Here is a 57,671-nt window from a genome sequence, read left to right on the forward strand (position 1 = left end):
CGGAATAACAGGCCCAACCGGAGAAACGGGGCCGACCGGAATAACAGGCCCAACCGGAATAACGGGACCGACCGGAGCAACAGGCCCAATTGGAATAACAGGTCCAACTGGAGAAACGGGACCGACTGGAATAACAGGCCCAACCGGAGCAACAGGTCCTACTGGGGGTATCGGTCCTATAACCACAACCAATTTGTTATATTACACTTTTGCAGATGGAGAGAAACTTATATATACAGATGCTGACGGGATACCTCAATATGGTACAACGAATATTTTGTCTCCTAGTGAAGTTTCTTATATTAATTTGTTTGTTAACGGAATACTACAACCACAACCATTATATGAAGTGAGTACTGGTAAATTAACTTTATTGGATACGCAACCACCATCGCAAGGATCTTCAATTATATTACAATTTATCATTATTAATTAAAAGGACAGATCCTTAATGAAAAGGAATCTGTCCTTTTTTGTTTTATATTTAAATAGTTAAAATTAAGTGAAGGTACATTCAATTTCTAGCTGTCATAAATGGTTGAATGATAGGAATTTTAACTTCAATCCTTTCCACAGTGTATTGGAATAAAATATAAAATGAATTTTTCAATATATTATATGAGAGTCCTCTATAATACAAACGGCTTCATGTTTAAAAAGAGAACACAATCTTAGTAAAGAAATAATGTATATTTATATAAAAAAATGGCACTGTTAATTGTTGAGTATATTCAAATTAATATGTGTATTTAAACCTAAGAGATAAACGTGGAAAAATAAAATAAACCCGTAAGTTTAGGTATTTAATCTAAGCAGTCAATTATTAAAAACATATAATTAATATGTGAGTCATGAACATAATTAAATAACGTTTTTAAGTTTAATTATATTTCATGTTTCCTATTTTAAGTCAATATATAACATGTTTTTTTACAACTTTATGATCCTTATAATAGGAAAAACTCAAATATAAAACAAGTAAGGAGGACATAAATGACAAACAATAATTGTTTTGGTCATAACCACTGCAATAATCCGATTGTTTTCACTCCAGATTGTTGTAATAATCCACAAACAGTTCCAATTACTAGTGAGCAATTAGGTAGATTAATTACTTTACTAAACTCTTTAATAGCGGCTATTGCAGCGTTTTTTGCAAACCCAAGTGATGCAAACAGATTAGCTTTACTCAATTTGTTTACTCAACTATTGAACTTACTAAATGAATTAGCACCTTCTCCAGAAGGGAATTTCTTAAAACAATTAATTCAAAGTATTATCAATTTACTACAATCTCCTAACCCAGATTTAGGTCAATTGCTTTCTTTATTACAACAATTCTATAGTGCTCTTGCACCATTCTTCTTCTCTTTAATTATTGACCCTGCAAGTTTACAACTTTTATTAAACTTATTAACTCAATTAATTGGTGCTACTCCAGGAGGAGGAGCAACAGGCCCAACAGGTCCAACAGGTCCAGGAGGAGGAGCAACAGGTCCAACAGGAGATACTGGAGCAGCAGGCCCAACAGGTCCAACGGGAGACACAGGTCTAGCAGGAGCAACGGGAGCAACAGGTCCAACAGGAGATACTGGAGCAGCAGGCCCAACAGGTCCAACGGGAGACACAGGTCTAGCAGGAGCAACGGGTCCAACAGGAGCAACAGGTCTAGCAGGAGCAACAGGCCCGACAGGAGCAACAGGTCTAGCAGGAGCAACAGGCCCGACAGGAGCAACAGGTCTAACGGGAGCAACTGGTGCAACGGGAGCAACTGGTGCAACGGGAGCAACTGGTGGCGGAGCTATTATTCCATTCGCTTCAGGTACAACACCAGCTCTGTTAGTTAATGCGGCATTAGCTAATACAGGAACTCTTCTTGGATTTGGATTTAGTCAGCCTGGCATAGCTCCAGGTGTGGGAGGAACTCTCACAATACTACCAGGTGTTGTAGGTGATTATGCATTTGTAGCACCACGTGATGGAATTATCACGTCATTAGCAGGATTCTTTAGTGCAACAGCGGCGTTAGCTCCATTAGCACCTGTTCAAATTCAGATGCAAATATTTATCGCACCTGCTGCAAGTAATACGTTTACACCAGTAGCACCACCTCTATTATTAACACCAGCATTACCAGCAATAGCAATTGGTACTACAGCAACAGGAATCCAAGCTTATAATGTTCCAGTAGTTGCTGGGGATAAAATATTAGTATATGTTTCATTAACAGGAGCTAGTCCAATAGCTGCAGTTGCCGGATTTGTAAGCGCAGGTCTTAATATCGTCTAATTTGTTACAATGTTAATAGGAAATTAAACAGGGGTTCGTATATAGTCCTTCCTAATAAATTTAGGAAGGACTATATTTTTGGGGGAAATATGTAATAAATTAAATGAACAATTACTCTTTGTTAAGTTCGTATAAAAAAGTATAATTTCCCCTTTCTTATTTAAGGAATAAATTATGTAACTTAAAAAATTTCAATCAGCAAAAAAAGATGAATTCTTTTAAAAAAGAATTCATCCATAAAATAAACTATTTATTTTTATTGCAGTTACATCCTTTTTTCTTTACATAGCCTTGCTGAGTTAAGTCTCTTTGCGATTGGGAATTGGAAGATTGCGAATTGGAAGATTGAGAGGATGCTGAAGAGCTACTATTTTTATTATAAGAGTAGTTTTTTCGATAGTTATAATTACTCATAGTACTATCACCTCCAATTTAATATATAAATATTATATGTATGTACACTATCAATTGTTACTATTATTAATAGGAAGAGAAGATACAATAAAAAATCTCCTCGGTATTTTCCTAGGAGATAAATGATGATTCTTTTGAAAAATTATAAATTAATAACCCCAGTAAAGAGGAAAGTAATAAGAGTCTTGGCAATACGGATTATGTTGTTGAGCGGGGGGCTGGGGTGGATAATTTTTCATTTCGCGGTTTTGATTACAGTTTGCCGGAGGGCCAATTACAGCAGTTGATTGGATAGGAGAAACCGCTTGTTTCCATTGTTGTTCATTGAGACAATAAGTATGGGCCATCATATGAGCAGGAGTTAATCTTAAAATGTCAGAACCGAAAATAACTTCTGGCGTTGGGGCATTGAAAATAGCTAATAAATGAGTATTATCTGCTGTAGAAATTTCATAATGCCACCATGCTTGTGGAATGTTGGCAACTTGCCCGGGTTTTATCGGTAAGTTTAATATTTGATTCGTAAATGGATTAAGTAAAGAAACAACAGCAGACCCTGAAATACAATAAACAAGTTCAGCTGCATTTTGATGAATATGTGGCTCTACAACATTTCCTGTACTTAAATAAATATCTAATAATGAAGTATTTTCTAAAGTATTTAATTGTTTAATACCAAGTACATTTATATAATTTTTGGCATCTTTCCGAAAAAAATTACTTTTATTTACATCATAAGTAAAATTGGTTGAGGGGGAGGTATAGTCGATGTTGGCAGTCAATTGTATTACCCGCCTTTCTATAGGTAAGTTAGGTTACAAAATTAGGATATGTGTCTAGTCTTTGTTTTGTGCTGTTGTCGGTAGCTTAATAAATTCACTTATTCCATAAAGAATAAGGTGTTAAGACTAAACTATATTCGTATTCCCATTCATACTTTGGATTGATGGAAAAAAGTAATGAAAATGTTAATTTAAAATTACATCAATCATTTATAAGGAGTGAATGTTCATGTCATTTAGTGAAATGATTAGAAATGAAGTACTCAGCTGGGCGGGTGTTTCTGAAAAACCGCATCGATTTGGTGGTATTGAAATAAATTATGGTAAGAAAGAACTTGGGCATCTTCATGGTGATAAATTAGCTGATTTACCATTTCCGAAGTTAAAGAGAGATGAATTAGTGAAGCAAGGATTGGTAAAACCACATCACGTATTACCTGAATCAGGATGGATCAGTTATTATTTAAAGAGTGAAGAGGATATTCCATTTGCAATTGAGTTATTTCGTATGCAATATGATCGAATTAAAAAGTAATGAAATAAAGTAGGGTAATAAAAATTTATTTTTATGTCACATCCCTCCTTAATCGTTCGTCTTGTATGTAGAACGATTGAGGAGGGATTTTATTATGGATACATTTGATATAGCAATTGTTGGCGGTGGGCTTGCTGGATTAACAGCATCTATATATTTAGCGAAAGCTGGAAGGAAAGTGATTGTATTAGAAAAGTCTAGTCAATTCGGTGGCCGAGGGATGACTATAAATAAAAATGGAATCTGCATGAATCTTGGTGCACATGCTTTATATAGAGGCGGGACAGCGTTTATAACTTGTAATGAGCTCGGTATGAATCTTCCAGGTGGAATACCATCTACAAAAGCACATGGAATATGGAAAGGGGATATATTCACTATCCCAACAGATTTTTACTCAATTTTATCAACACCACTACTTTCTTGGTCTGCAAAAGTACAATTCTCACGTCTTATGATGCGTTTAGGAAATTTAGATGTAGGAGAAGTTCCGAAAATGAGTCTAACTACATGGGCAGAAAATGAAATAAAAGATCCAATGGTTCGCAATATATTTTATGCGCTATGCCGGACAACAACATATACGTTTGCTCCTACAATACAATTAGCATCATCTGTACTAAAGCAAATACAGCTTTCTATAAAAGAGGGGGTGGTTTATGTAGATGGTGGTTGGGAGACGATAATAACAAAATTAAGAGCTATAGCGAATGATATTGGGGTACAGTTTTTGGCTAAAAAGCATGTTGTGGAAATTGAGCATTCCGAAGATAAACAAAGAATACATTGTGTTGATCATGAGGTTTTTGAAGTAGGCACAGTTATCGTGACGACTCCGCCGAAAGAAGCTTGTAAAATAATAAAAGGTGCAGAAGGAACAAGTTTGCATAGATGGAGTGAACAATCGGTACCGGTTACTGTTGCTGCATTAGATATTGGCTTGAGACAATTACCCAATCCTACACATCAATTTGTATTAGGATTAGATCAACCTATATTTTTCACAAATCAATCGAGAGCAGCTAAATTAAGTGAAGATGGATCAATTGCAGTGAGTCTAATTAAGTACCATAATCCTGTGCTAGAGATGAATCATATTCATGAAGATAAAGAACAATTGGAAAGTACGATGGAGTTGTTACATCCAAATTGGAAAAGAGAAGTTGTTGCACAGCAATATTTACCGAAAATAACAGTAGTACATGATTTTCCTCATATTGACCGTGTTGAAAAACCGGGCCCTAATATACCTGAAATGCCAGGTGTTTATGTTGCAGGAGATTGGGCAGGGCATGATGAAATATTAGCTGATGCTGCGGTAGCAAGCGGGAAACGTGCAGCGTTACACATTTTAAAGCAATATGAAAGTGAGGCAGTTCATCATGGAAACGGAGCAGTTATATGAAGCGTATCAACCATTATTATTTTCGTTAGCATACAGAATCCTTGGGAGTGTTATGGATGCTGAGGATATCGTTCAGGATGTATTTATCTCGCTAAATAATATAGAAGATCCTCAATCTATAGAAAATATGAAAGCATATTTATGTAAGATGGCGACAAATCGTTCAATTGATAAATTACGATCGGCAGCGCATAAGCGTAACGTGTATGTAGGGATGTGGTTACCAGAGCCAATTGTAGAAGAGAGTGATGAGCCATCAAAGTCTTTTATAATGAAAGAATCCCTTTCCACCGCATATTTATTACTTTTACAACAGTTATCTGAGGTAGAAAGGATTGTTTTCATATTAAGAGAGGTTTTCAGTTATGAATACGAAGAAATAGCTTCAATTGTTGATAAGAGTAGTGTGAACTGCAGGAAGATCTTTCAACGTGCTCGAAAAAGCATGTTGGAGAAACCGAAGCAATCAAAATTAAGCACGGAGAAAATGGCTTCTTATGTTGAAAAGTTTGTATCATCATTACAGTGTGGGGATGCGGAAGGTATGTTAGAAGTATTAAAAACAGATGCTATACTCAAAGCTGATGGTGGCGGTAAAGTTACGACTGCGATCAATCCGATTTATTCTGCAGATCGAATTATACGTTTGTTCTTTGGGATTGCACAACGATTGACAGAAGAGTACACTGTTGATTTCAAAATGGTAAATGGTATACCAGGAGTTATAGTTACAATAAATAATAAAGTAACGTATGTTCTTTCGTTTGCATTTGAGGATGAGAAGATTTCAAATATTTATATGATGGTTAATCCTGAAAAACTTATGCATTTAAATGTAAAAATATAAAAAAGCGCATTTCTTCAGAAATGCGTTTTTTATTATTTTTCTAACATTTCAAGAGGTACATCTTTTTCGCCGGCTACCTCAAATTTAATTTCCCCGTCTTCTTCATAAATACGTGTAATAATCGGTATAGTAATCATTAATTTTTTATGCTGCTTTCGTTTTCGAGCAGCATCTAAGCTAATAACGTTCATTTGTAAGCATCCTTTCTTCTGGAAATATATAAACAAAGAAAATGCGTCCGAAAAGGGCGCTTAATTGAATTTGAAATACCGATTCATTTAAATGGGGTTTATATAATTTAATAACTGCAATTTTAATATGAAATAATATGAATGGAATAATTGCACGTAGAAATTAACTTTACCAAAAAACGAAACAATATGCTATAAAAAATTATAAATCTTTGTCATATAACAGGAAAAAGGTTTTTGTTTCGCATATAATAAAAAGTAGACGGGCAGCAAGAGCTTTTTTCATCATATTGCTTGGAAAGGCGATGAAAAGAATGGATACAGTAGATTCATTATTATTGCAACTTGAACAATATGGAGAAGAGCATGATCGAAATAAAAAAACAAGGGAAGAAAAATTACGGAATGTTTCTCGTGAGATGGGGCAATTTTTATCAATTTTAGTAAAAGGGTGTAATGCAAAAAACATCTTAGAAATTGGAACTTCTAATGGTTATTCTACATTGTGGTTAGCTAATGCAGTAGAAGAAACAAATGGAAATGTAACAACTGTAGAGCTTTCTTCAGAACGAGTTGGAGAGGCACTTGTCAATTTTGAAAAGGCAAACCTGTTACAAAGAATCGATATTCATAATCAAGAAGCAGGGGCATTTTTAGATTCACAATTAGATCATTCATTTGATTTTATTTTCCTAGATTCAGAGCGCACGCAATACATGTGGTGGTTTGAGCATATAAAACGTATGTTACAACCAAAAGGTTTTCTTGTTGTTGATAATGCAACTTCTCATGCGAGTGAATTAGATGAGTTTATAAAAATGATTGAAGAAGATGATACGTTTGAAACGGTGTTATTAGCGTTTCAAAAGGGAGCATTTGTAGCTCGCAAAAATAAATAGAAGTGAGTGTAATAGAATTATCACATTGAAAACGGGTGAATGTCAAAAGATTGAGTGTAGCACGATTAAAAGAACATAAATTATTTAGGAAATATATGAAGAATCCGCCTTCAGCATGTAGTTCTCTAGGTCTTAAGTCTGAGGAAAATTATGTTGATTACAGGTATACTTATAGTAAGAAACAGGGAATGACTGCATAAACAGACATTTCTAAAAAAATCGATTTCAAGCAGTCAGAATGTATATGAAATACGATATAATTGATGAAATATAGTGCATATAAATTCGCACATATAAATAAAGGAGCGATTTTGTTGACTGAACTCGAGAAAAAAGAACCTGTATCCATTGTGAAAGATAATAATGTAGAAGTAGTAGTTGATACAGTTATAAAAGATGAAGAATTAGAGGAACTAAATAAAGAAGCTGATCTTTATGTACAAAAGTTAAATAGCGAGCAAAATACAGATTTATCAAAAGTATTGTCTCAGCTAGGAGATTTAGGGGATAAAGAGCAACAAGCAGCAGGACAAACGTTATCAGCTTTAAAACGCCCTGTAACAGCGATGATGAATGGGAAAAATGAAGAAATTCCAAATACATTGTTAGAATTACGAAAAGTGGTATCAGAGCTTGATCCCAATTCACTTAAAGCAAGTGGTATGAAGAAAATAATGTTTAAAGTATTCAAGAAAAATCCACTTGAAACATACGTGCATAAATACCAATCTATAGATAAACAAATCGAGGAAATTATTAGATCCCTTCTAATTGGCCGTGATAACTTACAAGAGGATACAGTTGGTCTTGAAATGTTAAAAGAACAATCGCACGATAAAATTCATGCGCTTGATAAACAAGTATACTTAGGGAAAAAGCTTGCTGGCATGCTTGAAGCTGAGAAACAAAACCCAGAGCGTCAAAGAGATATTCCGTTAATTAACGATGCGTTAGAAAAGATACTTGTACGTACACGTAATATGCAGCAAGCGAAAAGTGTATTATTACAATCGATAGCTTCTGTAGACATCATTAAGAAAAATAACGAAAAGTTAACAGAGGCAATACGAAATGCAATTACGATGACGCAAAACGTTGTAACAGTTTCAGCTGCTATTCAGCTAGCATTAACGAATCAACGTAAAACAATTGACGCTGTAAATGCGACGAATGAAGCAATTGAATCGATGGTATTAAGTAATTCTCAAGCGTTAAAACAAAATACAGAAGAGACGACGAAATTGCTTGAAAATCCCGCTATTAGCATGGATAAATTACGTGAATCATTCCAAAATGTGTTCGCTGCAATTGAAGCATCTGAAAAATCGTCAGAACGTATTATCGAGTCAAGTAAGAAGTTCGTTATTGAACTAGACACATTTAATGATGAGATGAAGCAGAAACTCATTCAGCGTCCAAGGAAATAACGCATTATTAGAGGAGGTGAACAAATGAGTTTCATTCAAACAGTACTATTACTACTCGGTACATTGCTTTTAATAGCATTTACTGTTGTTGTTTTAGTCGTATATTTCGGACGGAAGTTGTATTTTTCATGGGCGAAGCCATATAAAAGAGCGCAAGATTCTTTAGATAAGTTATCAAACAAATCAATACCGTTTCTACAAGAATTTACACAACATCCACTGTTTTATCGCTGGATTCGCACTGAAGGAAAGAAAGAACAAAATACATTAAATACTCTATTTTGTGCATCAGGTCAACGTACGAGAGAACAAGTCTTCTCGATGTTACCGAAAGAAAAGCAGAAAAAAGTGCATGTAATGGCAAAAACTACGAAAAAGTTTACGAATGAAGATATCGATGTGGCTGCGATGAAAGTGAAAGATTTCTTAAGACAAGAAACACAACAAACTGTAAAACCGACAGACTTATCATTTTACAAATTGTATTTTTATGACCGTTATCCAGACGCATTAAATACAATTCAAGCGTATAAACGCTCAATAAATCCTTCATTACAAAGAACGGTTGATGATATTACAATTTCAGTATTGAATGCACTTCCGTACTATCAAGAGCAACGCATGTTTGAACAACAACATAAACTTGAAACGTTCTTAATGAAAGATTTAACGGCCATGTTATCGTTGGTAGTACAATTACCACCTTCACAAAGACCAGAGAAGGAAGAAGAATTGAAAATCTACTTGGAAAATTTCCAAAAAGAAATGGAAGTAGTAGAGCGAGATATTCGCGACTCAATTGATCACGATTTAAATGTGAAGATGAGAGCAGCGACTGAGAAGTTTAAGAATAAATAGAAGAGATCGCCTAAAAAGTTGAATGTTTCAGCTTTTAGGCGTTTTTTTTGTGAGTTGAGAGAGTGTAATCTTTTGTGAAATTGTATATACAAACGTTAATAAGTGGTAAAATATAGAGTGTTTTTTTATACTTTGTGTAAACAATTATTATAAAAGGGGTATGATATTGTGCTAATTGAGTTAGTCATACTATTTGTAATTCTATTTTTATTTCTTGGCTACCCTATTAGTAAAGCATGGGATAGTTTCCAATTGAAGAAGGAGAATTCCTCAAGTATACTAAAGTTCGAGCCACAGGAAATATTATCAATAGGTTTGAGTTATTTTATCTTTGGTTTAGGTATTATGTGGAATGCAAATGATGTAAGAGCAGGAATACCATTACATAAATTCGAAAAGAACGGAATGATGTCTGATCAATATGCTTCTTTAGCACATGACCACATTGCGATAGTAGTTCTTTTAGTTATTTTAGGTGGAGTTTCGTATTGGAGATTAACAACAGGCTTAATAAAACTTTCACCAATATTTTATATTTTTTATAGTACTTTAATGATAGTAAACATTGTATATACATTCATCTATATTACTCATACAGGCTCTGCTTTTTATACGGAATTAGGAGGATTGAGATACATTCCAGTCTTTTGTATTCAAGTTGGAATGCTTGCATTTAGTCTATTATTCTTAGCTAAATTAAGAAATACATTAGGTTATTTCATACAATCTCAGAATGAGAAAGATTATACGCAGAGCAACAGAATTATATTATTGCTGTATCGCATTTCTTTTGGATATCAAAAAATGGCTACAGTCTGGATGATAAGTTTATTTCCTGTCTTGTTAATTGTTCAATTTATTTTAATACTGTTTGGCCAAAAACCAGATAGTTTTATAAGAGTGTTTATGGAAACAAGTAGTTTTAATTATTCTAAGATTCCCGCCCCAAGTCCTCAAATTGTCTCCGGGGATGGGCATTATTTATGTACAGTTTCTGTGAAAGGTCATAAAAACATCGTTAAGCCATTACGAGCAGGAATTAGGCATGGGGAAAGAATTACAGTTAATCGACAGTTATTAATTGCGAACGCTTTTGAAAATGTAATTGAGGAGCGGGTACCAAAATGTCATAAAGTTATTCGTAATTTTTATGATAAATACGGTTATCCAATTAGTAAACATATTAATACGAAATGGTCGGCTGATTTTGTTTATATTTTAATGAAGCCACTAGAATGGTTCTTCTTATTTGTACTTTACACAGTAGATAAAAACCCTGAGAATAGAATTCATATTCAATATAGTGAACTACGAAAATAAAAGTAAGAGCCCGCATTCAAAAAAATGCGGGCTCTTACTTTTATTTTGCTTGAATAGTAGATTTACTAGAAGCCACACTTTCATTATGCAATCGATCAACTGCAGTTACGACATACGTATACGTTTCTCCAGAAATAGCGGTTTTATCTACATAAATTTCTCCAAGTTTTGTTTTTCTTACAGTAGTAAGTAAATTTTTGGGGTTTTGTATATCTACTTCATTTTTCCCATTCGTGCGGTAAATAGCGTAATAAGCAGAATCATTATCTCTATTGTCAATGATACCGATTGCAATACCTTCATTTCTTGGAATGGCACCTTTTAAAGTCGGTTGTTTTGGTGGATCATGATCAAGCCAAGGCATAGGCGGGATTAATGCAGGATATTTATATATGTCTTTTGAGAGTCGATCTTTAACTCCAAGTGGATTGTTATTAATATCTTTTAAGCTAAAATGCATACTACCTTTTATTTCAGGATATAGCCGGTTTAATGCAATTTGTCTCGGATATTCTTCTGGATCAGACCAAGCAGGGACGGAGTTATTATTAATTTTATAGGCCGCTTGACCGATGTATAGGTGAATTGGTTTGTTATTTGTTTCTTTAACCCACCAATCTACTAATATGTCATATGCAGCTGGGGTGAAACCTATATTCCAATATATTTGCGGTGTAATGTAGTCAATATATCCTTTTTGTATCCACTCACGTGTGTCAGCATAAAGGTCATCATAGTTTCTTTGGCCTGCGGTTGTGTTAGAGCCAGTCGGATCGTCAGCTATATTTCGCCATACGCCGAACGGACTAATGCCAAACTTTACATATGATTTTTCTTGTTTTATAGCAGTATTTAAATCTTTTACAAGTTCATTTACATTGTTACGTCGCCAATCTTCTATATTTGTAAATCTACCGTTATTATATGTTTCGTACGTTTTCTGATCTGGAAATTCTTCACCGGCTACTTTATATGGGTAAAAATAATCATCCATATGCAGCGCATCAATATCGTAATTTTGTACGATTTCTAAAGCACCTTCTGTTATAAATTTTTTCACTTCCGGAATACCAGGATTGTAATATAACTTTCCACCATAAGGTACAACCCAATCGGGATGTTGCCTTGCAGGATGATTATTTGATAATCGATTTATATCGGTATGATTCATCGTTATTCGGTATGGGTTAATCCAAGCGTGGAATTCTATATTTCTTTTATGAGTTTCTTCAATCATAAATGCGAGCGGGTCATAACCAGGATCTTTTCCTTGTGTCCCCGTAATGTATTCAGACCAAGGACCGTAATTTGAAGGATAGAAAGCATCAGCAGTTGGTTTAATTTGTACAACAACTGTATTCATACCAGTGCTTTTTACATCGTCTAATAATCGTATAAATTCTTGTTTCTGTTTTTCAATGGGTAAGCCAGTTTTTGAGGGCCAATCAATATTCAGAACAGATGCAATCCATACAGCACGTAATTCGTGTTTTTTGTATGCAGTATTTACTTCAGCATAAGTAGAGTGAGGGGGAATGAAAGAGAAAGGGATGAACAAGATGACGATACAACATATCATTAATAAACGTTTAACGATCATTTATACGCCTCCTATCATATGATTAGTTAAAATAATATCTGAGGCGAGGTTGACCTTGCAATAGAGAAAATTACATATTGAAACATTAATTTAATAGGGGAAATATTTATAATGAAATTTACTTTCATTATAAATAAATTCATTTACTACTTCATATGCTTGTTAGTAAAGTGAAACTTCCTTTCATTTGAAGGGTAATAAATTATAAGTATAGGAGGATTAACAAATGAAAGTTTTGTTCGTCTGTTCTGGAGGAATGTCCAGTGCAATTGTTGTAAACGCTTTAAAAAAAGAAGCGGAGAAAAATGGTGTGAACATGGAAGTGCATGCAATTGGAACGAATGAGGTAGAGGAAGAAGTAAAGAATGGTTGGGATGTTGTAATGGTTGCACCACAAGTTAGACACCGATTTGACTCTGTAAAAAAATTTGCAGAAGAGGAGTCTATTCCGTGTGGTATCATTCCGCCGCAAGCATATACGCCGCTTGGTGGAGCGACTTTATTAAAGACTGTAAATGATTTAATTCGTTAGGGGGAACCGTTATGAATAAGTTTGTCACGTTTCTTGATAAAAACTTATCTGGACCGATGGCAAGACTTTCTGAACAGAGACATTTACAAGCAATCCGTGATGGAGTTATTTCAGCATTACCATTTATCATCGTAGGAAGTTTCTTTTTAATCGTAGCATTTCCACCATTACCGAAAGATAGTTTCATATCCGTTTGGGCATTAAAGAATCAAACAAGTATATTAATACCATATCGTTTAACTATGTTTATTATGTCTTTATATATAGCATTTGGAATAGGATATAATTTAGCGAAGAGTTATAAGTTAGATGCTTTATCGGGAGCTCAGCTTGCAGTATGTTCACTACTTTTAACATTAACTCCTGAATTAATTGATAAAAAAGGATTCATGCTTCCGATGACAAATCTCGGAGGGCATGGACTATTTGTGACTATGATTGTTTCTATTTTATCAGTTGAGATTTTAAGGTTTTGTAAGAAGAACAACGTAACGATTAAAATGCCAGAACAAGTACCACCGTCAGTATCGCGTTCGTTTGAAGCACTTATACCTGCTGCATTCGTTATTATTATTATGAGCCTTATTACAGTTGTTTTTAAAGTTGATGTACATTACGTAGTGGATAAATTAGCCGCACCGTTAGTCAAAGCTGGAGATAGTTACTTTGGCGTCATAATACCTGTATTTTTAATTACATTTTTCTGGTCCTTCGGAATACATGGTGTATCGGTTGTAGGTACTGTAGCAAGACCGCTTTGGGATGTATATCTAGGAAAAAACGGTGAAGCTGTAGCAAGTGGTGCGAGTCAATTTCCATTTATTGCACCAGAACCGTTTTATCAATGGTTTATTTGGATTGGTGGCTCGGGAGCAACATTAGGGCTTGTGTTAGCGATGATCGTATTTGGTCGGTCAAAATATTCGAAAGCATTATCGAGAACATGTATTGTTCCTGGGATTTTTAATATAAATGAACCGGTTATATTCGGTTTGCCGATTGTATTAAATCCAATTTTAATTATTCCTTTCGTCATTACGCCGCTAGTAACAGCGACTATTGCTTATGCCGCAACGGCAATGGGTTTTGTAACGCCAACTCATATTATGCCACCATGGACATTACCAGCCCCAATTGGTGCATATTTAGCTACAGGTGGAGATTGGCGTGCTATTGTATTAGTCTTAATAAATATAGCTATATCATTCCTTATTTATTTACCATTCTTTAAAATGTACGACAAAAATATGCTTGAAATTGAAAAGCATGGTGACGGGGAATCTGTTAATCCTTAATCTGCATGCTGTTATTTTGAGTGATAGACTTCTGTCTATCACTTCTTTCACATTAAAACCAGTAAGGGGGGAATAAAATGAATATAAAATTTAGTTATAAAGGTGTATTTTTATTATTATTTGGAGTGATTTGTTCAAATTTACTTTTTGTCCCTTTATTAGGCATGCTAAATCTATCGCAAATGCATAGTATATGGCTCGTTACAAGCATTGCGGCAAGCGTTTTGCTTACGATAGTTGTTTCTTTCATCGATGGGTCGTTTGCATCGAAAGCTCAATTGTTTTTTAGATTTATATTGTTTTCGATTGGTTGTACGTTGGTTACTTACATGATTGTTTTTTAGTAAATAGGAGGTCATGCACGTTATGTATATTGCAGGGGTAATGTCCGGTACATCATTAGACGGAATAGATGTAGCACTCGTTCATATAGAAGGAAGCGGTGTAGATTCTAAAATTGAACCCATCTATTTTACTACAGTTCTATTTTGTAATGATATAAAAAATGAGATCCAACAAGCGTTATCAATTGAAACTTCGAATGTCCAACTTATATGTAGTTTGAATTTTAAACTTGGTTTATTCTTCGCCAATGCTGTAAAGGAAGTTTGTAAAGAGGCCAATTTTCCTTTGAGACAATTAGATTTAATAGGTTCTCACGGACAAACGATTTATCATCAGCCAAAGCAAGAAGGGAATATTATTTCTTCAACATTGCAAATTGGGGAACCAGCAGTAATAGCATATGAAACGAACACGACGGTTATCTCGAATTTCCGAACAATGGACATGGCGGCAGGGGGACAAGGTGCACCACTTGTACCATATTCAGAAGTTATTTTATATCAGCATCAAACTAAAAATAGACTGCTACAAAATATTGGTGGGATTGGGAATGTTACAGTGCTTCCAAGTAAACGAAGTAATGAGAGTGTTATTGCTTTTGATACGGGACCAGGCAACATGGTAATCGATGAAGTATGTCAAAGATTATTTCATGTACCATATGATCAAAATGGTTGGATTGCAAAGCAGGGGGTAGTTGTAGATGAAATTTTAACATACTGTATGAACCATCCATTTTTGAACATGAAACCACCAAAATCAACAGGTAGAGAACAGTTTGGAGAATCGTTTGTGACTGATATATTGAATCGATTTAAAAAGCATAGTAAAGAAAATATATTGGCAACTGTCACGATGTTTACAGCATGTTCAATTATTCATCATTATAAGGAGTTTATTTTGCCGTATTATGAAATTGATGAGGTGATTTTAGGTGGTGGTGGAAGTTATAATAATACACTTGTTGAAATGTTACGGAATGGATTAAGAGAAGAGAAATGTAGCATATGTATACAAGAAGATATTGGTCATTCTTCAGCAGCGAAAGAAGCAATTGCGTTTGCTATTTTAGCAAACGAAACGTATCATCGTAATCCGAGTAATATGCCGAGCGCAACAGGTGCTAAGAATTCCGTAATTTTAGGGAATATAACATTCCCTCCATACGCAGATGAAAATGAGGCGAACATATGAAGTATATGATTGGAGTAGATGGCGGGGGAACGAAGACGGAGGCCATTGCATTTGATCAAGATGGAAATGAAGTTGTAAGAGGTACGAGCCGATTTGGAAATGTATTAATAGATTTTGATCAGGCACTGTTGCATATTATGGAAGCAATTGATCAATGCCAGAAGAGTTTAATAAATGGGCATTGCGTTTGTATTTGTTTAGGAGTAGCTGGTATAAGCGGAGCGAATACAAATGAATTAACATTACGTTTTAAAAAGAAATACGGAACAAAAATTGAAATTTTTAATGATGCAATGATTGCGCATGCAGCAGCTTTAAAAGGTAAGGATGGAATATTAACTATAGGTGGTACAGGTGCAATTTGTATCGGAAAGAAAGAAGAAGTATATCAGTATAGCGGTGGATGGGGACATATTTTAGGAGATGAGGGGAGCGGATATTGGATTGCATTACAAGCTTTAAAGAAAATGGCAATTCAGTTCGATCAAGGAATCAGTCTTTGTCCATTGAGTTTGAATATTCAAAGGCAGTTTCAACTTTTGACACCGTCTCATATAAAAAGCTTAGTATATACTTCTTCTAAAGATAAAATTGCAGCAATCGCGCCATTAGTTATTCAGGAAGCGAGAAATGGCAATGATGATGCGCATGAAATTATGATGCAAGCTGGAAAGGAATTAGCAAGGATTACAGTAAATGTTTATAACAAGTTGAACTTTAAGTACTCAACGCCAATTGCAGTAAGTGGCAGTATATTGCGTTTAGTTCCTGAAATATTTGCTGTATTTCAGAAATGCTGTGAAGAAAGTATGAAAGAAATTACATTCGTATCACAAGCAGAAATGGCAGTGAAAGGAACATATTATTTAATGAGGGATATATATTTTAAAAAATAGTGTATGAGAATTTTTGTATGATTTGTAAAAATATGATGTTAAAATGTATAAAGGGATGTATGTTAAAAACGTACAATATACGTAGTAATTGAATATTGTATATGTATTCCCATGTAGAAAGTGAATGATTACATGATTAATAGTATGCAGTTTTTATATTTGGTGGCTTCTTATTTAATTGGAAACATATTGACCGCTTATATAGTAACAAAATTGAGACATAACGTTGATATTAGGGATGAAGGAAGCGGAAATCCTGGCGCAAGAAATATGGGGCGCGTATATGGAAAAGGGTATTTCATCGCTACATTTTTAGGTGATGCGATTAAAGGGGCAATAGTTGTTGCTGTAGCAAAATCTCTTTTTAAAGATCCTACATTCGTAATGTTAACATTATTGGCCGTTATTATTGGACATATTTACCCAGTTTTATTTAAAGGCAAGGGCGGTAAAGGTATTTCAACATTTATAGGAGGACTAATCGCATTTGATTATTTGATAGCGCTTACCCTCTTAGGCATTTTTATTGTATTTTATTTAATATTTAAAGGGTTTACGAAGCCAGGACTAATTACGATTGCTTGTTTACCAATTTGTATGATTCTTTATTCTTATTCTATTGTTACCACTATATTAAGTGGAATGATTATTGTACTTATTCTATATGTAAATCGAGAATAAAATGAATGTTTAATAAGTGGAGATAATCTCCACTTATCATTTTTTATTAAATAGATAAAGGAGATAAGGCATGGGGTTAATTTATAAAGTTGCTGATCAAGATTGGGAATTTGAAAGTATACATAAATTAAATTATAAAACTTTTGTGGAAGAGATACCACAACATGAAGAAACGAAAGACCGGTTTCGTATAGATCGGTTTCATAAAGAAAATACATATTTAATTTGTTTAGATGAGGATAGATTAGTAGGTATGGTCGCAGTGCGGGGAAAACGACCATTCTCGTTAGATTATAAAATCTCAAATTTAGATGTTTATTTGCAAGAGCATGGAGAAAAAGTGTATGAAATTCGTTTACTTTCAGTAGAACGTGAATATAGAAATGGAAGAGCGTTGTTAGGATTAATTCGTTTTCTACATCGTTATTTGCTTCTAAACGGATATGAATTAGCACTCATTTCTGCAACAACACGTGAACTAGCTTTATATAAGCAAATGGGATTCAAATCTTTCCATACGTTAGTTGGTACAGAAGAAGCAACCTTCCAGCCAATGTATGTTACTCCTGCTATGTTTGAAGAGTCGAGTGTTGGGGGGATTATGACGAAAGAATATACGTTTTTACCTGGTCCAGTAGATATTGAAGAGAATGTTCGAAAGGCATTTTCTACGCGGCCTATTTCGCATCGATCTAAGTCATTTCAAGTGACAATGGACAATGCGAAAAAACGGTTACTTCACATGACAAAAGCAAAACATGTACAGCTTATGTTAGGAACAGGGACGTTAGCAAATGATGCGATTGCTTTACAGTTACGTTCTTTAAAAGGGAAAGGACTAATATTAACAAATGGAGAATTTGGAAATAGATTAGTTGGACATGCAAAACGAGCTTGGTTACATTTTGATACGTATAAAAAAGAAATGGGAGAACCGTTTATTTATAACGAATTAGAAGAAATAATAACAACTGGAAATTATGAATGGCTTTGGTTTGTTCATCATGAAACATCTACTGGAATGTTAAACGATTTAGACGAGTTAAATACTCTTTGTAACGAGAATCAAATGAAACTATGTGTAGATTGTATAAGTTCAATTGGAGCAATACCATTAGACCTGAAAGATGTGTATTTTGCAAGTGGTGTTAGCGGTAAAGCGATTAAATCATATACCGGAATTTCTTTCGTTTTTCATAACCACATTGTAAAAATAAACGAGGCTGTGCCGGCCTATATGGACATTGGCATGTATGAAGAAAATGAAAGCATTCCATACTCACAATCATGGAATTTAATTTACGCATTGCAAGAAGCGTTGAAGAGATTTGAAGATGAAAAGGCATTTGTAAAAATTAAAGAGACATACGATTATGTTGAAGAAGTTATTACTGATATGGGGTTAAAGCTTGTTTCACCTAAAGAACATGCCGCGCCAATTATACTTACTATTGTATTGAGCGAAGATCATTCTTCTAAAGTAGTAGGCGATGCGTTAGCATTACAAGGATACATTGTTCATTATGAGTCATCTTATTTGCAAAAGAATAATTGGATTCAAATTGCATGTTTAAATCATTATAAAGAACGCGATATGAAGAGGATGTTAAATTGTTTGCAAATGTGTTTATTTTAGAGTGGGGTACATATATAAAGACTTTTTCTTTTCGTATAAAGGAGCTAAGACTTACGAAAACTTAGGAATAGAACATTGGAAGAGGTGTAAGTATGATAACTAGAAAACTACCATTACATATAGACGATATTAAAAAAGCTCACAAAATTCTAGATAGAAATGCTCGTAAAACGCCATTAGTAAAATCTTTTTACTTGACTAGTAAAACGGGCGGAGAAATTCATTTGAAATTAGAAAATATGCAATTAACGGGTTCTTTTAAATTTCGTGGCGCATTTAATAAAATGTCGCGGCTCACGGATCAAGAAAAAGAAAGAGGTGTAATTGCATGTTCAGCAGGTAATCATGCACAAGGAGTTGCATTATCTGCTCATTTACTCGGTATTAAGAGTAAAATTGTTATGCCAATTTCTGCACCGCAGGCGAAAGTTGAAGCAACTAAAGGATATGGATCTGAAGTAATTTTACATGGTGAAACCTTTGATGATGCAAAGGCAAAATGTGAAGAAATTATAAGGGAAACAGGTGAAACATACTTACATCCATATGATGATGTAGAGGTAATGGCTGGTCAAGGTACAATTGGATTAGATATTCTTGATGATATGTGGGATGTAGATACTGTCATTGTACCAATAGGTGGAGGCGGAATTATTTCTGGTATTTCTGTAGCATTGAAATCTTTTAATCCATCCATTAATATAATTGGTGTCCAAGCAGATAATGTTCACGGAATGAAGGCATCTTACGATAAAGGCGCAATCGTAGAACATTATGAGGCGCCTACTATTGCAGATGGTTGTGCAGTTAAAATACCAGGCGAATTAACATTTGAAATTGTAAAAGAATTAGTAGATGATATTGTAACTGTATCAGAAAAAGAGCTGGAAGTAGCGATGAAAGATTTATTACAACGTGGGAAAGCTGTTGTAGAAGGTGCAGGTGCGTTAGCAACTGCTGCACTTCTTGCAGGAAAAGTTGATAGCTATACAAAAGGAAAAAAGGTAGTAGCAGTTATATCTGGTGGGAACGTGGACTTACAGCGCATATCGAGTGTATGTGAGCACTTTTTTGTTGCTAATGAAGTAAAATAGTTTTATGAAAGAAGAGCTAAGAGAAATAATTTTAGCTCTTACTTTTTGTCTACCGTTTACTGTAAGTAGCAATAAACTTGCAGAATTTTCCGTTTAATTAATTGTATTATTTAAGCGCCAATTTTTGCACATATCTTTAATGTTACAATAATTATTTCAATATTGTCGAAACGTAAGCAGAAATTTAATATAATAGTCTTAATGTGCTAATGAGCGGTGAGGAGGGCAGGTCATGAATAAAGAAGAACAGGTCATGAACGGTTTCAGGGAATTATATAATAAGCTGGTTTGGCTTAATAAAGATAAGATGGAAGAAGGTCTTAAAGGGTTTAAGTCTTCTGAAGTCCACTGTATTGAATATATTGAAAACAATGCAGATTCTAACGTGACACAACTCGCAGAGGCTTTTTATGTGACTCGTGGTGCTATAAGTAGAATGACTAAGAAGCTCATACAAAAAGGCCTTGTTGAAAGCTACCAAAAGTCAGAAAATAAGAAAGAAATTTATTTTAGACTTACCGAACAAGGGAAAGAAATTTATAAAATCCATGAAGATCTGCACAAAGAGTTTCAAGAGCGGGATAAAGCTGTATTTGAGCAAGTAACTGAAGAAGAATTCAACAGTATAATTAGCTTTGTGGAAAAGTATAGTAGACATTTGGATGCCGAAATAAAGAAACAAGGTATACATATTAAATCGTAAGACATTTTAAGAATAAATGGCAGCCTTACTCTAATATGAGAATAGGCTGCTTTTTTATTATTTTATTTTGTTGACAAAGCAACAAAATATTTTAAGGAGAGAAGTCAAATGTCTATATTTAGATCACAAAATGAAAGGGAAACTGAAAAAAGCATAGATAAACATGCTTTACTATTCGGACTTATTTCTGTATTTCTTTGTGGTATAGGTTTCAGTATCATCATGCCTGTAGTCCCATTCTTAGTACAGCCATATACAAGTAATCCGGAAGAACAAGCATTAGTTGTTACACTACTAACTTCCGTATATGCCGCCTGCGTGTTTTTAGCTGCTCCAGCACTCGGGGCTTTAAGCGATAAGTATGGCCGTCGTCCATTACTTTTAATATGCTTATTTGGTTCTGCAATCGGGTACTTAGTTTTTGGCATAGGAGGAGCTTTATGGGTACTATTTGCTGGACGGATAATAGAAGGTATAACAGGTGGGAGCATAAGTACTATCTTCGCATATTTTGCAGACATCATTCCAAAAGAGCAGAGAACGAAATACTTTGGATGGGTGAGTGCGGTTGTAGGTGCGGGAACTATTATTGGACCAACTCTTGGGGGCTTACTTGCAAAGTTTGGTCATTCTGTACCATTATACTTTGGAGCGTTCATAACTTTATTAAATGTTTTATATGGTATGAAATACATGCCTGAGAGTCTTGACAAAAATAACAGGTTAAAAGAGATTACTTTTGTAAGGTTAAATCCTTTTGCACAGCTAGCAAACATACTTTCCATGAAAAATTTAAAGTGGTTACTTGTCTCAGCGTTTTTACTTTGGATACCTAACGGATCTTTACAAGCAATTTTCACGCAATTTACAATGGATACTTTCAGTTGGAAACCTGCATTAATCGGACTTATGTTTTCAATTTTGGGCTTTCAAGACATTGTTTCACAAAGTTTTATAATGCCAAAGCTTTTGATCAAGCTTAGTGATAAACAAATAGCAATTCTTGGGATGGTTTCGGAGATTATAGGATACAGTTTTATTGCGGCATCAGCTTTGTTTTCACTCTATCCACTACTTATCGTTGGGACGCTGATGTATGGTTTTGGGGATTCAATTTTCGGACCTTCATTCAACGGGATGCTTTCAAAGTCTGTCAGTTCTAGTGAACAAGGAAGGATTCAAGGTGGAAGCCAATCTATTCAAGCTTTAGCAAGAATGATTGGTCCTATTCTTGGAGGACAAATCTATGTATCACTTGGTCATGCCGCACCTGCTTTTATGGGTATGATTCTTATAGTAGCGGCAATAGCAGTTTTGTATAAGGGGACACATGCAACTGTATAACAGATAGATATAAGAACAAATAAAAGGGAGTCAGAACTTAGGAACAAGTGCTGACGCCTTATTTGTTTACGGTTTGAGAGCTAAGAGAAATACTTTTGTTTAGGGATTTATTCTGCTATGCTCTCATGGTGAAGGGGAATATTCAGTGAGGTGGAACTATCATTAATTACAGTTAGCTTTATTTGAAAGTAAAAAGGTAGGTAAATGACTAGATAATTTCATTATGCTTGTGCTGAAGTAAATAATGATTCCATCTTTACTTTGCTCTTTTCTCGAATTTCAGCATCTGCGTGTCTCATAACGTATTTATGCGCTACAGCGATTGCTAAAACATCATCTAATAAGCCAATCCCAATAATAGCAGCTATATCTGGAATGAAATCGATTGTTAATACGTAATAAGATAAAGCGGCTAATATTATGAATTTCGCCTTAGTAGGTAATTCTTTCTTTTTCATTGTGTAGAATAAAATAATACTTTCATATACGCTAGATTTACCGAGGTTTACAGAGCTTTTTTTGAACTTTTTCCAAAGTGTCTGTTTCTCCATATAAACACTCCTTTTACAAAATATAGATTTTTTAAAAGGATGGACAAAGAAGTGAGAGATTAATCAATTTTATTGTTTTTCTTAATTATATATTTCCATAAAAATAGGGGATTACCTGTTTAAAATAATATAATGTGGATTATACAATGATTCACATTGTTCCGTTACATAGTATATATATTGTAAAATGTATGTGGATGATTTAGTTATTATTATGCATTTTATAAGCGGTATGGGGGAAGAAAAATGAAAATAATAGAACTACCAATTGAATTCGAATTTAACGGGCAAAAACAATGTGTTTATCCAAGTTTAATTATAGTACATAATGAATTAACATTAGTCGATACAGGATATACAAGTTTTTTACCTTTAATTGAAAATGCAATATTAAAACATGGATATGAGATGAAAAACTTAAAAAATATAATTATTACTCATTATGATGATGATCATCTAGGGGCTTTATATGATTTCAAAGTGAAATATCCTCACATTAATATTATTGCTAGTGAAATTGAATCTAACTATATTAGTGGTGATATAAAATCAGAGAGGTTAGTTCAAGCTGAAGAAATGTTAGAACGTATGCCAAATGAAGAAAAAGAATTTGGTAAATGGTTTATACAACAGTTAAAAAATATAAAACATATTTCCGTCGATGAAAAAGTGCATGATGGTCAAATGATTTTGAATAATGAATGTCAAATAGTAGCGACGCCAGGACATACTTCGGGGCATATTTCATTATATTTTCCGAATTTAGATTGTGTAATTACGGGAGATGCGGCTGTTCAAGAGAATAGTGAGTTAGTAATAGCTAATCCGAATTTTTGTTTAGATATAGAAAAAGCGAAACAGTCTTTAAATAGGATTAAAAGTTTTAAAGCAGCAGAGTATTATTGCTATCATGGAGGAAAGCTTACTGTATAAACTAATGAAAACCGGTCTTTCCTAAATCGAAAAGATCGGTTTTTTAGTTCATATATTTTGCGATTTCGAGCAAATCAGTAACATTATATTTCGGTAAAATTGAAATATATATGTAAAGAAGAATATATATAATTTGAGCAAGAGTATAGGGGGGAGAAGATGGGTTCGTTATTTGATGTAATAGCAAAATTAAGAAGTTCATTTTGTCTTCTACTAACATGGAAGCATTAATAAAATCTGAGAAAAAGCAAAAAGAATTTGTTCGTCTAGTACACGATGAATATAAAAAAAGAAGATAAGAATTTTTTTATTTTTCATATTTGGCGAAACAAATGGTACAATGAAAGCTAATGTGAAAAATAAGGAAAAGAAGTGGTCTATTTGAAAAACTTTTTAGAATTAGGAATTAGTGAAACTTTTAATCATACATTACGTGAAAATGGAATTACAGAAGCAACACCAATTCAAGAGAAGGCAATTCCTGTTATTATGTCAGGTAAAGATATTATTGGGCAGGCGAAAACAGGAACGGGTAAAACGTTAGCATTCGTGTTACCGATTTTAGAAAAAATCGATCCAGCGTCTAGTGATGTTCAGGCTTTAATTGTTGCACCAACAAGGGAACTAGCACTGCAAATTACAACTGAAATTAAAAAAATGCTTGTTCAAAGAGAAGATATTAATGTACTAGCGATATATGGTGGACAAGATGTTGCGCAACAGTTGAGAAAATTAAAAGGTAATACACATATTGTTGTAGCAACACCGGGACGATTATTAGATCATATACGCCGTGAAACAATTGATTTAAGTAATCTTTCAACAATTGTATTAGATGAAGCGGATCAAATGCTTTATTTTGGTTTCTTATATGATATTGAAGATATTTTAGATGAGACACCAGGTAGTAAACAAACGATGTTATTCTCAGCAACGATGCCAAAAGATATTAAAAAATTGGCGAAGCGTTATATGGATGAACCGCAAATGATTCAAGTACAAAGTGAAGAAGTAACGGTTGATACAATTGAGCAGCGTGTCATTGAGACGACAGACCGTGCAAAGCCAGATGCACTTCGTTTTGTTATGGATCGTGATCAGCCATTTTTAGCTGTTATTTTCTGCCGTACAAAACTTAGAGTAAGTAAACTTTATGATAATTTAAAAGGACTAGGTTATAATTGTGCTGAACTTCATGGTGATATACCTCAAGCGAAACGTGAAAGAGTTATGAAGAGTTTCCGCGAAGCTAAAATTCAGTACTTAATCGCAACGGATGTAGCAGCTCGTGGACTTGATGTAGATGGTGTAACGCACGTATTTAACTTTGATATCCCTGAAGATGTAGAAAGTTATATTCACCGCATTGGCCGAACAGGACGTGCAGGTGGATCAGGTCTTGCAATTACGTTCGTTGCAGCGAAAGATGAAAAACATTTAGAAGAAATTGAAAAAACGCTTGGTGCACCAATACAAAGAGAAATAATTGAACAACCAAAGATAAAACATGTTGATGAAAATGGAAAACCGGTACCAAAGCCGGCTCCGAAGAAATCAGGTCAAAATCGTCAAAGAGATAGCCGCGAAGGTTCAAGAAGTGATTCCAGAAATAGCTCAAGAAGTGGTTCAAGAAATAGTTCGAGAAATAGTTCTAGAAATGAAAATAACCGATCATTTAATAAGCCAAGTAATAAAAAAGGTAGTACAAAGCAAGGTCAGCAAAGGCGTGGTCGTTAAATAGTTATAATTGTAAAAGAGTCGCAAAATATTGTGGCTCTTTTTTTGTTTGTATACAACAAGGATGATGGCAAGAAAAAACAAAAATTTCATTCACCGTATTTGAAATTTATAAAGGAAATTTTATAGTCCAAAACCATTAGAGCAAGGATATTACTATCATTCAGCAGAACACTTTGATTAAAAGAAAAGGTATTGAAGCGAGCGAGTATTTTCATTACACATTCTGCAATTATCGAAATAGAACAAGAGAAGTTTATGAAGGATTAAACTCGTATTGGTGTACGATTGTTGGAAACTGGAAAACTAATTTGTTAGTTTTGATCGATGAGGAACTCGAGAAGCACCACTGCCATCCTTATGGGGAAATTGCTTATGACGATGAAGGTAATGTAGTGATAATATGCGAAATAAGAAAAAAGGACTAGCAGTCGTACCTGCCGTCCTTTAATAGGAGAAAAAGTAATCTTGTTTAGAACTACGCATAAACAGAAAATCTGCTTGTAATTAGTTTTACCCTAAATATACATGTCTATACAAAAAAGGGATAAGTAAAAGATACTTATCCCCGGAAGGGAAATCCCAAGCACCAAAATGGCTCGTATTGGTCTGCAGGTTCAAAAGTAGTATATGTAAAACGAAAAATCTCATACAAAAAGCAGACAACGATTTTGGTTGTCTGCCAGTGAGCTCAATGAGTTAGCTAATTGTGATAATTTGCATCCCCATTGCGAGAAGAGTGAAGCTGCTAGTTCAAACAGCTTGTTGGTATTATTTTCGATTTCTTAAAAAATATACAGAGAAAGCAGATAAGTGAAGAACCTACCTGCTTTTGCTGTAACAAAAGATAAGAGGTATTAGCCGTGGACACGGCGGCTTGAAAATAGTATGTATTTTTATTTAAAAAATATTCAAGGGGTGAAGAAACATGGAATGTTTAATAAAGGTGTTTGTTTTATTAATCAGTTAATTAATAAAACAAAATAGTTATTTGGGAGAAAGGGAAAATGAATATGAGATGAATTGAAGCTGTTGAAGAATTACTTGAAGTGATGAAAGAATGCTTTTGGAACGGAACATCTTTAAAGGGGAAGCTAATGATTTTAATATTGTATCTTGGCTGATTGAAAAAGCGACGCGTAAAACAAAATAAAGATTTCATTTTGTAGCAATGGAGAATAGATATGTGTACTTATTGGGGGAAAGTAGATAAAGAGTTCTTTAAGAGGCAAGAACCGGAACAAAATAAAAGAGCGGCTAGCAAAAGCTAACTGCTCAATACTCAATACAAGGAGATACAGAGAAGACTACTTTAAATGAATGTTGGCATACAGCCTACATACAGTATTGACCGAATGTTTATTTTAAATTCAATTTATTTAAAGTAAACATCCCAACAGATAAAATGGTTGCGCCTGCTACAGAACCTAGCCAGTCTCTCCAACCTAATGTATTTAAAGATGCATCTGTTAAATCCGTAATTAAGAAGATAGCAAACATTAATACACCAAATGTTAAGCATCCCCAAAATGTTTGCAAATATTTAATCATCTTCTTTCGGAATTTGCTCATATAAATCACCCTTATTAATAATTTATATTTTTATAAATAAATTATCGCATGTGCAAAAATTAAAAGTGCGAAATATGCAATATTACATATTGGAACTCAACAAAATACTCCATTGATAAGTACATAGATCGAACGGAGGGGAACCGTATCGTATGAATCAATTGTCATTTTTTGAAGTCATCGATGTAAAGGAGATGCGCTGACTTGTGGTGAAGGAGCTGAAAAACTACAAAGTGTTGTGCGTCTGGATAAAGAATCGAGAAAAATAGGATCAAGCGGAGGGCATCGTTCTTTTCCTAAAATGAAAGGTGACGATAAGAAACATGAGATACGTTTTAAACAAATTGAGCGGACGTTAAAAAATAAAAATTTATAAAGGAAATGGAAAGTATGGTGTTGTATATGTACGATAATAGGAAACTTTTTGCAAACTAAACATATAATTTTAATAGACCGACAGTCGGTCTGGTGGGAAGGAGAACTTGAATGCGAATTGTAAAGGAGTATGAGGAGCGTAGAAAGGAAATTTTAGAAACAGCTGAGCGTTTGTTTCTTACGAAAGGTTATACGAAAACAACCGTGAATGATATTTTAAAAGAAATTGGTATAGCAAAGGGGACGTTTTATCATTATTTTAAGTCGAAGGAGGAAGTAATGGATGAAATCATTATGAGGATTATTAAAGAGGATGTCACTAAAGCGAAAAGGATTGTCTCCAATCCCGATATCCCCGTTTTAGATAAGTTATTTAAAATTTTAATGGAACAATCACCAAAATCAGGAGATGTAAAAGAAAAAATGATCCAACAATTCCATCAACCAAATAATGCAGAAATGCATCAGAAAAGTTTAGTGCAATCCATTATACATTTATCTCCTGTATTAACGGAAGTTTTAGAGCAAGGAATAGAAGAAGGCATATTTTATACTCCATACCCACAAGAAACAATTGAATTATTACTCTCTTCAGCACAAGTCATATTTGATGATGGTTTATTCCAGTGGAAAACGGAAGAAATGATGAGAAGAGCTAAGGCTTATATTAAAATGATGGAAGTATCTGTTGGAGCGAAAGAAGGGTCCTTTAATTATATGATCGAGGTTTTAATGAAACAGAAATAGCTTTTTTCTGTTTGGGTATTATAGACCGGCAGTCGGTCTATGCTAAATGAAGGATGTGATGAGGATGCCAGCAAGTATTCAATCTTCCTTGAAAGATTTTCACTTAATGGTAAGTGGTCAAATTATTACTATTTTAGGTTCAACACTATTACGTTTTGCACTGTCTTTATATGTGCTAGATATAACAGGACGTGCCGATATATTTGCAGGGTTATATGCCGTAACGAGTATCCCGTTTTTGTTAGCTCCTCTTGGCGGAGCGATAGCAGATCGTTTCAACCGCCGTAATGTAATGGTCATTTTGGATTTTATAAACGCTGCTATTGTATTAAGTTTTATAGTTTTGTTATTAACTGAATCGATATCTATTTTATTGATTGGAACAATTATGTTTTTACTAGCAGTCGTTAGTGCAATGTACGCACCAGTTGTTATGGCAAGTATTCCGCAATTAGTTCCAGAGAAAAAGTTAGAACAAGCAAACGGTATCATAAATGGTGTGCAAGCATTATCTAATATAGTTGCTCCTGTATTAGGAGGAATATTGTATGGCATAATTGGTTTGAAAATGCTCGTAATAACAAGTTGTCTTGCTTTCTTTTTATCTGCGATTTTAGAAATGTTTATTACAATGCCATTTATAAAAAGAATACAGGAAGGCCATATCGTACCTACACTTGTAAAAGATATGAAAGAAGGTTTTCTTTATGTTTTAAAGCAACCTTTTATTTTGAAGGCTATGTTACTTGCAGCTTTACTAAACTTAATTTTGACACCGTTATTTGTTGTCGGAGGACCTATTATGTTACGAGTAACTATGCAGAGTAGCGATATGATGTATGGAATTGGAATGGGATTAATTGATTTTGCAACCATATTAGGGGCATTGTCAATCGGTTTCTTTGCTAAAAAGTTACAGATGAAAAGATTATATAATTGGATGTTTATCATAGCTTTATTAGTAATACCAGTGGCACTATCAGTTACACCGTTTACTCTTAATTTAGGATACTATCCACCATTTATCCTCTTTATACTTTCTTCTCTTCTAATCGCAATGATTATGACAATTGTATCCATCTATGTGATTACTGTAGTCCAAAAGAAAACACCAAATGAAAATCTAGGAAAAGTAATGGCAATTATAACAGCGGTATCTCAATGTATGGCACCAATTGGGCAAGTCGTATATGGTTTTATGTTTGAAGGATTCAGTACGAAAATTTATTTACCTATATTAGCTATTAGTTTCATAATGATAATAATAGCGGTGGTGACGAAGAAAATATTAAGAAATGAAGGGAACTAGCTTCATATGCTTAGAGTATTAGCGAAACCCAATCCTAATCAATTCTTCATCATTTATTTCAATTACGAATCTATATTCTTTGTCTAATAGCCAGTAATAAAAACTGACTGCATCAACGTCAACTAGTGATTGGAATACTTTATCAAGATTTGTACTTACTACAGGGATTTCATAGTTATCCCATATTATAAAAATCTGTTCGTCAAAATCTAGTTGGTTTGCTCTAATAAGGGAAATTAGTTGTTCTTTGTTCGAAGCTATGAATTGATTATCTATCTGTTCCCAATATATTCTTCCCGAGACAGTTATAGGAAATGAATTAATTAAAATAGTAGCAATCTGCTGGCTTTTTTCTTGGGAGAAAATGAGAGTTTCGTTTCCTAGGGATTCAAGGCATTCACTAAACAAAGGGTTTGTGTCATTGTTGTTTTTGGTTTTCAGTGCTCTTAACTTTTGTCGCAATTTCCATTGTCTTGACGATCTATCATCCATTTTTAACATTCCTTATACAATTATTTAAGAATGAGTATAGCATATAAGGGAAGTCTTTATGAAAAGGAACTTTTTAAATATAAATTAAACAAAAGCGTTATTTGAAAAAAAAGCCTTTTAAGGAAAGATAAGAGGCCATCAAAAAATATAACAACATAAAAAAATATATTATGTTTATACAATTTGAAAAGTTGATGGAAATAATAAAATGTATAAAATTCTTATAAAAAAAGCCCTAGGATTAGGGGATCTAGGGCTTCCTCTGTTGGTATATCTCACACGACATTATAAAAAGAAAAGAACTTAATGAAGATAACACATGAATGTTTCGTAAATGTATCAAAAAAAGTGAACAAAAGCGTTATTTTAAGGAGCATGATATATCATCAAGGGCTTTATAAATATAACTATACATTCGGTAAAAGAGATATCTTGGATTGTATTTTTGTTTCCAGTTCATAATAAGTCCCCCTTATACAAATAGTTTAATTATATTATACAGTTATTAATGCGAATGTTAAGAAACCTTGATATGAATTAAGGTGAATTTAAACAAGTTACAACGAACAGTGGACCTAAGGGATAGAAGAGAAAATAAAGGATGTTTGTCTTCGGCATAAATTACGATATGGATATCGAAGAGTGACCGCAACTCTTCGGAAAATGGGGCTGTGTGTAAATCATAAAAAAGTATTATGAATCATGAGGCAAAATCAGATTCTCTCAAAAGTTGGTCGAAAGAAAAAGAAATATATCAGTGGTGCGGAGCCAGTAGTAGCCCCTCATCGATTGGAACGCCAATTCGATGCATCCGCACCAAATGAAAGGTGGTTTAGGTATTTTGATAGGTGTCCCGTTTTCGGGGTTCACTTCAAAATGTAGGAGTTTTTTCTTTGTTTGAAAGTTCAAAAAGATATATAATAATTTTCTGACTATTAATTTATGGAGGGGTGTTAATGAAAAATGAAACGTTACACACACAAGAAGACATTTTAAAAATGCTTGATTCATTATTAAGACCTGCAGAACCATTTTGGAATGAATTTTATGAGAATAGAGAAAAGGATGTTCCATTTTTTGAAAATGTTCCAGATGAGAACCTAGTTTCGTATATACAAAAAGAGATAGTTTCAAAAGGGAAAGTATTAGAACTTGGGTGTGGTCCAGGTAGAAATGCCATTTATTTAGCGACTCAAGGATTTGATGTAACAGCAGTGGATTTATCTGTAGAAGGCATTAATTGGGCTAAAGAAAGGGCATTGGCAAAAGAGGTAGCAATTCATTTTATTTGTGATTCAATTTTTAATTTAGAGGTTCAAAACGAATTTGATTTTGTATACGATTCGGGCTGTTTGCATCACATTCCACCGCATAGAAGAATAAATTATGTGGATTTAATTAAAAACTCATTAAAATCGGGTGGTTATTTCGGATTAACATGTTTTGCGGCAGGTGATTTAGATGAGCGAAATGGATCGGAAATAACAGATTGGGACGTATATAGAGGGTGGAGTCTACAAGGGGGTCTTGCATACTCGGAAGAAAAGTTAAGAGAGATATTTAAAGAATTTGAGGTAATTGAGATTAGAAGAATGAAACAAATGAAACAACCGAAAGAAATGTTTGGAGAATCATTTCTTTGGACAGCATTATTTAAGAAGAAATAATAAAGTAGATAATTGACAAACTCATCGTTTTTATAGACAATATATTAAAAGGAACGTACGTTTGGTTTTGTTGGCGTATGTTTTACATAAATACATAACAAGGGGCTGTCTCCATATGAGTAACGCAAATCAAAAAATTACTACGTTTTTAATGTTTGAGGGCAAAGCTGAGGAAGCAATGAATTTTTATACGTCACTATTTGATCAATCAGAAATTGTAAGTATTTCTCGCTACGATGAAAATGGACCTGGTAAAGAGGGAACTGTAATTCATGCAACTTTTACGCTAAATGGCCAAGAGTTTATGTGTATTGATAGTTATGTAAATCATAATTTTACATTCACTCCAGCTATGTCTCTTTATGTAACTTGTGAGACAGAAGAAGAAATTGAAACGGTCTTTCATAAACTAGCGCAGGATGGAGCGATTCTTATGCCTTTAGGTTCTTATCCGTTTAGTAAAAAGTTTGGCTGGTTAAATGATAAGTATGGTGTATCTTGGCAGTTAACTCTTGCTGAATAAAAAAGAAAAAGCGTAGCTTATTTGTTTGTAAAAGATGTTCATCTTGTATGGAATGAAGTTTCTAGGGTTTTAAAGAATAAGGGTATTCTTATTGCTGGATTTACAAATCCGTTACTATGGATTTTTGATGATAACCAAGAGCAAAAAGGTATTCTTGATGTTAAACATTCAATTCCTTCATCAACATTGGATTATTTACCAGAGGATGAAGTTCAAGATTACATCGATTCAAATCAAACAATAGAATATGCGCATACTTTAGAAGACCAAATCCAAGACCAAATTGAAGCTGGTTTTGCTATAACAGGTTTTTATGAGGATGATTTTGGTGGAACAAGGATATTAGATAAGCATATTAAAACATTTATTGCGACAAAAGCTATAAAGTTAAAGATGGATTAAGAATTTTTGCTTGTCGCACGGGGCGTTAGTCGAAGAACGCTCTTAAAATAGAAAAGGATGGTGCTTTCCATCCTTTTCCTTATGTATTTTGAGTGTCGAAACTATTCTGAAAACAAGTTTTACACTACCAATTGTATAATTAGGTTATACTTTTATATTAAGAATTTTGCTGACCAAATCTTTTCCCGAGTTTAGCTAACAATTCAGGTTGATCGCTTTGGCTCATTATAACTTCAATAAAGATAAGGTGATTCTTATTAAAAGTTATATTTGTTAAGACTTCTGCTAATTCTGATTCATTTTCTACTTTAAATGTTAGACTTTTTTCTTCTGCCCCAAATACCATTGATAGTTTATTGTAATCCCACATTTGTATATCATTATAAGGTTGGTTTTGGCCGTGAATGGCACGTTCAACAGTGTATCCGTTGTTATTGATTAAAAATATAATCGGTTTTAAATTATGACGTAGTACAGTTGATAACTCTTGGGCAGTTACTTGGAAAGAACCGTCACCAATAATTAAAATGTTGCGCCGTGATAAATTGGCGAGCTGTGTACCAAGTAGAGCAGGCAGTGTGTAGCCGATAGATCCCCATAACGGTTGTCCTACATATGCAGTGTCATTAGGTAGAGGGATAGCAGCACTACCAAAGAAAGGTGTTCCTTGCTCTACAATTAAGACGTCGTTTTCTTGTAAGAAATGGTACATTTGCTGCCAAAAACGTTTTTGTGTGACCATTTGTGCTTTTGGAATGAACTCTTCAGTAAAAGGTGATGATTCTAAAATAAATGGCTTAACGTCAAGGGTATCTTTATTACGATGCTCAATTGAATCACTTAAATGTTGTAAAACATCCTGCATTACAACTGGACCGTATTTTTTATCTATAATTTTCACAGTGTAGGGATGGATTTCTATAACTTGTTCTTTTGTAAAACCTTGTGTGAAGCCGCCTGTAATAGTATCAGTTAACTTCACACCAATACTAATAATACAATCCACTTTAAATTTTCATGTGGTACTACATCATCTAAAAAGCAAGATTATAATCACCAGGAACCCCGAATGTATGTTCAATTCCTAAGTCGTGTAGTCTATCCAATAAATATGTACTTATAGTATATTGTTTTTTCAAATGAATCATCTCCTAATTATGCAATGAATGTTTCAATAGACTGAACAAGTTCTAATGCGTTGATTAAAATATTCATTACTAGATTGTGGTATAATTTACATACAGGGGGAAAGTAGATGACACAACATAAAGAAGAACAGATGAATGAGGCATTAGCATTATTTTATTTTGCATATAAAACATTTACTGAAAAGCCAGATGAAATTATAAAAGAATATGGCATTCAACGAGTACATCATCGAATTTTATTTTTTATCGCACGTTTTCCAGGGATAAGTGTAAATGAGTTATTATCACTATTAGAAATAAGTAAACAAGCGCTCCACGGACCGCTACGTCAACTTGTGGAAAAGGGCTTAATTGAGAGTAATGAAGCTATGCATGATCGACGTGTGAAACAGTTGTCTTTAACAGAAAAAGGTACAGATTTAGAGAAAAAACTGAGTGATGTACAAAGACAACAAATGGGTGCTATTTTTTCAAAATTTGGTGAATCATGTGAGGACAATTGGCACCAAGTTATGAATGAAATGGCAAATAGCCGATCAGGTTTTGATGCTTGGATATCGAAACGTGAAATACCAGTCGATCAAAAATAATGAAAAAACTTCTGTTTTTATCGTTTGAAAAAGAACAAATTTTATCCATACATTTGGCAACTATCGATTAGTCATAGAGTGAATGGATAAAAAGATACATTACTAGATACTTTATACGTGTACGCAATGGAACAATAAAATTCACATTTCCGAAAGGGGAATTATAATGATAAAACTTGTACTTATTCGTCACGGACAAAGCTTATGGAATCTTGAAAATCGCTTTACTGGATGGACAGATGTTGATCTATCAGAGAATGGATTAAGTGAAGCGAGAGAAGCAGGAGCAATATTAAAGAAAAACGGATATACTTTTGATGTGGCTTATACATCAGTATTAAAACGCGCAATTCGGACGTTATGGATTGTACTTCATGAGATGGATCTTACTTGGGTTCCAATACATAAATCTTGGAAGCTAAATGAAAGACATTATGGTGCATTGCAAGGGCTGAATAAAGATGAAACTGCACAAAAATATGGTGAGGAGCAAGTTCATATTTGGAGAAGAAGTGTTGATGTAAGACCACCGGCTCTTACTGAAGACGATCCTCGATATGAAGCGACCGATCCAAGATATAAAACACTCAAAAAAGGTGAATTTCCATTAACTGAATGTTTAGAGGATACGGAGAAGAGAGTACTTGCTTATTGGCATTCAGAAATTGCGCCGACATTAAAAAGTGGTAACAAAGTAATTATTTCATCACACGGTAACACAATTCGCTCGCTAGTAAAATATTTAGACAACCTTTCAAGTGATGGTGTAGTTTCATTAAATATTCCCACTAGCATTCCGCTTGTTTATGAATTAGACGAAAACTTACGTCCGATTCGTCATTATTATTTAAGTATGGATGGAGAAGTACCTGAAGGGGAAATTCCGAAACATATTTCTTTTTAATACGAAAATTTGAAATGAATGCTTGTCTACATATACAATATAGACTCATGGTAAAGTGAAATTTTAATCAGTGGGGGTCTTACTGCCCACAAATAACAGGATAAAAGACGTGGTACTTTCTAATATATATGCGATGTAGCTAATTTTAGAAGCTTGTCCACGTCTTTTGTCATAAAGAGAGCAGCTTGCGCATGTAATGATATCGTGAGTAGTTTTTGAATGGAGGGTGATGTGATTAATGATCTCTAACATTCGAATTGGCTTATTTGTTTTAGCGATTGTCTTTGTAGTCCTTGTTTTCTTTTATTGGAAAAATGAGGAGTTGTACGAGGAGAAAAAGCAACGTATTAGAAAGACTTGGTATGGTTTGTTTATCATATCTGTCACCGTGTATTTCATGATAAAAGGAATTGATTTAACCCTCTGGAAAAATCTTTTAATGTTTACTGCAATGGCTATTTTTGTTGATATTGCGTTCATTTTAACACCTAATATTTCTGAAATATGGGGTGCGAAATTTAGCGATATTGGCAAGACAGTTCAATCAATAAAACGATCATTAATTGCATCTAAAGCGAGAGGAGAAATATACACGACAATTATTCAAAATGTTAATCCAGCAGTATTCGGTACGATGGAATGGCATACGGAAGAGGAATATACAAAGAGCTTAAATGCATTTTTAGATTCATATGGGGAAAAGATTGGCGCGAAAATTGTTGTTTTTGAAGCTGCGAAAGAGTTAAATACAAACTTTCGTGGTATTCGCTCGCAATTTAGTATTATCGTTCCGTTAGAACATATCGAGCAATTGAATGAGCAGAAAGCGGTGCAAGTAGAAAATGTCGGGATTATACCAGCAAAAATAGTAAGTGACGTTTTCATTGTTATTGATGGAAAGAAAAATAACCTGCAAGATCGGGATTTTGAAAATGTATATAATTTAACAATACATCATAGTTATTTTAGTAAATAAGGACAGAATCTTTTTCTGTCCTTTTCTTCTATACATAAATTAAAAACAAAATCCGACAAAGTTGAATAAAATTGGACAATCATTCCTACACTAGCATGTAGAGGTGATTGTAGTGGTAAAAGATTATGACAATGATTTTTTTAAAGAAGGTAACGAAGATACAACAGATTTCTCTTTAATAAAAGGAGATACGTTGCAGCAAGTAGAAGAATTAGAAGAAGAATTAAAAAGAAAATCATAAGTGTACACTCTTTTTACATTTGCTATATAATATAAATAAAAGGTTGTATCTTTTTGAAAAGGGGGAGAAGAGATGGCTGAAGTCAATGTGCAAAAGTCTTCGTTTTTTAAAGAAAAAAAAGAAGAATCCAATACAGATTTCTCTCTTGTGAAAGGTGCATTAACGGAGAATATAAATCGGTTAGAGAAACTGATGAATAATAGTAGTTCAAAATATATACAGGTGAAAAGAACAAAAGAAAATGCATAGAGCATTTTCTTTTGTTTTTTTATTTAATAGTAAACTTATCTTTTACTTTATTAGGTAAATCTGTTTTCTGAATTTCTTCATAAGACTTTACTTCAATTGATGATATTTCATTTTTGCTATTATCATCTTGATCTACATAAAGGCGTAAAAACGCGTCTTCATTTAATTTATGATTGTTTTCTTTTTTTGTACTTCTAAATGTAATTTGTTTTTTGGCTCCATCTTCATCATATGCGGGCAGCGTATAGTTTCGTAAGTTTCTACCATCTACTTTTTCGATAGTTCCTTCGCCTTTTATCTGCATGTAATATACATCTTTACCAATTCTATTTAGTGACGCTCTCTCACAGCCAATAGTAAAACTAAAAAATAATAAACATAGTGTAATAATTGCTAAAAACTTTTTCATTTTCTTTATCTCCTTTAATGTGTTTCTTTAAAAAGTATACGACTATTATTAAATGAGAAAAATCGATGTAGATTACAACGCCCTTACAATGTTGTAAGAGTGTTGTACATAAAATGAACAATAAAAGTTAAAAGAAAGATAAAATAATGAATCATGGTATAATGATATGAGACTTACATATTATTTTTTCATTTTGAGAGGAGCTTGAAAAATGTATTCTACTTTAGAACAATTAACAAAGCACCCTGTATTTTTTCATTTTGCAGAAATTTCAAAGATTCCTAGAGGATCAGGTAATGAAAAGGAAATTAGTGATTATTTAGTGGGCTTTGCAAAAGAGCGTAACTTAGAAGTCATTCAAGATGAAGCATTAAATGTCATTATTAAAAAAGAAGCAACAGCTGGTTATGAAAATGTACCAGCTATTATTATTCAAGGTCATATGGATATGGTTTGCGAAAAAAATCAAGCAACAGTACATGATTTTGAAAAAGATCCAATTGAATTACGAATCATTGGGGACATGTTATATGCAAATCAAACAACTTTAGGTGCTGATAATGGTATTGCAGTTGCGTATGCATTAGCTTTATTAGATTCAAAAGAAATTCCGCATCCAGCACTTGAAGTCGTTATCACTACTGAAGAAGAAACGACAATGGGCGGGGCTTTTGCTATTGATCCAAATCATTTTGAAGGAAAGATATTTATAAATATTGATTCTGAAGAAGATCATAAATTACTTGTAAGTAGTGCAGGTGGTGCGAAAGCTGTTGAAACAATTCAAGTAATTTGGGATGAAACGCCAGCGAATATGGATGCATACCGTCTATATGTTGGTGGTCTAAAAGGCGGCCATTCTGGTATGGAAATTGATAAACAACGCGGTAATGCGAACAAAGTATTAGGACGAGTATTACGTGATTTATCAGTACATACGGAGTTTTACATAAGTGAAGTTCACGGCGGATTAAAAACGAATGCAATTCCGCGTGAAAGTGTAGCTACAATTTTAATTCGTACAGAAGATGTAGGACAAGTAGAAGAAAAACTAGAATCATGGACACGTGTATTACAAGAAGAAATGCGTGCTGTTGATCCAGATGTTCATGTTACACTGACAAAATTGGATGAAAAAGTTGAAAAAGTATTTGCTAAAGAGACACAAAAGCAGCTTATTTCATCATTATTCTTAATTCCGAATGGCATTCAAAGTATGAGCATGGATATTAAAGGTCTTGTAGAAAGCTCAACAAATTTAGGCGTTATTGAAACGTTGCAAGATGAAATTAAATTACGTAACGAAGTGCGAAGTTCTGTAAGTAGTTTAAAACAACATGTTGCAGAAGAAATCAAATATATTGCTGAATTAGTTGGTGCTACATTTGAAATAGAGTCAGAGTATCCAGAATGGCCATACAATCCAAACTCACAAATTCGTAATTTATTTGAAAAAGTACATCAAGAAAAATACAATAAAGAAATTGAAATCTTCGCTGTACATGCGGGGATTGAGTGTAGCGCATTCGTTCAAAAGATGCCTGAATTAGATGCAATTTCATTCGGACCAGACATTTTCAACGTCCACACTCCAGATGAACATATCAGTATTTCTTCTGTAGTGAATAACTGGGGATTCTTCATTGATGTAATGAAGGGTACGAAAGAATTAGCTAAGTAATAACGACGAAATAAAAAGGAGCCTATAAAAATTTATAGGCTCCTTTTTTGTATTGGAATTTATCAAGCTATTTGCCGGGCAGCCCGATTGGTTTAAATAATAATCAGTGGGGGATGAATAAAACCACTACTGATTAAAGGTTCACTTTATGAGAAGTCATTTTTCGTTAGTATGTAATATTAAGCTTGAACAATTAATAAGGATGAATTGTTGATGTTTTTTAGTACTGATGAAGGGGTGGAGAAATGAAGGAAAGAAAGCATTTTATTGTTTGTATGTTTTTATTGTTTTTCACATTTAGTTTTATTGGTGTTCAGAAAATAATAGCAGAAGAAGTTGAATTTTCAGGAACAACAGCTCCATTGAATGTAAATGTTAGAGAGGCAAAAAGTTTAAATGCAAATATTGTAGATGTGATTCCCGGAAATACAAAAGTATCTTTTAAAGGATGGGAGTATGGTGAAACGGTTAAAGATTATTGGACAGGAAATTTAGATAATCGTTGGTTTTATTATTTTAAAGATGGAAAAAAAGTATATGTAACGTCAGCGTATATTAATGGAAATCCTCCAAATACATCAATAGATCGTAAATTATCTGTACCTAACATATTACAAGAAAGGTCAAATTGGTGTTGGGCAGGCACTTCGGTTTCAGTTTTAAATTATTTTGGGAAAACTCCTTCACAAGATCAGTACGTTAGGTATGTTAAGGGTGGATCATATAATAATCCTGCAACTTCACGTGAAATACAATATGGATTATCCGGATATGGGGTTAGCTCAGCTATAAGTTCTGGAGCAAAATCGTATGATTGGTTCAAAAGTCAAATTAATAGTAATCAGCCGATGATTGCACTCATTATGTGGCAAAATGGAGCTAACATCGGACACTTTCTAGTACTTGATGGATTTTATAAAGGGACAAATGGAACAGATTATATAACGTACATGGACCCTTGGTATGGTGATCATTATAATCATAATTTCAGTACGTTCCATAACAATAATAATTTTTGGTGGAGTGAAACTGTTTATAATATCCATGCAAACTAATAATATTAAAAGCGGGGGTTCATAAATGGGAAAACTACTTAAGCTTGTGATACCGTGCATGTGCTTAATGACCGTTATTATTTTCGCTAGTAAAATTAGTTATGCATCAAAAAATAAAAGTGAATCAGTACAATCGATCGCATTAAAAGATTATCAATATAGTAAGGGAAGTTCTTCTGAAAATTTAAGTTTTGAAAAAATAACAACATCTCCATTTTCGTTACCAATCTATGAAACAATTTCAGCACAGCAAATTTTAAATAGCTCTGAATTTAAGCATTTACTATTACCAACAAATGAAAAGCTATGGTTTATTATGAAGGGTGAGCAGCCAGAAGGACTAATTGTTGCGAATGATATTGAACCGATTCGAACGGGCGGAGAAAATAAAAGTAAAGATTTATATGGATTATATAAAGCAATAAAAAATAATACAAATGAAACAAAAGATATTAGTTATTTCGAATTTGAAGGGCAAGGAATATTGGTAGTAAATCAAAATAATGATCAAGAAATATACCTTAGTAAAGGTGCCGCTGCCATATTAAAACTTCCTGCTGGTCAAAAAGTATTGAGCAGTGAAGTAATACAGAAAATGAAAGAGAGAATTGTAACTGGTTTTGAATAGTGAGAATGTCTGATTTTTTTTGTTTATACAAGGTTGAATAGGGAACAGGATTAATGGTAGCATTAGGGCATCTTTACTGTTTGAAACCTAGTAGTGTATATAAAAAGTGATGGAGTAAACCAAATAATAAAAGTATGTCTGCTCTTATATTTTTATTTGCAATTTAAACTCGTTATATTCCGCTATCTATTGTACAACCTTTTTACATAGTTGAATTTTTTTATTTGAAAATAAGGGTGCATCTATAAAACCATAATGATAAACTAAAATACCTAATTCCACTCTAGAATTAATATGCCATTTTTCTTTAATATGATTAATTATCGTTGAAATTCTTCGAGGGGTAACATATATTTTTTTGGAAATTTCTGCATCTGTATATCCTTTTGCTACATAAATAGCCACTTCTAACTCTCTTTCGGTCAACATTCTTTTCATAAAATACGCTCCTTCGAAATTATTTATATAAAAATCAAAAGAAACTATTAAAAGAAATAAAGGTGAAAAATCATATTTATTTTAATCCGGCTATTTGCGGGTAGTAAGACTTCCACCTCAAAATTTAGATGTGGCAAAGAAGTCGGACTCCCTGTAAAAGCCTGCCTGGAGTGGACTAATAATCAGTGGGGGGATAAAACTCCCCTTAATTATTAGTGAACCATATTTTAATAATTTCTCGTATTGTGATACAAGTTTGTAAAAGAAACTATAAATCCATATAATTAGTAATTATAACTATATTAATTTTACATTACATTAAAAGTTGGAAAATATTCTTATACTCATAAAGTGTTACATTTGAGGGAGGAAATATGGAATTCTACAATCTTGGTATTATTATTAAAGAACTTAGAAAGAAAAAAAACATGTCACAATCTGAATTATGTCATGGAATATGTTCACAAAGTCAAATTAGTAAGATAGAAAAAGGTATTATTTATCCATCTAGCATATTGTTGTATCAATTATCTGAAAGACTTGGTATTGATCCAAATTATATATTTGCACTAACTAAAAATAAAAAAATAAAATATATTGAAAATGTAAAATGTGTAATGAGAGATTGTGTGAAACAAAAAGAATATAATGAGCTTTACGAAATAGTGAAAAAAGAGAAAAACGAAAATAATTTCCAATCAAAAGAAGATAAACAATTTCTATTATGGCATGAAGCGATTGCTATATATTATGTAAATGGAGCAACAATTAATGCTTTTGACATTTTAAATAGAGCACTAAAACAAACTTTAAGTAGTAGTAACTTTTTATCAGAGAAAGAAATAAGCATAATGAATTCAATCGCTATAATACATGCAGAAAATGAAGAGTATGAGAAAAGCATAAATATATTAAAACAAAGTTTAATTAATTTTAATAAGATAGAATTCCCTAGAGAAAAAGAAATCAAATTAAGACTCATTCATACGTTAACAAAATGTTTACACCTTGCAAATCAATATGAAGAAGCGATAAAGTATAGTGAAATAGGTATAAAATTAGCCATAAATATGAATACTTTATACTTATTAGGTGAATTATTCTTTGAAAAAGGTGCAATTTTATTAAAAGTTCAGCACTCTAATGAAGTTGGTTTAACATACATAAAAAAGGCATTATTTATATTTGAACTAACAGAGAGAAAACAATATATAAAAATGATCAAGGAAAAATATATTAAAAATCAAAAATAAACGAGAAAGAATTCTAACATAAACTATTCCTAATTGTTATTTATTCCTAAAAAAGTACTGTAATACGAACTATTCCTAATTGTTGTTTATTGCTAAAATAAATACCGTAATATTAGATAAATATAAAGGGTGGCATTTTATGAAATCAAGAGGAATTACTCGTAAAGCAGATAGTATGGGGCGTATTGTTATTCCAATGGAAATAAGACGGAGTTTAGGAATTGTAGAAAAAGATTCTCTTGAAATGTTTATAGAAGAGGAGCAGATTATTTTACGAAAATATCAATCTCCAAGAGCTTGTGCACTTACAGGAGATATTTCAGACAGCAATATTTCGTTAGCGAATGGGAAGATTATCGTAAGTCCAAACGGTATGGAACTGTTAATAAAGAAGTTACAGCAATATCTTTTAAAGTAAAAGGTAAGTAAGAACTTTAAAATAGAATATACTTGGAAAAAGTTCTCTATTCATTTAGGGGGCTTTTTTATTGTTATCAATAAAATTGAGAGGCCGTAGTTGGTTCAATGAAATACGGATTACCTTATGAATAGTCTGACTATTTTTTATAAAAAAACTATTTATTTACATTTTTTTGTTTCGTGTTATATTTTTAATGTTAACATAGTTGTATTGAAAATTCTGATTTTAAAATTAGGAAAACTTTAGAAAATGAAATACTCTTAATTGAATTGAAAATCATATAAACATAGTTTGAAAGTAAAGTATGAAAATGAATCAGATTTTCAAATTAAATTTGCCAAATCAATGGAGGTTCGTGGGGGAAATGTAACTAAGAAGAAATCTCTTATACTCCACGTTTTTTATTTGTAAATCGGTAATTCTAATAGCTCTGACGAAAAGTAAAGGAGTAAAAAAGAAGTGGATAGTTTGTTTAATAGAAGATAGGGTGTAAAAAATAAAACAACGGAGGTTTTATAATGAATAAAGGAATACTGCAGATTACGGAAATTGAAGAAATTACTATTCCTAATGTATTGAATGATAAAATGAAGAGTTTGATAGACAATGAATTGAAAACCCATAATCCCTATACTTGTGATCAAGAAATAGCAGCATATTTTTCAAAAGAGTGGCTTACTTGTTTGATTGAATACTCAATGGAAACTCCGAATTCAGATATAAAAAAACTACTACATATGATAAAAGTAGCGAATTGTGGTGGGAACGTACCGCCTACTCTTATTAAAAATACTCCATGTGATCCTATGGAAACCCTATTACCTGGAGAAAATCGCAAAGGTTTTAATTATGGTGAAGACGAAAACGATAGAATGAAAAAATATTTTTATGCAGAATGGGTGACATGGCTTTTTGCCACACTTTTTAATTATGATGCTTTAATTCATCCATCCGAACATGCAGGGAAAAATAGATTTCATCTCATTTCCCCTTTAAACAACGATGAAGTTTTGCGAAATGTCGGTGCAAGCACCGGTGGCGGGAACTTTTATCAACATAACGATGCCACAGTGTATACAGATATGAAAGACCAGTCAGATATTGAAGCGAGATTGAATACATTCAATACGAATTTAGAAATTGTATCAAATAGACTTAATAAATCCGTGGAACGAATAGTGTCTGAAATTACTTGTGGCAAATTTACTAGAGTTGATGCTCTTTTATTAAAAGGAGTGTTAAATTTAAAAACTCAAACTCATATTGGAACCCCAAAATTACTTCAAAAGCATCTTGAAGAAAATTTCTTCAATAAAGATGACATATTGGCGATAAGTAAAATGCCTATTGCTCATATCGCAGGAATGGCTGATGGTGAAATATCTGGATTTGTAGGGGAAATAAACCAAATTATATTTTTAGATGATAATGGTGATATTATTGCAACTTGTTTGAATGGAGCAGAAAATAGATTGATTTATGTGGGAGAAAGTGAAGAAGAAAAATTGAAATTTGACATGTTTTTAGAACTCTTACGAACAACGCCTACTTATAAGGTTCCACTTACATCTGAAGATTTATTAATTATACCAAATTCATACTATGGTAAACAAACAAATGTAACTCATGGTAGGGAAAGGTTATCTGGGGAAGAATATAAAATCCCGATTGGAAATAATAAATACGGAAGAAGAATTGTTTGCAGGCAATACGTTTCCAGCCGATTACGTGATCAGAAAGAAAGTTACTTTACAGATATTATTAACTAGTTTAAAGAGAGGAGGGACGATGGGGAGGTTTGGAGTATAATAGCTCAAGCCTTCCCATATTCTTTGTATGGATTTTACTATTGAATTACTCATATTACTATTTTTAGTAGCTGTAATAGCAGGGTGGATAGATACGATTGCTGGAGGCGGTGGTATGATAACTATCCCGATAATGTTATTAGTAGGTATGTCTCCTTCTGTAGCGATAGCAACTAATAAACTGCAAGGGAGTAGCGGAACTCTCATGGCGACAGTGTTTTTTATTAAGAAGAAAGAAATTAATCTTAAAGAAATGCGTTTGTCCATCTTAATGACCTTTTTTGGATCAGTTTTGGGTGGATGGCTTGTTTTACAGATACGAGCAGAATATCTAATTATGATATTACCTTTTTTACTTGTTTTTATTGGCATTTATTTTCTATTATCTCCAAATATAGCAAACGAAGATCGACCGAGAAAAATAAGTATGTTGTTGTTTGCGTTAACAGTGGCTCCGTTAGTGGGATTTTATGATGGTTTCTTCGGCCCAGGAACAGGTAGCTTGATTGCTTTAGCATTCATTCTTTTATGTGGATATAGTGCTACACGGGCAACTGCAAATGCTAAGATTTTGAATTTTACTAGTAATTTCGCTGCTTTGTTGTATTTTATTATTTTTGGCCAAATCGATTGGACAATTGGATTGATTATGATGCTTGGTCAAATTATAGGGTCATATATTGGGGCGAAGATGGTGCTTACAAAAGGGACGTCATTAATACGACCAATAGTGGTTATTGTTTGCTTTGTCATGGCAATTAAGATTTTTTTACAAAATATGAACTAAATGTAATGAATATAGTGTTTGTATCGAAGTTAGATTGTTTTCATGTTGTTATTGCAGTATTACACTGTTTAAGATGTGTTCAAAATTAAACAATTTGACTAGTGTAATGTATTGCGTTATGCTTTTTCTAGTATAAAAGAAAGGCTTGAAGATAATGATTCGTCGTTTGAGAAAGCTAAAAAATGTAGCAGTCGTAGTAAGCTTCTAAGTAAATTATAAAATCTACTATACTTAGAAGCGAGGAATAAAGTTATGAAGTATCCATTATTTAATCATTGGTCAGAAACAAAGTATATAAAAGATATAGTAACAAATCCACTCATTGAAGTAGGAGAGTACTCCTATTATTCAGGGTATTATAGTCATCAAAATTTTGAAGATGGCTGTGTAAGGTATTTGTGGGGAGATGCTAAGTCCCAAGCACTGTTCAATCCAATTGAACAGATGGGATGGCACCTTGACAAACTCATTATTGGGAATTATGTTTGCATTGCAAGTGGGGTAGTCATTTTAATGGGTGGTAATCATAATCATCACTCAGAATGGATTACAGTATATCCATTCGCTGAGCAAATTAAACAATCATATGAACCTAAGGGAGATACAGTCATTAAAAGTGATGCTTGGATTGGAATGAATGCTATAATAATGCCTGGCGTTACTATTGGTGAAGGTGCAATTGTTGCTGCAGGATCTGTCGTAAGTAAAGATGTTCCGCCGTATACAATAGTTGGTGGAAATCCTGCTAAGGAAATAAAGAAACGATTCACTGATACAGAAATAAACATGTTAATGGAAATGCGTTGGTTTGATTGGGATAGGAAATTGATTGAGAAGGCAATTCCGCTGTTATCTAGTCCATCCATCGAATCATTATTTGCTTTTTATAAAAATGAAGTGAAAAATAAATAAATCAGTTAGAAAAACTACATCCAGTATAGGGTGTAGTTTTTTATTTTTTGTAAATGTGGAACAAATGTATTATTTAGATTGTCTATTAACTGTAATCCTAAAAAATATGAAAGTGTGAATCATTTTGAAAAATATAAGGGGATTAAAAATAAGGATATGTGTGGAAATACAAAGTATTAGCGCACCTAAAAGTGTCGGATGAGATGGTCTATATGAAAGCGATTCTAACGTTTTATATGTATATACAATTTGAGAACACTGTCTATTTTTTTGCGGGATTATGTTAGAATAACGCTTTTTAAGTACAAAGAAATTGGAGGTAACAGAAGTGAAAGGTATGTTTTGCAAGAGAGTTATTGCAATAGTAACAGTGCTTACAATATTTTGTAGCATGGTCGTTACAATTGGAAGAGCAGCAGCGGAAACAGTTCCTGCTATAGACGTTGAAGCAGGATCAGCAATTTTAATAGAAGCAAATTCCGGAAAAATTTTATATGAAAAAAATGCAGATGAATCATTGGCAATTGCTAGTATGACAAAAATGATGAGCGAATACTTAGTTCATGAAGCGGTGGATAAAGGAAAACTTAAATGGGATCAAAAAGTTAAAATCTCTGAATATGCACATAAGATTTCGCAAGATCGTTCACTATCAAATGTTCCATTAGAAAATGGTGGCTCTTATACGGTAAAAGAGTTATATGAGGCAATGGCAATTTACTCTGCAAATGGTGCAACAATTGCTTTAGTTGAACAGATTGCTGGTAAAGAGGTCAATTTTGTAAAAATGATGAACGATAAGTCAAAAGAGTTTGGTATGAAAGATTATAAGCTTGTAAACTCTACCGGCTTAACAAATCAAGATTTAAAAGGATATCATCTAGAAGGGACAACTCTAGACGAGAAAAATAAAATGTCTGCAAGGGATTGTGCAATTTTAGCACAACGTCTTATTCAAGATTTCCCCCAAATATTAAATACAGCAAAAATTCCTAAAAAAACATTTCAAGAGGGTGGTAAATATCCAATTGATATGGCGAACTTTAATTGGATGTTAAAAGGTTTAATTAAGCAATATGAAGGTGTAGATGGTTTGAAAACAGGAACGACTCCAGAAGCGGGAGATTGTTTCACTGGTACAGTAGAAAGAAATGGTATGCGCCTAATTTCTGTAGTGATAAAAGCAAAATCTCATACGGCACGTTTTGATGAAACAAAGAAATTATACGATTATGGATTTGCGAATTTTGAAGTGAAGAATGTCTACGGAAAAGATTCAGTAGTAAAAGGGCATGAAACAGTTCGAGTAGCAAATGCAAAAGAAAAAGATGTAGTAGTTCAAATGAAACAAGCTGTTTCGCTTCCAATGCCGAAGGGCAACAAAGACATTTATAAAAAAGAATTTAAAGTATCGAATACGGAACAAGAAGCGCCTATTAAAAAAGGTGTAACAATTAGTAAAATGATTATCTCGTCTAAAGATAATACAGATCCTGGGTTCTTATCAGGTAATTCATTACAAATAGACCTTGTAACAAAATCTGATGTGGAACAAGCAAATTGGCTTACACGTTTTATACGTAAAACAGGATCTTTTTTTAGTGGTATGTGGGATCGTGCGATTGATATAGTAAAAAGCTAATTTTATAGGATACAACTAAATATTAGTTTGAAACAAAAGGTTTCAAAGCACTATAGATTCTTATGTGGATAGCTTGGAATGTCAGGGTGTAATTTTTTCTTCTTACTTTGTGCATTGCAATGACACTACTTTTTTCTATAGTTTTGTATCATTTAATCGAAAAGAAATGTATCAACTGGGCAAAACAAAGAACAACAATTTTTTTGAAAAAAAGTATAATTCCTAGGGAGATTTTATTTCTTTAGTAAATATACGAATATGACCGATTCCTTAGTATACTTGGGAATCGGTCAATTTTGGATTCTAAATGTAAATATAGTAAAGTGGAATATAATTGAAATCGAAAACCACTTAGAAATAACAATTACGGTGTGAGCTATTGTATAGTATAGATATATTTAACAATAAAGGGGGAATACATATGTGGAAGCGATTTGTAGCAATTGGTGATAGTTTTACAGAGGGGATAGGGGATGAAGTTGAGGGAATTGCATTAAAAAGCTGGGTAGATCATTTTGTTCAACTGTGTGAAAAAGATATAGAATATGCCAATTTTGCAAAGCGTGGGTTAGTAACTGAAGAAATTCGCTTGCAGCAATTAGAAAAGGCGTTAACTTTTAATCCAGATTTGGTTAGTCTCATTGCAGGGGCAAACGATGTTTTAAAAGGACGTTGGAATCATGATGCATATAAGAACGATATGGAATTTATGATAGATACATTAAGTAAAGCAGGGGCTGATATTATTATAGCAAACCTTCCTGATTTTACAGTTAGGCTTCCTTTTGCTTCTGAAAAAAAACAAGTAATAAAAGAACAATTATTAGAGGCAAATGAAGTTATACATTCACTGAGCAGAGAGTATAAGCTTCATCATGTTGATTTTTGGAATCATCATTTAGTTAATGACAATACGCTTTGGTCTAAGGATTTAATTCATCCAAACTCAAAAGGATATGTAAAAGTTGCTGAATTGATTTTTAGTAGTTTGCCTGTACAGAAGACAAAATAATAGTTTGTAATTTAACAAATATGATATTAATTGTATTTAAGCTATGTTTTTTAATAAATGGAAAGAACTAAACATTTAGCAAACAAAGCGTATCTACGATATATTTCTAAAGTAGTGTACAAATACAGAATTACAAGAAAAGATCACCTACGGAAATAGGTGATCTTTAAACATTCTTATACCTAAATTAATATATTAGATTACTAAATAAATTCGTACTACATAAAAATTAAGTTCTTTTATAGAAAAACTGATGATACATTAGCGTAAAATATATTATATCTTACAAGAGATTCATAACAACATTATATAATAATATAGTCAAATTATATTTTAGGGATTTATCCCGATTGTGTATAATGTGTAATTTTTTTGAAGCAGTAATGTCTAATAGATTAAATAGGTAGTAAATGTATAGGTTCAATACTATATGATTCAATCTTTGTTATGAGTGCATTAGTAATTGTTAGTATTATATTTTTAATATCTATTTTAGTTATTGGAATTAATTTGAATAGAAAATATGTAGGATAGAGAAAGGTACATATACTTTAATGTATATGTATCTTTTTATTTAGTAGGATTTATAGTCTCTATAAACTATTATGTTAATAAAATTAAAAAACTTTATTCTTAATATCCCTATGGTTAAAGCTATCTATAAAATGAAAATATAACTAAATAATAGTTTTGTTATGATTTGTGGATTTGGTTTTTTATCCGAATTTTCTGATTCAAATATTTCAACTTTATGAATATAGTAGGTGAAATATTTGTGTGATAGTATTTGAGATAGAAAAAAGCCAACTTTAAAAAGGATGTGAATTGAATGTGCAAACAACTGTAAATGGTTATATTAAGGTAATGTTTAACTAAGGTAAAGGTCTATTTTGTAACAGTTGATATAAAGACGAAGAAATAGGTGCACTCTTATTTATCAGACTATTTAAAATATGAGAAACCTTGAGATTAGTCTAGGTTTTGACGAAGTTAAATTCTAGATGAAATCTTTATAATGATTAATTAGGTTTAATAAAGGGGTACCTTATACGCAAAGGTGTTTATATTAGTAACCTAAGGAGCTTGCTTTTATGAAAACTACTGATTCAAAAGGTCTATTAGGAAATAGGGTTTATTTACAAGTTTTCTCTGCTTATTCATTGCTTATGCTTGGTGTTTTTATTGATATGTTAGCGATTATGACTATAGTTGGATTTGAATGGGAAGTAGATCCTACTATGATTGGATTGATTCCTGTTGCATACGCACTTCCAGGAATTATTTTTGGCTCATGGGCAGGTGTTATTGCAGATCGTTTTAGAAAAATTCCAATTATGATGTTCTGTAATCTAATGGTTGGTCTAATAACGATTGCTCTTTTATTTGTACAAGATATCCACTGGCTCTTAGTAGCATTAATGATTCGTTCCATTTTTATTGTTTTCTATTATCCTGCACAGCAAACACTAACAAGACAGATTGTATCCCCGGATTTGCTTACTAAAGCAGTAAGTATCAACGGAATAGTAGAGCAGGGTACCAAAATAGTAGGCCCGCTTATAGGGGGGATGTTGCTGAGTTGGTTTCAACCAGAGTTCTGCCTCATTATAAGAGCTATAAGTTGTTTATTAGCTACCTTAGTTCTGATACCCACAATAAAATTTAAAGAAACTATATCGAAAGAATTTGTTGAAAAGCAAAAACAAAGTACTTGGACCGCTTGGGTACAAGGATGGAGTTATGTGTTATCTAATCGGATAATATTATCAACTATGATTTTCGTTACAATAGCCATGGCAGTATTACAATTAGTAGACTCACAATTTCCAACTTTATTTAAGAGCTTATTCCCACATGATAAAAGTAAAATGGGATATATCATTTCTATTATTGGTCTTGGCGGAATACTTGGTGCATTACTAACTCAGAAATTAAAACAATTTCAATATGGCTGGGTAGTATGTGGAGGTATGGTTTTAATGGGAATTGGTTTTGGCGGGATCGGTTTGATAACGCCCAGTACGGTCTTCGTTTTGGCCTACTTAATTAGTTTTATCGCTGGTATTGGAAGTGGGCTGATGCTTGTATCTAATCAAGTCATTTTACAAATAGAATCCGATCAAGATCAAGTAGGAAGAGTATTTGGTATTCAAAGCAGTTTAACAAACGCAGTTCTAATTATTTCTCCTGCTATGAGTGGCCCATTAGTGCATTTGTTTGGAGTAACTCAACTCTATGTTTATGGAGGGGTTGGGCTTGTTATTATTGGAGTAATTGGAGTTTCACTGCAGAAATATTTATGGGCTAAACATAAACACGAACCTATAAGAGCAAATAATTTTTGAAGGGGAGATTTTTATGACCAATAAGGAATGTTATCCATTAAGCCATCCGCAGCGAAGAATATGGTATACAGAAGTTATTCATTCTGATAAAGGAATATGTAATTTAAGATTTTTATTTAAACTTCATCGGAAAATGAATTATTCAAAATTAAACCAAGTTGTGAATCGCGTTATCAGTGAAAATGACGGTCTGTGCATTAGGTTAAAAGAAAATGGGCATCAGGAACCAAAACAATATTTTATTAAACATGAAGAACAAGAATTTGAGTTTTTTGATTTCAGTAATGTGGAGAATACAAATTTGCTTGAGGAATGGATTGAGCAGAAAACAAAAGAAACGTTTACATTATTTAATTCAAATTTATACTATTTCGCTTTAATAAAATTAAACGATAATGAATGTGCAGTCTTTGGAAATGTTCATCATATTATTATGGATGGTTTATCAATTCAAATATTTACTGAGCAAATTGCAAAATATTATTATGAAATGCATAACGAGAATGAGGAAGGCGAAATTAAAAATTCATATGTTCAATTCCTGACTAATGAACAAACATACTTGAATAGTAGTCGCTTTCAAAAAGATCAAAAATTCTGGTTAGAGGAATTTAAAACACTGCCATCTGTGACTGGATTGAAGCCCTATAATACGTACCAAGTTAGTACCAAAGCATCACGTGAGACATTTATATTAACGGAGCATTTGAAGAGAAAGATAGAAAAATTTTCTGAAGATTACAAAATTAGTTTATACACTTTTTTTGTTGCTGCTTTCTCGTTGTCCATGTATCGGTGGACTTTATCGCTTGATATTGGTTTAGGAATGGCTTACGGCAACCGTATGACTAAAATGGAACGAAAATTGATTGGAATGATGGTGAGTACAGTTCCTTTAAGAATGGATATTGATCCAGAAGAAGAAGTACTTTCATTTATTAGTAGGGTGTCCAGAAAACAAAGCAAATTATTGAGACACCAGAAATATCCATTTGATTTGTTGTTAAAGCAGATTAATAAAGAGAATAATAGTAATGTGAGACTTTTCGGAACTACGATTGATTATAGGGATCGCGATGAAAGTGGTGACTCACTATGGATTCCAAACCATGAAGAGGTACAAGATTTTGCAGTGCATATTGAAAATCTAATTGATATTGACTCTTTACATGTACATATTGATTATCGTGAGGAGCTATTTTCTAAGGAAGAGATAAAACGGTTTTTTAACGTGATGTTAGCGATAATGGAAAACACTTTTGAAAAACCAAAGCAGAAGGTAGCTGAAATCGAAATCATTTCTGATGAAGATAAAAGAAAAAGTTTAGTTGAGTTCAACAATCCTAAGCTGGATTTCCCATCTCAAGTAACTATTCATGAATTGTTCGAACAGCAAGCGTTGAACTATCCAAGCGATATTGCAGTTACGTATGGCAAAGAAAAAGTTACTTATAGGGAGCTTAATGAACGCGCAAATCAGTTAGCTCATTATTTGCAGAAAAAGGGAGTAAGACCTGATACTTTAGTTGGACTGTGTGTTGAACGTTCCCTCGAAATGATTGTAGGTATTTTAGGAATTTTGAAGGCTGGTGGGGCTTATGTTCCACTTGATCCAACATATCCAGAGCAGCGACTTCAATATATTCTAGAAGATGCTAGCATTCAGTTATTCGTAACGCAAGAAAGTTTAAAAGAATTGAAATGTTTACCAGAAAATGTTAAGTCGATTTTCCTGGATCGTGATCAAGATGAGATTGGGAAAGAAAGTAAGACTTTGCCTGTTTCTGATGTCGGTCCCAAAAATCTGGCATATGTAATCTATACTTCGGGATCAACGGGAAATCCAAAGGGCGTTATGATAGAGCATCACAATGTCATTCGGTTATTTAAATCGACGGATTGTTGGTATCAATTTAATGAAAAAGATACTTGGACGCTTTTTCATTCGTATGCATTTGATTTCTCAGTATGGGAAATTTGGGGAGCATTATTATATGGTGGAAAATTAGTTGTTGTTCCGTACTGGATTAGTCGATCACCTAAGGATTTTTATCAATTATTGGTGGAGGAAGAAGTCACAGTTCTAAATCAGACACCTTCCGCATTTCGACAATTAATACGAGTGTGTGAACAAGAAGATAAGAATAAAAATTTGCAGCTGCGTTACGTAATATTTGGCGGAGAAGCGTTAGAACCTATTAGCTTGTTACCGTGGTTTAAAAGGTATGGGGAGAAAAAACCACAGTTAATTAATATGTATGGAATTACAGAAACTACAGTTCATGTTACATATTATCCAATTACTTTAGATGATGTGCAGCATGCTTCAAGAAGTAATATTGGAAAGCGGATTCCCGATTTAGAAGTGTATATACTAGATGCTTATCAACAACCTGTTCCTATAGGTGTTGATGGTGAACTTTATATTGGTGGAGCAGGATTGGCACGTGGGTATTTAAATAGACCTGAATTAACAGCAGAGCGTTTTATATCTCATCCATTTAGTAGTGATCCGAAAGCAAGATTATACCGGACAGGAGACTTAGCGAGGTATTTGCCAGATGGGAATCTAGATTATCGTGGAAGAATTGATCATCAGGTTAAAATACGTGGTTTCAGAATTGAGATTGGGGAAATTGAGTCTACTTTACATACATATGCATATGTAAAAGAGGCAGTTGTAATTGTAAGAGAAGATCAGCCGGGTGATAAAAGATTAGTAGCATATGTTGTAGGAGATGGAAATGTAGATGCGTGGAGAGAGTATCTTAAAGCGAAACTACCAAGTTATATGGTTCCTGCGGGATTTGTGGCGATGGAAGCTATTCCACTTACAGCTAACGGTAAAGTTGATCGTGAGGCCTTACCTATGCCGGAGGAAACGCAGATTAATAGTGAATGTGTTGGCCCTCGGAATAGTAACGAACAGATACTAACTACCATTTGGAAGAGAGTATTAGGTGTTAAAAAGGTGGGAATCTATGATAATTTCTTTGAAATTGGTGGCGACTCGATTCTCAGTATTCAAATCATATCTCAAGCAAGTCAAGTGGGGTTAAAACTTACTCCAAAGCAAATGTTTGAATGCCCAACTATCGCTGAGCTGGCACAAGTGGCTATAGAAACGCAGGGAGTACAAGCGGAGCAGGGAATTGTGATAGGTGATGTGCCTCTTACTCCAATTCAGTGCTGGTTCTTCGAGCAAGAACATCCACATACAGAGCATTGGAATCAATCAATGCTTTTAAGAGTAAAAGAAAGATTGGATGTGAAATTACTAGAGGGAGCGATATTAAATTTACTGAAACATCATGATGCTTTACGTTTCCGGTACGAACAGTTACCAAACGGAACGTGGAGGCAGAGAAATGAAGGGACTGATGAGCTGTCAGTACTCCATGTTGTAAAACGGAATCAAGTTAATGAAAAAGAGTGGAATAAAATAATACAAGAAGAGATGAATATTCATCAAGCTAGTTTCAATTTAATTACTGGTCCGTTAATGAAAGTAGTGTACTTTGAAGATAACTTGACTGAAAATGATCGAATATTCTGGGTGATACATCATTTAGTAGTAGATGGAGTGTCATGGAGGATTCTATTGGAAGATTTACAGGTGGTATATAACCAGATGAAACAAGGTCAAGAAATTCGCTTACCTGCGAAAAGTACATCTTTTAAAGAATGGTCTGAACGACTTCAGACATACAGTGATTCGGGTATTTCAAAAGAAGTAAAGGATTATTGGAATGAACAAGTAGAAAAAGCAACGATGAAAATTCCAATGGACTATCCAATACAAGAAACGACAGAAGAATCGATTGATCAAGTGACGAGGACTTTAGGAATAGAAGAAACACAAGCATTGTTTCACGAAGTTCTAGTCACTCATAAGACAAGGATTGATGAGGTATTATTGGCGGCATTAGGACAAGCTATCGTCGATTGTACAAATCAGCAAACCGTTTCTATTCATCTAGAAGGACACGGGAGAGAAGAGATGATTGAAGGTATTGATTTATCAAGGACAGTGGGCTGGTTCACGAGTATTTATCCCGTTCATCTCAATTTTCAAGGAACTCAGACACCTATTGAAGGGTTAAAGGCAGTCAAAGAGCAATTGCGTCGAATCCCAAATCGCGGAGTTGACTATGGTATTTTACGTTACTTGAATAAAGGATTACTTCCGTTTTATCAGCAAAAGCCTTCAATAAGCTTTAACTATTTGGGCCAATTTGATCAGGTGTTTTCAAGGGACTCTTTGTTTATGCAAGAGACAGGATTTACATTTTTAGATCATGCTCCAGATTCCAAACCATCTCATCTAATTGATGTTATCGGAATGGTGAAAGATGAAAAGTTACATTTTATTTGGATGTATAGTAGGGAACAGTTTTCTAAATTAAAAATTCAAGTGATAGCAGATGGTATGTTGAGGCATCTTCGTCAACTTATAAATAAACCAACAACAGAGTCTGCTTTTACGGTATCAGATTTTGCTGATGCAGAGGATCTTACGGAAGAAAGCTTGAGCAAAGTATTACTTAAATTAACAAAGAAGAGGGTGTAAAAATGGGAGACGTTATTGATATATATGGTTTATCACCTTTGCAAAAAGGAATACTGTTTCATACTTTATACGATCAAGATGATGAACATTCTTTTTCCTATATTGTACAAGTAGGTTTCTTGCTCGGGGGGCAATTGGATGTTGATACTTTTGAAAAGGCTTGGGAATATGTTATTAATCGACATGAGGTTTTACGTTCAGTATTTGTATGGGAGGAAGTAGAAAAGCCACTACAAGCGGTTTACCAACGTCTTCCTTTTACTATTCATCAAGAGGATTGGAGCACCTATCCACATGAGGAAAGGGTGAAGAAATTACAACAGTTTTTGAATGTAGATCGTAGAAAAGGATTTTTATTGGATGAAGCACCGTTGATGAGAGTCACTGCGATTAAAGAAGCAAAAGAGGAAACGAGAATTATTTGGACACATCATCATATTTTGCTAGATGGATGGAGTGTATCATTGGTCTTTAGTGAAGTGATGGAAGTTTATCTCAAGATGATAAAGGGAGAATTATTGACTCTTCCTAAATCTCTTCCTTATAAAAAATATATCCAGTGGATAAATAAACAAGATCAAAGTCAAGCAGAGGAATTTTGGAAAGAAGAATTAAAAGGGTTCTATGCACCTACGCCATTAGCAATGGAAAGAAAGGATCAAGGACAAGAGAAGGGCTATGGAGAGTGTGTTTATCAAGTATCTGAGAAACTTACTGAGAAGTTACAAGAGTGGGTACGAAATAGTCGATTAACGTTGAATACGTTAGTACAAGGTGCATGGGCTTATTTGATGAGTAGGTATAGCGGTGACAGTGACGTCGTATTTGGCGTAACTAGCGCTGGACGTCCTACTGATTTAATGGGAGCAGAGAATATGGTGGGGCTATTTATTAACACATTACCTACCAGAATTCGATTAACGGATAATACATCAGTAGTAGATTGGCTTCGTAAAATACAAATGAAAGAAATGGAACGAAGACAGTATGAGTATAATTCGTTGATAGATATTCAAGGCTGGAGTGAGGTTCCGCGAAATAGCTCCTTATTTCATACCTTGTATGTGTTTGAAAATTATCCAATTCAAGGTGAGAGAAATGATGATTTAAGATTACTAGATGTTACAAGCACGGAACAAACAAATTATCCTTTAACACTCATTGTAATGCCCGGTAAGAAAATTACTTTAAAGTTGATGTATGATCGAAGCTATTTTAATGAAGAAACAATAAATCTGATTCAGAATCACTTATTGCAAATATTAATTCAGATGACGAAGAGCCTAGATTCAAAACTATTTGAAATTACTCATTTAACAGAAGAAGAACAGATACAGTTACTAGAGGAATGGAATCATACTCAATTTAATTATTCGGCTGAAGGCATGATTCATACGATGTTTGAGGAGCAAGTTAAAAAAACACCGGAAGCAATCGCGGCTAGTTACGAAAATGAACAAATTACCTATAAAGAGTTGGAGAAGCGTGCAAATCAGCTAGCTCATTATCTACAAAAGCATGGTGTAGGCCCAGAGTCTCTAGTTGGGGTATATATGGAACGTTCATTACAAATGATGATAGCGTTATTAGGTATTCTAAAATCAGGAGCAGCGTATGTTCCACTTGACCCTACTTATCCAGAAAGTCGACTTCGATATATATTAGAGGATGCTGGAATCGAAGTACTAGTGACGGAAGAAAATTCTAAAAATTTGTTTGTATCTGAAAAAATAGAAACGATTTGTATGAATAAAGATTACACTGCAATTGAAAAAGAAGAATCAACCCCATGCATAAGTGGTGTAACAGGAGAAAATTTAGCGTATGTTATGTATACTTCAGGATCTACAGGGAATCCAAAGGGAGTAATGATTGAGCATCATTCAGTAATTAATTATCTAGAATGGATGCAACATAAATATCCGCTTTCTGAAAAGGATGTGGTCTTGCAGAAAACGCCATTCTCATTTGATGTCTCTGTTTGGGAATTGTTTTGGGGCATTCACG

At 33.5% G+C, this 57,671-nt stretch carries 51 protein-coding genes and 4 pseudogenes (1 of these 55 cut by a window edge); 46 read left to right on the plus strand and 9 right to left on the minus strand.

All coding sequences use genetic code 11. From position 1 onward, the window contains the following. On the plus strand, nt 1-436 hold a 436-nt coding region (locus tag BAQ53_RS11345), incomplete at its 5' end, for a DUF4183 domain-containing protein (protein WP_208906858.1). Between the two features lie 557 nt (nt 437-993). Beyond that, complete coding sequence (locus BAQ53_RS11350) at nt 994-2,289, plus strand: exosporium glycoprotein BclB-related protein (protein ID WP_208906859.1); 1,296 nt, start codon at nt 994-996, stop codon at nt 2,287-2,289. A 563-nt stretch (nt 2,290-2,852) separates the two neighbouring features. On the opposite strand, the gene BAQ53_RS11355 is transcribed toward BAQ53_RS11350, so the two are convergent. Further along, a complete protein-coding gene (locus tag BAQ53_RS11355) occupies nt 2,853-3,485 on the minus strand; it encodes a cupin domain-containing protein (RefSeq protein WP_061884152.1) in 633 nt (210 codons plus the stop codon). A gap of 229 nt (nt 3,486-3,714) precedes the next feature. Here BAQ53_RS11355 and BAQ53_RS11360 point away from each other — a divergent pair, with 229 nt between their 5' ends. The 3 genes from BAQ53_RS11360 (at nt 3,715) to BAQ53_RS11370 (ending at nt 6,272) form a co-directional block, all read left to right on the plus strand. Next, nucleotides 3,715-4,020 (plus strand): luciferase domain-containing protein, encoded by a 306-nt coding sequence (locus BAQ53_RS11360; RefSeq protein ID WP_000010319.1) that lies wholly within the window; start codon nt 3,715-3,717, stop codon nt 4,018-4,020. Nucleotides 4,021-4,114: 94 nt separating this feature from the next. Beyond that, nucleotides 4,115-5,425 carry a phytoene desaturase family protein gene (locus BAQ53_RS11365; protein ID WP_061884153.1) on the plus strand — a complete coding sequence of 437 codons (1,311 nt, stop codon included), beginning with the start codon at nt 4,115-4,117 and terminating at the stop codon, nt 5,423-5,425. Continuing rightward, nucleotides 5,403-6,272 (plus strand): sigma-70 family RNA polymerase sigma factor, encoded by an 870-nt coding sequence (locus BAQ53_RS11370; protein WP_000447142.1) that lies wholly within the window; start codon nt 5,403-5,405, stop codon nt 6,270-6,272. Before BAQ53_RS11365 ends, BAQ53_RS11370 begins: the two co-directional genes overlap by 23 nt. A gap of 32 nt (nt 6,273-6,304) precedes the next feature. Here the strand turns inward: BAQ53_RS11370 and BAQ53_RS11375 are convergent, their stop codons facing one another. Further along, nucleotides 6,305-6,463, minus strand: a complete 159-nt coding sequence (locus tag BAQ53_RS11375) for a hypothetical protein (protein ID WP_001100984.1) — start codon at nt 6,461-6,463, stop codon at nt 6,305-6,307. Between the two features lie 305 nt (nt 6,464-6,768). Here BAQ53_RS11375 and BAQ53_RS11380 point away from each other — a divergent pair, with 305 nt between their 5' ends. The 4 genes from BAQ53_RS11380 to BAQ53_RS11395 all read left to right on the plus strand — a co-directional run bounded on the left by BAQ53_RS11380 (nt 6,769) and on the right by BAQ53_RS11395 (nt 10,967). Continuing rightward, complete coding sequence (locus BAQ53_RS11380) at nt 6,769-7,362, plus strand: O-methyltransferase (RefSeq protein ID WP_002094007.1); 594 nt, start codon at nt 6,769-6,771, stop codon at nt 7,360-7,362. A gap of 314 nt (nt 7,363-7,676) precedes the next feature. After that, nucleotides 7,677-8,789: a toxic anion resistance protein gene (locus BAQ53_RS11385; protein ID WP_000137407.1), complete on the plus strand. Its 1,113-nt coding sequence runs from the start codon at nt 7,677-7,679 to the stop codon at nt 8,787-8,789. Between the two features lie 24 nt (nt 8,790-8,813). Beyond that, on the plus strand, nt 8,814-9,647 hold the full coding sequence (locus tag BAQ53_RS11390; protein WP_000008360.1) for a DUF3974 domain-containing protein: 834 nt from the start codon (nt 8,814-8,816) through the stop codon (nt 9,645-9,647). Nucleotides 9,648-9,815: 168 nt separating this feature from the next. Beyond that, nucleotides 9,816-10,967: a DUF6688 domain-containing protein gene (locus BAQ53_RS11395; RefSeq protein WP_000904387.1), complete on the plus strand. Its 1,152-nt coding sequence runs from the start codon at nt 9,816-9,818 to the stop codon at nt 10,965-10,967. A gap of 40 nt (nt 10,968-11,007) precedes the next feature. On the opposite strand, the gene BAQ53_RS11400 is transcribed toward BAQ53_RS11395, so the two are convergent. Beyond that, entirely contained in the window at nt 11,008-12,567 is a 1,560-nt protein-coding gene (locus tag BAQ53_RS11400; RefSeq protein ID WP_000636013.1) for a glycoside hydrolase family 10-like protein, read from the minus strand. Nucleotides 12,568-12,793: 226 nt separating this feature from the next. Here BAQ53_RS11400 and BAQ53_RS11405 point away from each other — a divergent pair, with 226 nt between their 5' ends. From BAQ53_RS11405 to BAQ53_RS11450, 10 genes are all read left to right on the plus strand, one after another. Beyond that, nucleotides 12,794-13,099, plus strand: coding sequence for a PTS sugar transporter subunit IIB (locus tag BAQ53_RS11405; RefSeq protein ID WP_000865909.1), 306 nt, complete (start codon nt 12,794-12,796; stop codon nt 13,097-13,099). A gap of 11 nt (nt 13,100-13,110) precedes the next feature. Beyond that, a complete protein-coding gene (locus tag BAQ53_RS11410; RefSeq protein WP_001032290.1) occupies nt 13,111-14,394 on the plus strand; it encodes a PTS sugar transporter subunit IIC in 1,284 nt (427 codons plus the stop codon). Nucleotides 14,395-14,471: 77 nt separating this feature from the next. Further along, nucleotides 14,472-14,738, plus strand: a complete 267-nt coding sequence (locus tag BAQ53_RS11415) for a hypothetical protein (RefSeq protein WP_001021977.1) — start codon at nt 14,472-14,474, stop codon at nt 14,736-14,738. A 22-nt stretch (nt 14,739-14,760) separates the two neighbouring features. Beyond that, the gene (gene anmK, locus BAQ53_RS11420; RefSeq protein WP_061884154.1) at nt 14,761-15,933 is read left to right on the plus strand and encodes an anhydro-N-acetylmuramic acid kinase AnmK; all 1,173 of its coding nucleotides are present in this window, start codon (nt 14,761-14,763) and stop codon (nt 15,931-15,933) included. Continuing rightward, entirely contained in the window at nt 15,930-16,829 is a 900-nt protein-coding gene (locus tag BAQ53_RS11425; RefSeq protein ID WP_000876613.1) for a BadF/BadG/BcrA/BcrD ATPase family protein, read from the plus strand. The genes anmK and BAQ53_RS11425 overlap by 4 nt, the downstream gene beginning before the upstream one ends. Nucleotides 16,830-16,961: 132 nt before the next feature. Then, the gene (gene plsY / locus BAQ53_RS11430) at nt 16,962-17,510 is read left to right on the plus strand and encodes a glycerol-3-phosphate 1-O-acyltransferase PlsY (protein WP_000610866.1); all 549 of its coding nucleotides are present in this window, start codon (nt 16,962-16,964) and stop codon (nt 17,508-17,510) included. Between the two features lie 70 nt (nt 17,511-17,580). After that, nucleotides 17,581-19,146 (plus strand): aminotransferase class V-fold PLP-dependent enzyme, encoded by a 1,566-nt coding sequence (locus tag BAQ53_RS11435; protein WP_000523053.1) that lies wholly within the window; start codon nt 17,581-17,583, stop codon nt 19,144-19,146. Between the two features lie 92 nt (nt 19,147-19,238). After that, entirely contained in the window at nt 19,239-20,240 is a 1,002-nt protein-coding gene (gene tdcB, locus BAQ53_RS11440) for a bifunctional threonine ammonia-lyase/L-serine ammonia-lyase TdcB (RefSeq protein ID WP_000632956.1), read from the plus strand. A gap of 232 nt (nt 20,241-20,472) precedes the next feature. Further along, a complete protein-coding gene (locus tag BAQ53_RS11445; RefSeq protein ID WP_001030902.1) occupies nt 20,473-20,943 on the plus strand; it encodes a MarR family transcriptional regulator in 471 nt (156 codons plus the stop codon). Nucleotides 20,944-21,051: 108 nt separating this feature from the next. Then, nucleotides 21,052-22,287 carry an MFS transporter gene (locus BAQ53_RS11450; RefSeq protein WP_208906860.1) on the plus strand — a complete coding sequence of 412 codons (1,236 nt, stop codon included), beginning with the start codon at nt 21,052-21,054 and terminating at the stop codon, nt 22,285-22,287. Between the two features lie 221 nt (nt 22,288-22,508). On the opposite strand, the gene BAQ53_RS11455 is transcribed toward BAQ53_RS11450, so the two are convergent. Continuing rightward, the gene (locus BAQ53_RS11455; RefSeq protein WP_000415089.1) at nt 22,509-22,838 is read right to left on the minus strand and encodes a YkvA family protein; all 330 of its coding nucleotides are present in this window, start codon (nt 22,836-22,838) and stop codon (nt 22,509-22,511) included. Between the two features lie 246 nt (nt 22,839-23,084). Here BAQ53_RS11455 and BAQ53_RS11460 point away from each other — a divergent pair, with 246 nt between their 5' ends. Both BAQ53_RS11460 and BAQ53_RS11465 read left to right on the plus strand, forming a co-directional pair. After that, entirely contained in the window at nt 23,085-23,771 is a 687-nt protein-coding gene (locus tag BAQ53_RS11460; RefSeq protein ID WP_000691173.1) for an MBL fold metallo-hydrolase, read from the plus strand. A gap of 372 nt (nt 23,772-24,143) precedes the next feature. Further along, nucleotides 24,144-25,508: a DEAD/DEAH box helicase gene (locus BAQ53_RS11465; protein WP_208906861.1), complete on the plus strand. Its 1,365-nt coding sequence runs from the start codon at nt 24,144-24,146 to the stop codon at nt 25,506-25,508. 1,359 nt (nt 25,509-26,867) lie between these two features. On the opposite strand, the gene BAQ53_RS11470 is transcribed toward BAQ53_RS11465, so the two are convergent. Continuing rightward, entirely contained in the window at nt 26,868-27,080 is a 213-nt protein-coding gene (locus tag BAQ53_RS11470) for a hypothetical protein (RefSeq protein WP_000033163.1), read from the minus strand. Between the two features lie 486 nt (nt 27,081-27,566). On the opposite strand from BAQ53_RS11470, the gene BAQ53_RS11475 reads away from it, so the two are divergent. Together BAQ53_RS11475 and BAQ53_RS11480 are read left to right on the plus strand one after the other, a co-directional pair. Continuing rightward, complete coding sequence (locus BAQ53_RS11475; RefSeq protein WP_001223583.1) at nt 27,567-28,202, plus strand: TetR/AcrR family transcriptional regulator; 636 nt, start codon at nt 27,567-27,569, stop codon at nt 28,200-28,202. Nucleotides 28,203-28,266: 64 nt separating this feature from the next. Further along, on the plus strand, nt 28,267-29,511 hold the full coding sequence (locus BAQ53_RS11480; RefSeq protein WP_001111726.1) for an MFS transporter: 1,245 nt from the start codon (nt 28,267-28,269) through the stop codon (nt 29,509-29,511). 18 nt (nt 29,512-29,529) lie between these two features. On the opposite strand, the gene BAQ53_RS11485 is transcribed toward BAQ53_RS11480, so the two are convergent. Continuing rightward, nucleotides 29,530-30,003 (minus strand): CDI toxin immunity protein, encoded by a 474-nt coding sequence (locus BAQ53_RS11485; RefSeq protein WP_131251300.1) that lies wholly within the window; start codon nt 30,001-30,003, stop codon nt 29,530-29,532. Nucleotides 30,004-30,585: 582 nt separating this feature from the next. On the opposite strand from BAQ53_RS11485, the pseudogene BAQ53_RS11490 reads away from it, so the two are divergent. The 4 genes and pseudogenes from BAQ53_RS11490 to BAQ53_RS11505 all read left to right on the plus strand — a co-directional run. After that, nucleotides 30,586-30,837: pseudogene (locus tag BAQ53_RS11490) on the plus strand (IS3 family transposase); the annotation flags it as partial. A gap of 122 nt (nt 30,838-30,959) precedes the next feature. Continuing rightward, the gene (locus tag BAQ53_RS11495; protein WP_208906862.1) at nt 30,960-31,670 is read left to right on the plus strand and encodes a class I SAM-dependent methyltransferase; all 711 of its coding nucleotides are present in this window, start codon (nt 30,960-30,962) and stop codon (nt 31,668-31,670) included. Nucleotides 31,671-31,785: 115 nt separating this feature from the next. Beyond that, nucleotides 31,786-32,193: a VOC family protein gene (locus BAQ53_RS11500; protein ID WP_000063589.1), complete on the plus strand. Its 408-nt coding sequence runs from the start codon at nt 31,786-31,788 to the stop codon at nt 32,191-32,193. Between the two features lie 12 nt (nt 32,194-32,205). After that, a pseudogene (locus BAQ53_RS11505) lies at nt 32,206-32,595 on the plus strand (SAM-dependent methyltransferase); the annotation flags it as partial. A gap of 157 nt (nt 32,596-32,752) precedes the next feature. Here BAQ53_RS11505 and BAQ53_RS11510 read toward each other — a convergent pair. Continuing rightward, nucleotides 32,753-33,598: pseudogene (locus tag BAQ53_RS11510) on the minus strand (thiamine pyrophosphate-dependent enzyme); the annotation flags it as partial. Nucleotides 33,599-33,850: 252 nt separating this feature from the next. On the opposite strand from BAQ53_RS11510, the gene BAQ53_RS11515 reads away from it, so the two are divergent. The 5 genes from BAQ53_RS11515 to spoIISB all read left to right on the plus strand — a co-directional run bounded on the left by BAQ53_RS11515 (nt 33,851) and on the right by spoIISB (nt 36,703). Further along, entirely contained in the window at nt 33,851-34,333 is a 483-nt protein-coding gene (locus tag BAQ53_RS11515; RefSeq protein WP_000191888.1) for a MarR family winged helix-turn-helix transcriptional regulator, read from the plus strand. 166 nt (nt 34,334-34,499) lie between these two features. Beyond that, nucleotides 34,500-35,237, plus strand: coding sequence for a 2,3-diphosphoglycerate-dependent phosphoglycerate mutase (gene gpmA, locus BAQ53_RS11520; RefSeq protein WP_000594152.1), 738 nt, complete (start codon nt 34,500-34,502; stop codon nt 35,235-35,237). Between the two features lie 238 nt (nt 35,238-35,475). Then, nucleotides 35,476-36,213, plus strand: a complete 738-nt coding sequence (locus BAQ53_RS11525) for a type II toxin-antitoxin system SpoIISA family toxin (RefSeq protein WP_000624975.1) — start codon at nt 35,476-35,478, stop codon at nt 36,211-36,213. 112 nt (nt 36,214-36,325) lie between these two features. Beyond that, nucleotides 36,326-36,454, plus strand: coding sequence for a hypothetical protein (locus tag BAQ53_RS11530; protein WP_000237819.1), 129 nt, complete (start codon nt 36,326-36,328; stop codon nt 36,452-36,454). 72 nt (nt 36,455-36,526) lie between these two features. After that, nucleotides 36,527-36,703, plus strand: a complete 177-nt coding sequence (gene spoIISB, locus BAQ53_RS11535) for a stage II sporulation protein SB (RefSeq protein WP_000852629.1) — start codon at nt 36,527-36,529, stop codon at nt 36,701-36,703. 19 nt (nt 36,704-36,722) lie between these two features. On the opposite strand, the gene BAQ53_RS11540 is transcribed toward spoIISB, so the two are convergent. Continuing rightward, a complete protein-coding gene (locus BAQ53_RS11540; protein ID WP_000713861.1) occupies nt 36,723-37,112 on the minus strand; it encodes a YxeA family protein in 390 nt (129 codons plus the stop codon). Nucleotides 37,113-37,323: 211 nt separating this feature from the next. Between BAQ53_RS11540 and pepD the strand changes: the two genes are divergently transcribed. The 3 genes from pepD to BAQ53_RS11555 all read left to right on the plus strand — a co-directional run bounded on the left by pepD (nt 37,324) and on the right by BAQ53_RS11555 (nt 40,476). After that, entirely contained in the window at nt 37,324-38,793 is a 1,470-nt protein-coding gene (gene pepD / locus BAQ53_RS11545) for a beta-Ala-His dipeptidase (protein ID WP_000287516.1), read from the plus strand. A gap of 245 nt (nt 38,794-39,038) precedes the next feature. After that, nucleotides 39,039-39,848: a C39 family peptidase gene (locus BAQ53_RS11550; protein ID WP_000664545.1), complete on the plus strand. Its 810-nt coding sequence runs from the start codon at nt 39,039-39,041 to the stop codon at nt 39,846-39,848. 25 nt (nt 39,849-39,873) lie between these two features. Then, entirely contained in the window at nt 39,874-40,476 is a 603-nt protein-coding gene (locus BAQ53_RS11555) for a hypothetical protein (protein WP_000517278.1), read from the plus strand. Between the two features lie 186 nt (nt 40,477-40,662). Here the strand turns inward: BAQ53_RS11555 and BAQ53_RS11560 are convergent, their stop codons facing one another. Beyond that, nucleotides 40,663-40,914: a response regulator transcription factor gene (locus BAQ53_RS11560; RefSeq protein WP_000827560.1), complete on the minus strand. Its 252-nt coding sequence runs from the start codon at nt 40,912-40,914 to the stop codon at nt 40,663-40,665. Between the two features lie 374 nt (nt 40,915-41,288). Between BAQ53_RS11560 and BAQ53_RS11565 the strand changes: the two genes are divergently transcribed. The 11 genes and pseudogenes from BAQ53_RS11565 to BAQ53_RS11615 all read left to right on the plus strand — a co-directional run. Then, the gene (locus BAQ53_RS11565) at nt 41,289-42,167 is read left to right on the plus strand and encodes a helix-turn-helix domain-containing protein (RefSeq protein WP_000397975.1); all 879 of its coding nucleotides are present in this window, start codon (nt 41,289-41,291) and stop codon (nt 42,165-42,167) included. A gap of 139 nt (nt 42,168-42,306) precedes the next feature. Next, the gene (locus BAQ53_RS11570; protein ID WP_000842217.1) at nt 42,307-42,585 is read left to right on the plus strand and encodes an AbrB/MazE/SpoVT family DNA-binding domain-containing protein; all 279 of its coding nucleotides are present in this window, start codon (nt 42,307-42,309) and stop codon (nt 42,583-42,585) included. A 521-nt stretch (nt 42,586-43,106) separates the two neighbouring features. Continuing rightward, on the plus strand, nt 43,107-44,357 hold the full coding sequence (locus tag BAQ53_RS11575; protein WP_046946296.1) for a hypothetical protein: 1,251 nt from the start codon (nt 43,107-43,109) through the stop codon (nt 44,355-44,357). A gap of 67 nt (nt 44,358-44,424) precedes the next feature. Further along, nucleotides 44,425-45,183 (plus strand): TSUP family transporter, encoded by a 759-nt coding sequence (locus BAQ53_RS11580; RefSeq protein ID WP_046946295.1) that lies wholly within the window; start codon nt 44,425-44,427, stop codon nt 45,181-45,183. 252 nt (nt 45,184-45,435) lie between these two features. Beyond that, nucleotides 45,436-46,095, plus strand: a complete 660-nt coding sequence (locus BAQ53_RS11585) for a CatB-related O-acetyltransferase (RefSeq protein ID WP_000876936.1) — start codon at nt 45,436-45,438, stop codon at nt 46,093-46,095. A 328-nt stretch (nt 46,096-46,423) separates the two neighbouring features. Next, complete coding sequence (locus BAQ53_RS11590) at nt 46,424-47,737, plus strand: D-alanyl-D-alanine carboxypeptidase family protein (RefSeq protein ID WP_046946294.1); 1,314 nt, start codon at nt 46,424-46,426, stop codon at nt 47,735-47,737. A gap of 92 nt (nt 47,738-47,829) precedes the next feature. After that, a pseudogene (locus BAQ53_RS11595) lies at nt 47,830-47,982 on the plus strand (acyltransferase family protein); the annotation flags it as partial. A 176-nt stretch (nt 47,983-48,158) separates the two neighbouring features. After that, entirely contained in the window at nt 48,159-48,749 is a 591-nt protein-coding gene (locus BAQ53_RS11600) for an SGNH/GDSL hydrolase family protein (protein WP_046946293.1), read from the plus strand. Nucleotides 48,750-49,840: 1,091 nt separating this feature from the next. Beyond that, nucleotides 49,841-51,094: an MFS transporter gene (locus BAQ53_RS11605; protein ID WP_000858617.1), complete on the plus strand. Its 1,254-nt coding sequence runs from the start codon at nt 49,841-49,843 to the stop codon at nt 51,092-51,094. A 13-nt stretch (nt 51,095-51,107) separates the two neighbouring features. Next, nucleotides 51,108-55,664: a non-ribosomal peptide synthetase gene (locus BAQ53_RS11610; protein ID WP_208906864.1), complete on the plus strand. Its 4,557-nt coding sequence runs from the start codon at nt 51,108-51,110 to the stop codon at nt 55,662-55,664. Between the two features lie 2 nt (nt 55,665-55,666). Further along, a protein-coding gene (locus tag BAQ53_RS11615) for a non-ribosomal peptide synthetase (protein ID WP_208906865.1) crosses the window boundary here: on the plus strand, nt 55,667-57,671 show its 5' end (the start). Its footprint extends 4,466 nt past the window's final position; 2,005 of the gene's 6,471 nt are visible here — the first part of the coding sequence; the start codon lies at nt 55,667-55,669; its stop codon lies beyond the right edge, outside the window.

The organism is Bacillus sp. B25(2016b), assembly GCF_001679765.1.
GTDB classification, from domain to species: Bacteria; Bacillota; Bacilli; order Bacillales; family Bacillaceae_G; genus Bacillus_A; species Bacillus_A thuringiensis_K.

Bases quoted from the DNA above. Each gene is read 5' to 3' on its own strand.
- BAQ53_RS11350 (WP_208906859.1), top strand. From the start codon at position 994: ATGACAAACAATAATTGTTTTGGTCATAACCACTGCAATAATCCGATT.
- BAQ53_RS11360 (WP_000010319.1), top strand. From the start codon at position 3,715: ATGTCATTTAGTGAAATGATTAGAAATGAAGTACTCAGCTGGGCGGGT.
- BAQ53_RS11365 (WP_061884153.1), top strand. From the start codon at position 4,115: ATGGATACATTTGATATAGCAATTGTTGGCGGTGGGCTTGCTGGATTA.
- BAQ53_RS11370 (WP_000447142.1), top strand. From the start codon at position 5,403: ATGGAAACGGAGCAGTTATATGAAGCGTATCAACCATTATTATTTTCG.
- BAQ53_RS11375 (WP_001100984.1), bottom strand. From the start codon at position 6,463: ATGAACGTTATTAGCTTAGATGCTGCTCGAAAACGAAAGCAGCATAAA.
- BAQ53_RS11380 (WP_002094007.1), top strand. From the start codon at position 6,769: ATGAAAAGAATGGATACAGTAGATTCATTATTATTGCAACTTGAACAA.
- BAQ53_RS11390 (WP_000008360.1), top strand. From the start codon at position 8,814: ATGAGTTTCATTCAAACAGTACTATTACTACTCGGTACATTGCTTTTA.
- BAQ53_RS11400 (WP_000636013.1), bottom strand. From the start codon at position 12,567: ATGATCGTTAAACGTTTATTAATGATATGTTGTATCGTCATCTTGTTC.
- BAQ53_RS11405 (WP_000865909.1), top strand. From the start codon at position 12,794: ATGAAAGTTTTGTTCGTCTGTTCTGGAGGAATGTCCAGTGCAATTGTT.
- BAQ53_RS11410 (WP_001032290.1), top strand. From the start codon at position 13,111: ATGAATAAGTTTGTCACGTTTCTTGATAAAAACTTATCTGGACCGATG.
- BAQ53_RS11415 (WP_001021977.1), top strand. From the start codon at position 14,472: ATGAATATAAAATTTAGTTATAAAGGTGTATTTTTATTATTATTTGGA.
- anmK (WP_061884154.1), top strand. From the start codon at position 14,761: ATGTATATTGCAGGGGTAATGTCCGGTACATCATTAGACGGAATAGAT.
- BAQ53_RS11425 (WP_000876613.1), top strand. From the start codon at position 15,930: ATGAAGTATATGATTGGAGTAGATGGCGGGGGAACGAAGACGGAGGCC.
- plsY (WP_000610866.1), top strand. From the start codon at position 16,962: ATGATTAATAGTATGCAGTTTTTATATTTGGTGGCTTCTTATTTAATT.
- BAQ53_RS11435 (WP_000523053.1), top strand. From the start codon at position 17,581: ATGGGGTTAATTTATAAAGTTGCTGATCAAGATTGGGAATTTGAAAGT.
- tdcB (WP_000632956.1), top strand. From the start codon at position 19,239: ATGATAACTAGAAAACTACCATTACATATAGACGATATTAAAAAAGCT.
- BAQ53_RS11445 (WP_001030902.1), top strand. From the start codon at position 20,473: ATGAATAAAGAAGAACAGGTCATGAACGGTTTCAGGGAATTATATAAT.
- BAQ53_RS11450 (WP_208906860.1), top strand. From the start codon at position 21,052: ATGTCTATATTTAGATCACAAAATGAAAGGGAAACTGAAAAAAGCATA.
- BAQ53_RS11455 (WP_000415089.1), bottom strand. From the start codon at position 22,838: ATGGAGAAACAGACACTTTGGAAAAAGTTCAAAAAAAGCTCTGTAAAC.
- BAQ53_RS11460 (WP_000691173.1), top strand. From the start codon at position 23,085: ATGAAAATAATAGAACTACCAATTGAATTCGAATTTAACGGGCAAAAA.
- BAQ53_RS11470 (WP_000033163.1), bottom strand. From the start codon at position 27,080: ATGAGCAAATTCCGAAAGAAGATGATTAAATATTTGCAAACATTTTGG.
- BAQ53_RS11475 (WP_001223583.1), top strand. From the start codon at position 27,567: ATGCGAATTGTAAAGGAGTATGAGGAGCGTAGAAAGGAAATTTTAGAA.
- BAQ53_RS11480 (WP_001111726.1), top strand. From the start codon at position 28,267: ATGCCAGCAAGTATTCAATCTTCCTTGAAAGATTTTCACTTAATGGTA.
- BAQ53_RS11485 (WP_131251300.1), bottom strand. From the start codon at position 30,003: ATGGATGATAGATCGTCAAGACAATGGAAATTGCGACAAAAGTTAAGA.
- BAQ53_RS11495 (WP_208906862.1), top strand. From the start codon at position 30,960: ATGAAAAATGAAACGTTACACACACAAGAAGACATTTTAAAAATGCTT.
- BAQ53_RS11500 (WP_000063589.1), top strand. From the start codon at position 31,786: ATGAGTAACGCAAATCAAAAAATTACTACGTTTTTAATGTTTGAGGGC.
- BAQ53_RS11515 (WP_000191888.1), top strand. From the start codon at position 33,851: ATGACACAACATAAAGAAGAACAGATGAATGAGGCATTAGCATTATTT.
- gpmA (WP_000594152.1), top strand. From the start codon at position 34,500: ATGATAAAACTTGTACTTATTCGTCACGGACAAAGCTTATGGAATCTT.
- BAQ53_RS11525 (WP_000624975.1), top strand. From the start codon at position 35,476: ATGATCTCTAACATTCGAATTGGCTTATTTGTTTTAGCGATTGTCTTT.
- spoIISB (WP_000852629.1), top strand. From the start codon at position 36,527: ATGGCTGAAGTCAATGTGCAAAAGTCTTCGTTTTTTAAAGAAAAAAAA.
- BAQ53_RS11540 (WP_000713861.1), bottom strand. From the start codon at position 37,112: ATGAAAAAGTTTTTAGCAATTATTACACTATGTTTATTATTTTTTAGT.
- pepD (WP_000287516.1), top strand. From the start codon at position 37,324: ATGTATTCTACTTTAGAACAATTAACAAAGCACCCTGTATTTTTTCAT.
- BAQ53_RS11550 (WP_000664545.1), top strand. From the start codon at position 39,039: ATGAAGGAAAGAAAGCATTTTATTGTTTGTATGTTTTTATTGTTTTTC.
- BAQ53_RS11555 (WP_000517278.1), top strand. From the start codon at position 39,874: ATGGGAAAACTACTTAAGCTTGTGATACCGTGCATGTGCTTAATGACC.
- BAQ53_RS11560 (WP_000827560.1), bottom strand. From the start codon at position 40,914: ATGAAAAGAATGTTGACCGAAAGAGAGTTAGAAGTGGCTATTTATGTA.
- BAQ53_RS11565 (WP_000397975.1), top strand. From the start codon at position 41,289: ATGGAATTCTACAATCTTGGTATTATTATTAAAGAACTTAGAAAGAAA.
- BAQ53_RS11570 (WP_000842217.1), top strand. From the start codon at position 42,307: ATGAAATCAAGAGGAATTACTCGTAAAGCAGATAGTATGGGGCGTATT.
- BAQ53_RS11575 (WP_046946296.1), top strand. From the start codon at position 43,107: ATGAATAAAGGAATACTGCAGATTACGGAAATTGAAGAAATTACTATT.
- BAQ53_RS11580 (WP_046946295.1), top strand. From the start codon at position 44,425: ATGGATTTTACTATTGAATTACTCATATTACTATTTTTAGTAGCTGTA.
- BAQ53_RS11585 (WP_000876936.1), top strand. From the start codon at position 45,436: ATGAAGTATCCATTATTTAATCATTGGTCAGAAACAAAGTATATAAAA.
- BAQ53_RS11600 (WP_046946293.1), top strand. From the start codon at position 48,159: ATGTGGAAGCGATTTGTAGCAATTGGTGATAGTTTTACAGAGGGGATA.
- BAQ53_RS11605 (WP_000858617.1), top strand. From the start codon at position 49,841: ATGAAAACTACTGATTCAAAAGGTCTATTAGGAAATAGGGTTTATTTA.
- BAQ53_RS11610 (WP_208906864.1), top strand. From the start codon at position 51,108: ATGACCAATAAGGAATGTTATCCATTAAGCCATCCGCAGCGAAGAATA.